Genomic DNA, 57671 nt, shown 5'->3' on the forward strand with positions numbered 1-57671 from the left:
TGATCGAGGAACTGGGCGAGGCAAGAGGGCTGCGTGTCAGTTACAACGAAGGGACCCTGCGGATTATGACTGTTTCATCTGAACACGAAAGCTACGCGGCTTTCATTAACCTCTTGATCGGTCACCTGAGCTTCCGGCTACGCATCAACATACGCTTCTTCGGGTCGGCTACGATGAGAACGAAGAAAAAGAAGAAAGGCAACGAGCCGGATGCGTGCTTTTATGTTCAGTCGGCCCCGGCCATCGGCAACAGGATTCAAATCGACTTCGCCGTCGATCCTCCGCCCGACGTCGTTGTCGAAGTCGACATTCATCACGACTCCCGGGACAAGTTTTCGATCTACGCGGCGCTCGGCGTGCCTGAGATCTGGCGCTATGACGGAGAGGAATTGACCATCCATTTCCTTCAGGAAGATCAATACGTCGAGGTGGAAAGGAGCCTCGCGCTGCCTATGCTATCCGGCTTTGCGCTGACGGATTTCCTGGCCCGGCTCCCGAAGGACGGCGAATCTCAAACACTCGTCGCCTTTGACGAATGGCTCCAATCCCTCCAGCGATGATCCTATTGCTACTCCGAAGGGTCAGTTCCGGGTTCACGGTTCAGGGTTCAGAGTTCAACCTTTAGGTTGCTCCTCGCCGTCGCCCGGCAAGCTAAAGCTTGAACTCTGAACCCGGAACCTGAACCCCGGAACTCTGAACCTATCTTTGCGCGTACGAAGCCGCCATCCCGTCGAGCATCTTGCGCAGCTCGTCTTCGGTAAACCATCGCCCGCGAGTCATCACCCCGGTTCGGCGCGATGCATTGTTCACGTCTTTGAGTGGATCGCCTTCGACCAGAATCAGATCGGCCGTCTTGCCAACTGATACCGTTCCGAACTTATCGCTTCTCAAGAACTCGGCGGCATTCGCCGTCGCGGTTCGCAGCGCCTCATAAGGCGTCAAGCCGGCAGACACCAGCTCACGCAGTTCGTCGTGCAGCGAGAACCCCGGCACAACGGAAGGCACCGGCGTATCGGTCCCGGCCAGCATTCGCACACCCGCGGCGCGCAAGCCTTTGACAAGCTTGCTCAGCAAATCAGCTCGCGCGAAGAAACCCTTCGCGGTTTCTTTTTTGAACCGCTGAACGTAGGTGTTATTGCTCGCCTCGAATCTGGAAGCAATCCAAGGTGGCAGATATTTCATTTCCGGTCTCTTCAGGACCGCGTCAATGTCGTCCACTTGACGAGCAATCCCACTGTAGACCGTCAACGTCGGGCTCACCCATATCCCGGCCCTAGCTGTAGCCTGGGCGACGGACGGGATTCGGCTTGCCTGGTCTCCAATCCAGCGGAGCTGCGCCTCTCGACTCGCTTCCGCCGGCGAGGTTGGGGGTTTGAAAAAGAAATAAGCGTATAGATACTCCTCGGCGTGAGCGATTGCGTCTTGCTTCTCTTCGAATGCCGCTTCGATCCCGAGATTGCGTGGCAGGTGGCCGATGACACGCATGCCTTCGCGGCGCGCAACCTCGAACAGCTTGTGATAAGCCTCGCGAGAAAAGTCCCCGTGAATCTTGATCAGGTCGTAGCCCGCGCGCTTCTGCGCGACGACCATGCGCTCAGCCTCTTCGGGCGTGGGAGTCGAGACCGGCGCGTTTGAGATAAACGGTCCGCTGGTGTAGATCGCCGGGCCCAGCGTCTCGCCTCGCGCGACCCGCTCTCGAAGCTCGAGAAACGCGGGCGTGCCGTAGAGGTTCAGCACAGTCGTCACGCCATTCGCCACAAACAACCGCAGCATCGCAGTGTTAGCGAGTTCATTGAAAACCTCGAAGTGAACGTGCATGTCGGCCAGTCCCGGCATAAGGTACTTGCCGCGCCCGTCGATCCTCAGCGCTCCGGCTGGGACCTTGACCTTGTCCGTGGGACCGAGAGCGGCTATCACTCCGTCCCTTACGATGACGGTTTGTCCGGCCATCACTCGTTCTTCATCCATTGGGACTACGTTCACGTTGATGAAGGCGACGATCTGCTTTTGCCTAGCCTGGAGTTGCTTCACTTCGCCGGAGGCCTGACGCCCAGTAGGTGAGTTGGATGAGTCGGCTGCGAAGTACAAAAAGGCGAGGGGCAGAGCGCCAATGCCAAACACCATGGCAAACAGGCCAACGCCCATCAACAGATATCGTCTGAACCGATTCCATCGAGTGTTGCGAGGCTTCTTCAACGGAATATCCATCAAGATTCCCTGGTCAATCATTGGCGCTTCAATTGGGCGACCACGGTCTTGGGAATTTTCGCCACGATGCTGACCTGCGTGCCGACGAGATCGGCCACGTCGTACTTAATCGCAAATCCCAGCACCATTGCCGACTCGGTCGAGTTCAGCTTCAAATCAGCTTCGAGCCAGCGCGCCATTTCGGTCGTGGCCCGCTGCAGCGCCTGGTCAAGCGACCCGCCGATGCCGATCGCCATCAAGTAGTCGGCATTCTCCGCGCGGGGTGTGCCGATTGATTTCTCCGGTATCACATCTACCGTGAACTCGAACTCCATCGAGGTTTCGAGAGCGTCGCCCGTCAATTCGCCGTCCCCTTGCGCGGCGTGGCCGTCGCCCATGAACAGCAACGCGCCTTCTTGAAAAACGGGCAGGTAGACCGTCGTTCCCTCGCGAAGCTGGTTGTAGTCCATATTTCCACCGAAGATCCCTGAATCCCGGGTGGCGATCACGTCGCGCCCCGGCGGAGCAACTCCGATACACCCGAGCATCGGCTGCAACGGAATGGTGAGCTGCTTCAACGGATCGGTTGGCTTATCCAGATACGCGACGCCCTTGTCCTTATCAAGCTTCCAGCGGCCGCTGAAGTTTTTGGCCCGGTTCAAATTCATCAGATACCCAGGCGTCAGCGCGTTGCCAACCACCGATTGACCGCTCGCCGCCCAGTCTCGATTGGTTCGCACGCGATTCAGCCGAACGACCAGGGTGTCTCCGGGCAGCGCCCCTTCAATAAAGAAAGGCCCGGTCAGCGGATTGCCGCCCATTGATCGGCGAACGGAGTTTTCATCGGAGCCGCCAGCGTCAACACTCTTCGTTTGCACGGTATCGCCCGGGAAGATTCGCAGCGCGGGAGGAATGTTCCAGGAGAACACGCGGTGGAATTCTGCCGGTGTAAAAGTGTGCGTGCGAGGCGCGCCGCCTGGCCGCACCGAAGCCCGATGAGCGCTCCACTGAAGCTTCACGCCGCCCCAGATCCCTTCACCCTTGAGCAGGCCGTCCTGTGCTTTTCCGGTATAGGTCCCTTCCACGCGTGCTCCATCCGGAGTTAGCCATTTGAGAGTGATCACCGATTCGGTGATATCTCCCTCAATTTTCAAAGGACCCGACCGTCCGGTGATCTTGTTGCCGGCGACTTCCAGGCTCATACGGTGCGCTTGCGTTTCATCCTTAAACTGCTCGATCAGAACCCAAGCACCGGCAATGTCGGCATCTTTTTGGGGACTCCCCTGTCCCAACGCCGACGTCAATGAAAGCAGTAACAGCACAGCTACAGAAATACGCAGCATCTCTTCACCTCCGCTAAACGGTTTAGAGTTCCGGGTTCAGGGTTCAGGGTTCCGGGTTCAGGGTTCAGGGTTCAGGGTTCAGGGTTCAGAGTTCCGGGTTCAGGGTTTCTGGTTTCTAGTTCTTGGTTTCTGGTTGTTGGTTACGAGACTGGACACCCGAAACCCGAAACTAGAAACCAGAAACCTGAACCCTCGACCCTGAACCCTCGACCCTGAACCCTGAACCCTGAACCCTGAACCGCAATTCTATTCAAATCGCAGCGCGACCATTGGATCGACTTTCGTGGCCCGGCGCGCGGGCACGTAGCTCGCCAGCAGCGCCACCAGCGCGAGAAGCAGCGGGATCGTCACAAACGTCCCCGCGTCAGTCGCGCTTATGTCGTAGAGCATGCTCCCGAGCAACCGGCTGATCGCCGCCGCCGCGACCATCCCGATGCCGATGCCGGCACAAACCAGAATCAAGCCTTCCTTGAGCACAAGCCTCAAGACGGCGCCCCTTCCGGCTCCCAGGGCCATGCGAATACCCACTTCGCGGGTGCGTTGCGCGACCGAGTAACTCATAACGCCGTACAGCCCGACTGCCGCCATCAGCAGCGCGATCAAACCAAAGATCGTCGCCAGAGCGGCGATGGACTTAGGCCCCGATAGAATCCGATCCAGAAACCTGGGCATGGTCTTGACGCCATAGACCGGCAGCTCACTGTCGAGATTGGCGACTTCCTGGCGAAGCGCCCCGGCCAGGTTCTCCGGTTCCCCTGAGGTGCGAGCGATCAACGTCATTTTGCCGTCGTAGTTCTGCGAATGCGGAACGAACATGTATTCGGTCGGCGGCTCGCCGAGCAGAAAGTACTTGCCGTCCTTGGCTACTCCGACGACTTCGCGAAATGGGCTTAGCGCGTTGCCAAGCTGCAAGCGTTTGCCGATCGGGCTCTCGTTTGGCCAGAAGCGCCGCGCCATCGTCTCGTTGACAACTACCACGCCCGGCGCGTTTTGATCGTCGTGTTCAGTGAAGCCCCGGCCTTCGACGATCGCCGTGTCCATCGCCTGAAAGTAGTCGTGGCCAACGATGCTGTAGTTCACGCTGAGCCGTTCGTTCTCATACGCGGGCATTGCGCCTTCGACGGTCAATCTCGCGCCGTTGCTGTAGGCGTCCAGCGGCAACGGCCCGGCGAGGCTGGCGGCTTGCACGCCAGGCAGCGATTTAACGCGCTCGACTATCTGCTTGAAGAAATTCCGTCCCTTCGTCTCGTCGTAGCCGTGCAGGCCGACATCAACTGAAGCCAGCAGGATCTGCTTCGGCTCAAAGCCGGGATTCATCTCTTGCACATTGCGCGTGCTCCTGATGAACAGCCCCGCGCTTATCAAAAGCATCAGCGACAACGCCACCTGCGCGACGACCAGCAGGTTGCGCAGACTCAACCGCCGCGTGCCCGAAGTCACCGAGGGACCCTCGCCCTTCAACACGGTCACCAGATCGGTCCTCGAAGCTTGCAACGCCGGCAGCAAGCCGAAGATGACCCCGGTCAGCGCGGACACACACAACGTGAAACCCACTACGCGGTGATCGAGCGCGAGATCGTAACTGAAGTCGATTGTCGCAAAGTCGAGTTGAGGGTTCGCCAGCGGAACAACTGCGTTGAACCACTGAGCCAGCAACAATCCCAAACCGCCGCCGATCAACGAAAGCAATACGCTTTCAGTCAACAACTGACGCACGAGCCGCCGGCGGCCTGCGCCGAGCGCCAGGCGAATCGCGATCTCGCGCCGCCGCACCGAAGCCCGAGCCAACAGAAGATTTGCTACATTCGCGCAAGCGATCAACAGCACCAGACCCACTATCCCCATCATGAGTCCGGCAACTATCGGGATGTATCCGAGCAGAGTGAGCGCAGGCTGAGTCTTGCTGCCGCCCGGAACCATGCCAACGCTGATGTTGGCATTCGTCTTCGGATAGGCTTCGGCAAGTTGCTGCGCGTAGGTGTTCATCGCCGCGGTCGCTTGCTCGATGGTAACGCCCGGTTTGAGACGCCCGTTGACATTGAATGATTGGCGGCCGCGGTTTTCGAGCCAATCTTCGCTTCCGGCGACGACCTGGGTATGCATTGCAATCGGGATCCACACATCAGGAATGAAGCCGACGAAGCGCGTTCCCGAAAAGCCTTGCCGCGCAACTCCGACAACCGTGAAGTCGTGGCCATTCAACCGTACGTCTTTGCCGACGATGTTCGGGTCGGCGCCAAATCGCTGCTTCCAGAACCCGTGACTCAGGACTGCGACCGGGTGCCCGCCCTCGGCGCGATCGTCGTCCGGCGTGAGGACACGCCCGGCCGCCGGCGTAACGCCAAGCCCAGTGAAGTAGTTCCCTGAGACCAACTCACCCCAGATCAGCTCGGCCTTGTCGGCGCTGTTTTTCATGCTGACCGGCGTACCGTCGTGCAGGAACAGATCGCTGAAGACTTCGTTGTGGTCTCGATAGTCCCGGTAGTCGGGATAGGAGAATGCGTCCGGATATCTCGAATTCGGTTCGATGGTGTAGAGCGCCACGAGTTGTTCGGGATGCGGCACCGGCATCGGCTTAAACAAAACCGCGTTGACGAGTGTGAAGATGGACGTATTTGCCGCAAGGCCCAACGCAATCGACAACACGGCGATGAGCGTAAAGCCCGGAGCTTTTATGAACGTACGGGCGGCATATCGGAGATCCTGCCACAATCTATTCATCAGGTCACCTTCCGTTTCTGGTTCCGGGTTCAGGGTTCAGGGTTCCGAGTTCAGGGTTCAGGGTTTGTAGTTTTTGGTTTGGTTTTGGTTACGAGACTGGACACCCGAAACCAGAAACCAGAAACCCTGAACCCTGAACCAGGAACCCGGAACCCTTCTTCGTCAGCTCAAGTCCAACGCCACAATCGTCTTTCGATCGCGGACGTAGAGCCTGGTTCCCGTCACGGTCGGCGGGGTCCACGCCAGGTTGGTCAACAGATTCGTCTTTGAGATGACCTTCATTCCCTGCGGCGAAAACGTGACCAGCGCGAGCACACCGTCTTCATCGAGCAGAATCACCTTGCCGTCGACATAAACAAGGTTGGCTTTGGGAAAGCTGCGATCCTGCCAGACCGTGTTGCCTGTGCGCACATCAACCGCGGTCATCGGCGCGGGCCCGAAATCTCCGCTCGATCCAAAGACCAGATCGCCAAGACGAATCATCGTGGTGTGATGCACGCGCATTCGACGGGAGGCCCACAATTCCTTGACGGTGGTTTTTCCGGCTGATTGATTCAACTGAAGCGCGCGGCTCCCGCCGCTGTAAGCGGATGACACAACCAGAATGTTTCCAGCTCCCCAGACCGGTATGCTGATGTTCAAGCCCCAGTCGCAATCGTGCGGATGGCTCCAGAGCAGCTCCCCGTTGTTAGGATTCATTCCGACGATGTGATCGCCGAGCGCGATCACTAACTGATCCTGCCCGTCAACGTTGATGATGGTCGGGGTCGACGGCGAAAGCTTGAAGTCCTGTTTCTTCCAGACCACCGCGCCCGTCTTTTGATCAAACGCCATCAGCGCCTGCCCCGCGCCGCCTACGGTCACAATGACAGTGTTTTTCCAGGCGAGCGGACTGCACGAATAACCGCGATCCATCAATTTTCCGCCATACTCTTTCCAAAGTTCGTGAGACCACACGACTCTCCCCGTTTGTTTGTCAAAGGCGTGCATCTTTCCGATCACGCCGACGGTGAAAAGAAGGTCTCCGGCGACGAGCGGCGTCGAGTGCGGGCCGTTGCCGTTTTCCAAATCGAGCCCGGTAGGCGGCGCCGCATTGCTCTTTTCCCAAATCGTTTTTCCGTTTGCCGCATCGAGGGCAACCACAAACTCCTGGTCGCCTTTACTGTACATCGTGTAGAGCCGAGCGCCATCCGCAAGTATCGACGAATGACCTTCGCCGAGTTCGCGACTCCACAGTCGCTTCGGCCCATTGTCGGGCCATGCCACCGCCAGCCCCTTCGCTTCAACCATGAAGTTGCGCTGCGGCCCACCCCACTGCGGCCAGCCGGCTGATTGCGCAAGCGCGCCGGCACTCACGAATAAGAGCAATAGCAAGAGCCATCCTCCCTTCGCAACCTGTGATCCGGCACTGAGCTCGATTCTCCTGAAGCGCGGCTTCCGGGCAGGAACGCTCGCGACATAGCTATGGTCTTGCTGCAATGTTTGCATCATCCCTCCTATCACTGTTTCTTGAGCACGGTGTTAACGATCGGTGCTACCAGTTCTTCGCAGAAGGCTCTTTCAAGGTTCGTCATCAGCGCGATGGTAAAGCGTTTTTCGGGGATGAGATACAGATACGTGCGTGTGCCGGCTTGGCTGCCGTCGTTCCATACCCGTTTCGGTTCGCCTTGACCAGCATCGGCGATCAGCCAGCCCAGACCGTAAGACTGCAATTGCTTACCGTCCGCGGTTTTCTGGCGCGTCCACATCTGCTCAAGCGTCCGCGGCTTCACCAGCTTGCCCTGCTGGATCGCGATGGCAAACTTCGCGAGGTCTTCTACGGTCGAAACAAGACCGCCGCCGGGCAGCCTGCCGCTGGTGTCGAGCGGCGGAGCATCCCTCACGTCGCCGTTCGCGGACTTGCTGTACAGCCGGGCGCGGTCCGGAATATTCGCCTTGAGGTCATCAGTCTGCGTTCGCGTCATGCCCGCAGGCTTGAAGATTTTTTCGCGCAGGTAATCAGGGTACTTCATCCCGGAAGCGCCTTCGATCACGCAGCCCAGCACCGAGTAACCGAGAGTCGAGTAGAGATACTTCGTACCCGGTTCGTGCAGCAGCGGTTCGTCCTTGAAGAAACTCAATGATTCAACGACGCTGTCGAAATGACGATTTGAAGGATCGGAAAACCTGTGATGGCGGATGCCGCTCAGATGCGCAAGCAGTTGTCGCGAAGTGATTTGCCATTGTTTTGCCGGGAAAGCCGGGCAGTATTTCTGAACCGGCGCATCAAGATCGATTTTCCCCTGCTCTGCCAACTGCATCACGGCTGTGGCTGTGATCGACTTGCCTATTGAAGCCAGTCGGTAAACCGTAGTCGCGGTGGCCGGTATCCTCTTCTCGGGATCCGCCAGGCCGAAGCCTTTCGCCCAGAGTAGGCGATTGTCAGCAACGATCGCTATGGAAAGAGCCGGCGCTTTGTGCTTCGCCATCCACTCTGAAACGGCCCCTTCGATCTTTTCGGTTTCGCCGGTCGACAGGCCCCGCGCGCCTTGCGCAAAGGTGTTCGCGCCGATGCCGAGCGCGAGCGTTATGACCGCGACCGTCGCGAAGGCGCGCTTCTTGAGAAGTATTCGAACGGCGTACCTCAGGTCTGGAAAGAGAGTGTGCATGATTCCTCGGAGTTCAGGACTACTTAGGGTTTGCAGTCCGCCTTCTGACGGAAGTCGTGTCGCTTTGCCAGAGAGCTAATCCAACACCTTCCGCCTGAAGGCGGGACTACGAACCACGAACCCGGAACCCGGGTTCTATTCATATCGCAGCGCGATTATCGGATCGACTTTCGCAGCGCGACGCGCTGGCAGGTAACAGGCTAGCAACGCGACCAACGCGAGCAGCAGTGCTACCCCACCCAGGGTCAACGGATCAGTTGCGCTCGTGTTGAATAACAGGCTTGCCATCAATCGCGTCATAGCGAACGATGCGATCAGGCCAATAACGACACCGGTCAACGCCAGCTTCACTCCTTGTCCGAGCACCAGCTTCAGCACCTGGCTCTTCTCTGCACCCAACGCCATTCGAATCCCGATCTCACGAGTCTGCTGCGATACGACATACGACAGCGCTGCATATATGCCGGTGACCGCCAACAACAGGGACAACACCGAGAAGATCGCCAGCAGCGACATTACGAATCGCGTGCGCCAGTCCAGTCCGCTAACGATGTCTTCCATAGACCGCACCAGATAAACCGGCATCGCCCGATCAACCGCTCTCACTTCTTTCGCTGCTGCCTCCGTGAAGGCGAGCGGATTGGACGTGGTGCGCAGCACATAAGCGAATGCGGCCGGCGCGGTGTCCTGTTCCAGCGGTAGATACAAGGTCGGCTGCGGGTCGGGTGGAAAAGAATCGGTGCGCACGTCGCCGACAATGCCGACGACCTGGCGCAGGATGTTGCGGTTGCTTCCAATCGCCACTCTCTTGCCCAGCGGGTCTTCAGCGCCCCAAAGCTGGCGAGCCATCTTCGCACTGATTACCGCGACCGACGGAGTACCGGCAGTGTCGTTCTCGGTGAAGAGCCGTCCTTGTAGCAGGGGGATCTTCATCGCGCTGAAATAATCAGGAGTGCTCCGGATGGCGGTCGCTCGCGGTTCCTTTCCGGGTTCCGGCACAGGCTGTCCTTCGACCATCACCGTCGTCAACCCGAACTGAGGATAGAAGGGATGGAACTGCGCTCCGCCGACCGACTGCACTCCCGGAATCGCCGCGAAGCGGTCCCGGATCTCCTTGAAGAATCGCTGTCGCTGTTCGCTGTCTTTGTAAGCCGCCCCGCGCGTCGAAACGCGAAACGTGAGGAGATTGTCCGAATCGAATCCCTGGTCCAGACGCTGAAGATTTCGGAAGCTCTGCACCATCAGCCCGGCGCCGACCAGCAGCGCCAACGACAAAGCAGTTTCTGCGATTACCAGAAACCGTTGCATTCGCCGGCTGCTGGGGCTGCCGGTGGCGCGCCCGGTTCCAGCGAGCCCGGAGACAATGCTGACCCGCCGCGCATAGAGCGCCGGAATCAATCCGAGCACGATGCCGGGCAACACCGAAATTGCCAGCGTGAATAGAATGACGTTGCGATCCACCCGAAAATCGAAGTGTGGAATGTTGAGGCCGGTGGGAATGAGCATGCCAACGCTCTCTGTTCCCCAAATCGTCAGCAACAATCCAGGCCCAGCGCACAGCATCATGAGCAACAGACTTTCGATCACAAGCTGACGCAGCAACCGCAATGTTCCTGCGCCGAGCGCCCGGCGCAATGCGAACTCACGCTCGCGCGCGACCGAACGCGTCAACAACAGATGGGCCACGTTGCTGGAAGCGATCAACAATACGAACAGCACAGCGCCCATCAGCAGCAGCACTGCGGGGCGCACTCCGCGAACAACGCTCTCCTTGAGAGGTGCGACAAGCGCAGCGCTGTTCTGGTTCGTGTCCGGGTATTGCTGTTTGAGCTCCTGAGAAATACGCGTGAGTTCCTGCTGCGCTTGGCTAAGGGTCACCCCATTGGCGAGACGCGCGACGACAACATGATCGTTCCCGCGCCGATCCAGCCCGCTTTGATTCAACGCCAATGGCAACCAGGCGTCGGGGCGCACCGTCAGCCCGAATATCGGATTATCGAACTCAGCCGGCATCACCCCGATGATCTCGTAAGGCACGCCGTCCAACTCCGTAGTTCGTCCGAGAATGTTCCGATCCTCACCAAAGCGGCGCTGCCACAACTCATAGCTCATCACCATCACCGCCCTTGCTCCCGGACGATCTTCTTCAGGCGCAAAAGTCCGGCCCATCATCGGCTGAACTCCGAGCGTATCGAAGTAGCCGGCTGACACCGTCTGCATCAACGGAGTGTCAGGCTCGTCAAAGCTGGTCAGCGTCTTTGAAATACTCACCGCCGCGCCGATCTTATCGAACGACTGACTCATCCGTTGCCAGTCGGCGTAATTGCCCGCGGCGACGGGCCGCCAGAGCGCCGCATTCGCAGGATCGATCTGCCAGATGGCGACCAGCCTCTCGGGATCGCTGAAGGGCAGAGGCTGAATCAGCACAGCGTTGGCCACGCTGAATACCGTCCCCGCAACGCCGATGGCGATCGACATCGCCAGTACGGCAACCACGGTGACTTCGGGATTCCTGCGCAGCAGCCGCAACCCAAATCGAACGTCAGACAGCCATCCAGACATGATTTGTCCTTTCACTGGAAGAGTCCGTAGTCCGTAGTCAATAGTCCGTAGCTACGGACCACGGACTACCGACTCTTCCATCATTGGTATCTCAGCGCCTCCATCGGATCGACCTTCGTCGCCCGTCGAGCTGGTAGATAGTTGGCCAGCAACGCGACCAGCGCCAGCACGAGCGGGATCGCCACAAACGTGGTCGCGTCCATCGGGCTGACGCCGTACAAGAAACTCGCCAGCAGTCGAGTCAACGCGGCCGCCGCTATCAAGCCTGCTGCGACTCCGCCGCCGACGAGCGTCATCCCTTCCTTCAAAACCAGCCGCAGCACGTTGCCGCTTCCCGCTCCGAGCGCCATTCGTATTCCGATCTCGCGCGTCCTCCGAGATACCGAGTAAGACATCACGCCGTACAATCCGACCGCCGCCAGCACCAACGCCAGCAAACCAAAGATCGCCAACAGAACCGCGCCCATACGCGCCGCGAAGAGTGAGCCTCCAACCACGTCGGCCATCGACTCGACGCTTGTCACGGCGAGGTTCGGTTCGATTGATTGCACCTCGCGCCAGACGGTTGCGGCGAGGCTCGCCGGCTTGCTACTGGTGCGCGCGTGGAGCGCCATTCCGGTCTCGTGGTTTTGCGCCAGCGGTTGATAGACCGTCGATCTCGGGTTTTCGCCGAGAGTGCGGTACTTGCTATCGCGAACGACTCCGACGATCTCAGACCACGGGCCTTGCGGTCCGCGAAAGCTCACGCGCTTGCCGAGCGCTTCCTGACCCTCGAAGAAGCGCCGCGCGAAAGCTTCGTTGATAACAATCACCATCGGCGCGCCCTCTTTGTCTTGCGCGGTGAAGTCGCGGCCGCGAAGCAACCCGATGCCCATCGTCTTAAAGTATTTCAAGCCGACAACATTCGCGCTCGCTGTGTTTGGGTCTTCCTGACTCCCCGTACCCTCGCTGCGAACGGTGTTCTCGGGTGCCTCCTGACCTTCGATCTGGAAACTGGTGGAGCGGCCGGTGCCGCTCATCGGAACGACACGCGCGAGGCTGGCGGACTCGACGCCGGGCAGCGCTTCAACTCGCTCGATAACTTGACGGTAGAATTCCTGGCCTTGCGCTTTTGTGTAGCGCAGCAGATTGATATTGAGCTGGGCATTCAGGACCTTGTCAGCCTCGAAGCCGGGATCAATGTCTTGCGCGTTCTTTAAGCTCCGCAAGAACAATCCCGCGCCTATCAGCAGCACCAGCGACAACGCGACCTGGGCCACCACTAGAAGATTCCGAAGACTCAGGCGCCGGCGACCTTGCGCAACCACGGACACTTCATCCTTGAGCGCCGGCACCAGGTCAGGCCGCGAAGCTTGCAACGCAGGCGCCAGCCCGAAGATGACTCCTGTCGCAAGTGACAACGCGAAGGTAAAGGCGAGCACCCGGCCGTCGAGGTGGTAATCCAGGGTGAAGGAAAAGACTCCGGATGTCGGTGTTGCCGTCTTCAGAAGATCGATTGTCCATAGCGCCAGCAGGAGTCCGACCACTCCGCCTGCCAGCGAAAGCAGCACGCTCTCAGTCAACAACTGGCGCACGAGCCGCGAGCGGCTTGCGCCCAGTGCAAGCCTCACCGCGATCTCTTTTCGCCGCGCCGACGCTCTTGCGAGCAGCAAGTTAGCGACGTTCGCGCAAGCGATGAGTAGAACAATGGCGACTACGGCCAGCAACAGCCCGGCCACTGATATCAGTTGGGTGTAGGCTTGCGGATCAACCTTGCTCAGGGGAAACAACGTGGCGATCGTGTTGCGGTTCTGGTCCGGATAGGCTTGCTCGAGCCCGGCGGCCAGGGTGGTCATCCCCGCCTGGGCTTGCTCGGGTGTGACGCCAGGCTTGAGACGACCGACGATCCTTAACCAGCGCGAGCCACGCCGCCCCAACAAGTCGGGGTTCATGTCACCCGAGAATCCACCTCGCGGAGGACGCACCAAGGCCTGCATCATCATCGGAACATATATGTCGTTAGTCTCGAGAACTTCGGGTCCGTCAAAGCCTGACGGCGCGACCCCAACGATAGTAAAGGCGTGCCCGTTCAAAGCCAGTTGCTGGCCAATAACCTTCGGATCGCTGCCGAATCGCCGCTCCCACAAGCCGTGACTGATCACCGCTACCGGGTGCGTGTTGGGTGTAACGTCTTCTTCGGGCAAAAAGGTTCGGCCCAACGCGGGTCGCACGCCGAGCGCATCGAAAAAATTGCCCGACACGATTGAGCCGGAGAGCAAGTCGGTCTGATCATCAGCCCGGGAGCTCATTGTGATGCTCGAGTAAGTGAGCAGATCGCTGAAGACTTCGTTCTTGTCTCGATAGTCAATGTAGTCCGGGTAGGAGGAAACGCTGTACGGGCTCGACAGGGACCTGCCGGTGTACACGAACATCAATCGATCGGGTTCCGTGACGGGCAGCGGTCTGAGCAACGCGGCATTGACTACGCTGAAGATCGATGTGTTAGCGCCGATGCCAAGTGCCAGCGAAAGCACGGCCACGGCGGCGAATCCCGGACTCGCGCGCAGAACTCGAAAACCGTAACGAAGGTCCTGCCATATGGTTTCCATTAGTCCTCCCAAAATACCGGTTCCGAGTTCAGGGTTCAGGGGTTTCGGGTTTCTGGTTTCGACCTCTGGTTTCGGGTGGTGTCCAGTCTCGTAACTAGAAACTAGAAACCAAAAATTAGAAACGCGAAACCAAAAACTCTGAACCCTGAACCCTGAACCCGGAACTCCGAACCCTGAACCCTGAACTTCTAACCGTAAAAGTTATTTCTCGCTCTTATGCCCGGCTTTGTGCTCGTCGGCGGCTAATTCCAGGAAACGTTTGAAGCGCGGATCGGATCGGAGGTTGTTAAGATCTTCGTCTCCGTGTATGTAACCCCCGATGTCGAAGTCCGCCTTAACAGCCTTATCGAGCCAATCAAACGCCGCATCGCGATGGTTCATCATCGCGTGCGCGCACGCGATGTTGTACATGGAAGTCGGCGGCCGATACCCAAACTGAATTGCGCGCTCGAAAGCCTCAATAGCCTTGGTGTGCTCGCTCGAAAAATGGAGCGCGTAGCCAAGGTTGAACCAGCCGCGGCCATTGTTCGGCTCGTTCCGCAGGAATGATTCATACTTGTGGACCGCAGGCGCCCAACGTTGCTTCGAGTACTGCGAGCGCTCAGATTCTTGTCCGCTGAATTGGGAGAGCGTAAGCAGCCCGCTCAACTCTTGAATGTTCTTGAACCGCGCTTCACCGCGGAGGCTTGCTATATCGGGATCGTGCGTAAGCTTGTCGACTTCGTCGAAGCCCGCATTGATCGACTTCTCGAGCCATTCAAGCCCCAGAGCTCGATCGCCCTTGAGCGAGTAGGTGCACGCAAGATTGTACATGGCAGACGCGCCGCGATAACCGAGATGCTCGACCGCCTGGGCTAATGCGGCCGCAGCCCGGTCAAAATCGCGAAGCCTGAGTAGCCGCGAGCCCACTCGGTACCATTCATAACCATCCTGAGAAGACTCTCTCCTGAGCTGCTCGAAATTGCTGATCGCTTCCTCGAGTCTGGAGACGGTTTTATCCTTGGCGTGATTGTCTGATTTCTTGGTGAACGACACCTTCTGCAGGATCGCCTTGAATCGAGGGTCGGAACGCAACGGATCGAGGTCCGAATCGTCTCTCAAGAGATCGGGCCTGTCGAATCCGACCGCCAGCGACCGCTCGAGCCAGAACAGGGCGTTGTCTTTATCGTTCAGCAAGGAGTACCCGCACGCGACGTTGTACATACACGTCGCCTGGCGATGGCGGAGACTAATCGAACGAGTGAAGGCTTCAATCGCTTCGATGTAATGGTCCGCTTGATGCAGCGCGTAGCCCCGGCTGAACCAATACTCGCCGTCGCGAACCTCTTTCGTGTCGTCCTCATTCTTGGCATTTCTTATGCTGGCGTTGTGAACGGATGCGTCTTTCGACTGATCGGATTTGCGTTGCGCGTTCGACTCGTCAGGCTGCGAGTAAACCGGCAACGATATGCACGAGAGCACGATCAAGAATGCTAACCGCTTCAGATTTGATTTCATTGTTCCAGACCTCCTTGAATTAAGACCCCCAGTCGCGTTGTCACTCATAACGAAGCGCGATCATCGGATCGACCTTCGTCGCCCGCCGCGCCGGAAGATAACAAGCCAGCAGCGCGACGCCAACCAGCAACACTGAAACGCCGGCGAAGGTCAGCGGATCAGTGCCGCTCACGTTGTAGAGCAGACTCTCGAGAAACCTGGTCAGCCCCACCGCGGCGACAACTCCGCACCCTAGCCCTACCGCAACCATCTTCAGACCCTCGCCGATCACCATGCTCAAGATCTGCGCGGGCTTCGCCCCGAGCGCCATTCGCACGCCGATTTCATGCGTGCGCTGCGCGGTCGTGAAGCTGAGCAACCCGTATATGCCGATGCCCGCCAGGACCAGCGCGAGCACCGCGAACGATCCGAGCAGCAACAGATTGAAACGCCGCTGGCTGATCGAGCGATCGACCAGTTGCTCAATCGTCGCAATGCTCGAGAAGGTTTGGTTGCGGTTCACCTCGCGGATTTTTTCCTTCACCGCCGGCAAGAGACTGCCCGGATCATCCGCCGTTCGCACAACGTAGGTCATCCCACCGGCGGGCAATTGCGCATATGGAACGAAGACTTCCGGACGTGGTTCGCTGTCAAACCCATTAGGCCGGACATCGCCGGTCACACCCACGATCTCGGAAGTCAAAGTTCGACCTAGCGATTGAAAAGTGATCTTCTTACCTAACGGGTCTTCCGCCGGCCAATGTCGCAGCGCCATCGCCTGGTTGATCAACACGACCGGGGCCGCGTCCTGTTTGTCGAACTGATTCAACCCGCGGCCACGCAACAGCGGCACTCCGAGCGCGCGCAGATAGTCGGGCGTGATGTCGATCAGATAAGCCGTCGGGTCTTGTCCCGATGGAGAGGCGGGACGGCCTTCGACGCGGATGGTGACCGGCAGTGTCACTTGATTATCGTGAAACGGCAGCGCCGAGGCGGCTCCAACGGACTGAACGCCAGCCAGCGACGTCAGCCGCTCGATCGTTTGCTCGACGAAAACCACGCGCTGTTCCGGCGTGCGGTTTCTTCCGAGCTGCATTTCAAGCGTCAACGCGCGGTCGGTAACAAAGCCCGGATCGACGCGCAGCAACGCAACGAAACTGCGCGCCAGCAACCCCGCGCCGGCCAACAGCACCAACGCCAACGCCACTTCGGAAACGACCAGGACAGAGCGAAAGCGTCGCCGGCCACGCCCGCCGGCCACACCGCGCCCTTCTTCTTTGAGCGTGGACACGAGATCAGTCCGCGAGCTTTCGAGCGCCGGGGCCAGTCCGAAAATCAGCGCGGTCAAGACCGAAACGCCAAACGCGAATACAAGAACAGAGCCGTTGAGGCTGACTTGATTGAGGCGGGGAAGATTGCCGGGACTGAACGCGGCGATAAGATCGATCAGCCATCCCGATAGCAGGACGCCGCCCGCGCCGCCTGCCAACGCGAGCACGACGCTCTCGGCCAGCAACTGACGCAGCAACCGGCCTCGTCCTGCGCCGAGCGCGGCTCGAATCGCAAACTCGCGCGAGCGTTCCGTGGAGCGCGCAAGCAGCAAGTTGGCGACATTGGCGCATGCAATCAACAAGACGAAGCTTACCGCGCCGAACAGGATCAGCAGCGCCGGCCGCACCTGCCCGACGAGCGATTCGCGCAACGGCACCGCGGTCGCGCCGACGTTCCCATTGGTTCGCGGATACTCCTGCGCGAGTTGCGCCCCGACTGCTTGCGCCTCAGCTTGCGCTTGCTCAACCGTGATTTCAGGCTTCAGCCGCCCGACGACTCTGATGTAGCTTCCGCCGCGAATCCGTGCGTCGTTCTCGCGCGGCGGACGCGGCGCCCAGACTTCACGATCCGGCGGATATTGAAACTCCGGCGGCATGATCCCAACCACCATGTGAGGCTGGCCGTTGAGCACCAGTTTCTGCCCCACCAAATCCGGATCGCCGCCGAAGCGCCGCTGCCACAGCCCATAACCGAGCACGACAACCTGGGCCTGACCCGGTTGATATTCTTCGGGCAGGAACGTGCGGCCATACAAGGCGGGCACGCCCAGAATGTCGAAGAACCCCGCGCTCACGACCCACGAGCGAAAGGCCTCCGGCTCACCGCGATCGATCAAGCTGTGGCCGAATGGTTCCGCGGCGGCGATGGCTTCGCAAGCGTTCATGCGTTCACGCCAATCGAGGAAATTGGCTGGTGAAGTTTCTTCGCGTTCGACGCCGCTCTTCAGATTGGTCTGCCACAACGTGACGACGCGCGCCTCATCTCGATAGGGCAACCGCCGCAACAACACACCGTTGACGACGCTAAAGATGGCCGTCGTCGCGCCAATCCCGAGCGCGAGTGTGAGCACGGCCACCGCGGTGAACCCGGGTCTCTTCAGAAGAGCCCGAACGCTAAAACGCACGTCTTGAAAAAAAGCATCCATCGCTTTGTCAGTTCTTGGGTGGCGGACTCTGCCACAGCACATTCACGATCATCCATTTGCCGTTGTACTTGGCGAGATGGAAATAGTCCGTTCCCCAGGCCGCCACCAGCTTTGCGGAAGCCGTTTGATCCTGTACGTCGAATATAGTGATCTCTTTCGGCGCGTCCTTCGGACGCTTGCCGCTCTTGTTCCAGGTCTTTGCGACTTCGACCAATTCGGCATAAGACATCTTGCCAGTTGTGTAACCGTCTTTGCCTTTCTCACGCCAGTAGCCGTGCTTCGACAAATCGGGGTGGACACTGCGTTCTATGCGAGCGGGTTCAACCTGATAGACGCCTTCGACGTAGTCGAGTACGGCTTGCCTTACCATGTCTCGTTCGTCGTTCGATTGTGACAGTGCAGTGGCGACGCCAATAACAAACGTCAGAACTACAGCCAACGGAATTAGTCTCTTCATCTCGATCTCCTTCATTCCAAGGTTCCTCGAATTAGGAAGCTCCATCATCCCTCATCCTCGGTTAGGTTGCCATTTCTGGTTTCTGGTTTTCGGTTTCTGGTTGCAAAAGGGACTCGAAGTCTCAAACACAAAGAACTAGAAACCAGAAACCGTGAACTCTGAACCCTGAACTCTGAACCCTGAACCCTGAACCCTGAACCCTGAACCCTGAACTCTGAACCCTGAACCCCCTGCCTATTCGTAACGAAGCGCGACCATCGGATCGACCTTCGCTGCCCGACGCGCCGGTACGAAGCAAGCCAATAGACCGACGGCGGTCAAACCGACCCCAACCAGCGTGAAGGTGAGCGGATCAGTCGCGCTCACTTCAAACAACAGGCTCGCCATAACGCGAGTCAACATATATGCGCCGGTCAAACCTACTGCCAGGCCGACCGCGGTCATCCTCAATCCTTCTCCCACCACCATCGCCAGCACGTTTCGTGTTGTAGCTCCAAGCGCCACGCGCACGCCAATCTCCTGGGTTCGCTGGGTGACTGAATAAGCCATCACGCCGTAAATCCCAATCGCCGCCAGCAACAACGCGATAGCTGAAAACGTCCCCAGCAACAGGGAAAGAAAACGCGGTCTCACCAGCGAAGCCCCGACGACCTCGCCCATGGTTTGCAGTTGATAAATCGGCACGCTCGGATCCAGATCGCTGACGGCCGAACGGATGCCCGACGCAACTGCCCCCGCCGAAGAGCCTTCGGTTTTCACCACGAAGCTCATGCGGGTGCCGATTCCGAACGCGACCGTTTGAGGCAACAAGAAGTAGAGCTCGGTTCCCGCCGGCTTATCCACGCCCAGGTTCTTTGTGTCTTCGACTATGCCGACTACCGTGAACCAAACCGCCGGAGTGTTGAACGCCGGGTTCACGCGGCGGCCTATTGGGCTGCCTTGCCAAAACCGCCGCGCCATCGCTTGATTGATCACCATGACCTTCTGCGCGCTGTCGTTGCGGTCGGACGCCTCGAAGGTGCGGCCTTCGAGCGTTCGGATGCCCATCGTCTTGAAGTAGTCCTCGTTCACCGTGTTCCAGTAATCGACGTTCTCGGCCGGCCCATCAGGCGTCCCTTGATAATCCTCGATGTCGGTGTCGTTCGCGTTTATCGGCCGCAACGGCGGCAGACCCGTCACCAGAGAAGCCGACTTGACTCCGGGCAGCCCGGCCAACTTTTCCTCTAGCTGGTTGGCAAAACGCATTCGATCCGGACTTTGGTATCGCGAAGCCGGCAGTTGAAGACTGAACGCTGTAACGCTACGCGGCTCAAATCCGACCTCCACCTGCTGAAGCTTCCAGAACGCGCGAATCATAAGGCCGGACCCGACGACCGGAATCACCGCAAGAGCGATCTCTACGACAACCAGAGTCTTTCTTAGGCGGTGACTGCCCCCACCACCCGACGTTCTTTGTCCCGACCCGCGCAGCGTTGTTGCCAGGTCCCGATCGCGCATCTGGAGCAGCGGCGCCATCGCAAAAACTATTATCGAGAGAATCGAGACGCCGAGCGTGAACGCCAGCACCGTCAAGTCGATTCCGATTTCAGCGGTGCGCGGTATGCTGTCAGGCGCGGCGGCCATTATCAGGCCCAGCCCGACTTTGGCGAGGACTATCCCGGCTATTGCCCCGAGCACGACGAGGATCATCCCCTCGGCAAGAAACTGTCTGAGCAATCTGTTTCGGCCGGCTCCAAGCGCGAGACGTATCGAGAACTCACGGCGTCTTGCTTCAGCGCGCGCCAACAAAAGATTCGCGACGTTCACACAAGCGATCAACAGGACAAAAGCCACGGCGCCCAGCAGCATAAGCACCGCCGGGCGCGCCGCGCCCACCACGTCTTCGTGAAGCGGCACCATCAGGATCGGGTGGCCATCGGGACCGGGCAGGTGCTGAGCCCGATTCTGACTCTTCCAACCAGCCATCAGCGAGTCGATCTCGGAGCGCGCCTGTTCTACCCTAACGTCCGGTTTGAGTCTGCCGATGACGTAGAGGAAATGCCCGCCTCGATTGCCGGGATTGGCCGGATCGAACTGAAGAGGCAGCCACACCTCAGCTGGATCGTTGCTGCCGGGAGGAAAAACGAATCCGGGCGGCATAACGCCGGCCACTGTTGTTGGCTGAGAGTTGATTTGAATTTCTTTTCCTACGATGTCGTCCTGGCCACCGAAGGCGCGGCGCCACAATCCGTCGGAGATGAGCGCGGTAAGTGGTCCGCCGTTGCGGTCTTCTTCGGGCGTGAAGTTGCGACCCTTCGTCGGTTGCACTCCCAACGCATCTATCAAACCGCGAGTTACTAGCGCGGCGGTGACTCTGATGGGCTCCTCGGAAGTGGCGATGTTCCTTCCGGCGGTAGTCCACGCGCCGATGCTGTCCCACGATTGCCCTTCGTTCTGAATGTCTAAGAACTCCGGCGCGGACATCCAGAACTTTCTCAGGTTCATGGTCGGGAATTCGGTATAGATTCGCACGAGCTTGCCAGGCTCGTTAAAAGGCAGCGGGCGCAGGAGGACGGCGTTGACGACGCTGAAGATCGCGGTGTTGGCGCCGATGCCAAGAGCCAGAGTGACGACAGCGACTGCGGCGAACCCCGGTTTGTGAATCAGCATTCGCAGTCCGTATCGTAAGTCCTGCACTAGAGTTTGCATCGTTCCTCCCGAAGGGCAGACACGAAATCCCCACGGACCTAATGATCGTAATGCGCTACAGGCGGGCACACGAGCGCACTTTTGCCTAATTACCTGAGGGTACTAACCAACTGGCGTGCCAACGTGGTCGCGGTGGACCTCACGTCTCCGGTTACGCATCAAGAGTAGACAGGGCTGGTCGAGCACGTGAGTAAGTACAGGGTTGATAGAGGTTGTGCAGGATCTTGGCAACCGGATCGCGGCAAGAGTGAGGCAGCGTCGCCCAATGTCCGAAATTGGGAGTTCGCAATTCGAAATGCTGACTGTCCGTCTACAGGAATAGCTTTCCCAGAATCGCGCAGAGTGCTCCACCAATGGTCGCGCCCTGATCGTCGCGTTGAGTCACGCGAAAAGTTTGAGGGCAGACTGCCCTTCTGCGTAGGTTCGCCCAAATTTCCTTAGCGACAGAAGCAACATTTGGCGGTTGACTAATTTGTCACCTGCTGTAGAATCGCACGTATGGTGTTGGGGCCGAGACTCAGGCAAATCAGGATCGAAAGCGGGCTGAGCATAAAGGCGCTCGCGCGCAAGGTCAAAGTAAACCACGCGTATCTCTCGCGTATCGAATCCGGGCAGGTTCAACCGTCTGAGCAGGTGCTGCGCAAGATATCAAAGGCGTTAAAGCACGACGAAGCAGAGCTAATGATTCTTGCCGATCGTATTCCTCCCAAATGGAGATCAGCAATTAGGAAAACGCCAAAGGAAGCTGCTCTATTGATTCGAGAATCTATTGGAGAGTATGGCGGATCGGAAGACGGGAACGGCGCTTTGGGACTAGCCAAACTGGCGACTGCACGCGGCAAATCGAAACGGAAATCGCCGGCCGGAGTCTCCACCAATGAGCTTGTTTTTAGCGCACACAGCGGAACGAATGATGGTTTGTTTCCTCAAATACTTTCGTTGTACGTGATCCCCGGAAGCGTTGTCGCGGATGTGACCTACGGCAAAGGGGTCTTCTGGAAAAACATTCCAGAAGGACTGTACCAGTTGAAAGCCAGCGACCTCACTCAGGGAATAGACTGCCGATCGTTGCCTTATGAAGGTGAGACGATTGACTGCTTAGTTTTGGATCCGCCATATATGCACACCCCTGGTGGGACGGCACATGTGGGCCATCAGAACTACGAAGGCTACTATCGGAACAACACTGCCGAGAATGGGTCCGGCAAGAAGTATCACGAGGCGGTTCTGGATCTCTACTTCAAAGCGGCGGATGAGGCAGGTCGGGTTCTGCGGGAAGAAGGGATTTTTATCGTCAAGTGCGCCGATGAGGTTTGTGCAAATCAACAGCGGTTGACCCACGTGGAGCTGATCAACGAATTTAGGAAGAAAAGTTTCATTGTGGAAGACCTTTTTGTTCTAATGCGGAGCAACCGGCCTGGGGTGAGCAGGATTTTGAAGCAAGTACACGCCAGAAAGAATCACTCCTACTTCCTGGTTTTCCGTAAATCAAATGGAAAGAGCCGCTGGACAGGACCGAAAAAAGCTAACGCCCGGCAGCCAAGTCTGTTACCTCATCAAAAAACTTAGCAAAGGGCACGACCGCCATCGGTGGATCGCCGGTCGCTAATGCTTCGTATTTCTTAGGCACGTCGAAATAATAGAAACGGTGCATCACGGCGATAAATCGATAGTAAAGATTCCATTGCTTCGGCACACAAATCTCCACGACTTCTTTTGAGGTGTGGTCCAGCTTTGTTTCTGCAAGGCACACCAATATACCTTTGAACTTACCAAAACCATGGACGCCGTCGAGAACCCGTTGATGAGCAAACACCTGTATAACTCGCTCTCGGGTTGAGGTCTTTACAGGGACGTGGAACTTGGGTTTAGCCGGTCCGAGATCGTAAATGAAGTCTGTGGGAAGTGTTCTCTTCTCATCTTCGAGTTGGAGGACTTCGACCTGAGTGCGGGGATTGACCCTGAAGGCCCGAGCGAAAAAATGGCCAATCAGACATTCAAAGAAAGTGGCCGGTGTCTTTTGGTCTCCAGTTTTGAGAAGATCAGCCGCGCAGCAATAGGATATGGCAATCGTGTAAAGGAATCGCGTTCGTTCCTGCAATTGAATTGTATCTAGCGTTCCTTGGAGTAGATTGTCTAGTTGACGTTTCGCGGAATCTGCGTCAAATAGGCTTTCGTTGACTGCCCGAGATAGCTTGGGCTTCCTCCCGGCTTTGGCAAAGGAGAAATAGGTCTTTTCGGGCACCTTCGAAATAAGTCGGACGCGTTGACACGAAGAAAGAAAATCAAGAGCCGCAGAGGTAAAGTGCGCGATCATCTCTGCGACTTCGGGCGATTTTGCATCCTTGGCCGTTTGCTTCTTGAGCGTCTTGTAACGAGTAGACAGTGCTTCGAGAATTGGATTCACACGAGGAGCCATAGGCTCGTAATATAACATTGAATAAGCAAGCTAGACATTCTCTTTCGCTGTCCTTCGTTACTTCCGAGCCTGTCCAGAACCCGTCGCCCTTTCGCGCTTCTGCGCCTTTCAATCTTGGTGGTGAGCGCCTCGCTGGCGAGATTGATTGCCTCTCCGATTGCCTCCCGGCTGATGCTGTTTCGATAGGCCGAGACAATCCAGTTCCAGTCTTTGCCTTGACCCGCGTAGTAGAGGACGTCTTTGACGAGGACGCGCGTGCCCTTAAAGGTCAGGTCTCCTCCGCAGATCTCCGGATCGGAAACTATGTAGTCGCCGAACTCCTTCCGTCTCCTGGCTGCCATGATGTTTCTCCCGATTTACTAAGAACCTCGATGAGTCTACCATCGGGCGAGCGAGCCAAACAACGATTCAGATTGCAAACGTATGCGCGGTGTTTGTCACCAGGAATGCTTTCCCAGAATCGTGCGGCGCCCATCCCGGTTGGCAGCGATGTTCAATTCCTGATGCAGTAGAGCGCCTCCTGACTCCGAAGATAAAGGCTGCCTCCGGCGATCGCCGGCGTCGCAATGAACATCTGGTCCGTCAGTGTGTTTACCGCGAGCACCTCATACTTCTCGCCCATTTTGACGACCACCACGTCACCCTCTTCGGTAGCGAGATATAGCTTGCCGTTTGCGCCCACCGGAGAGGCTTTGAAGTTGTAAGACCTGGGCAAGCGCTGCTGTTGGTAGTGCGCCTTGCCGGTGCGTGCATCCAGGCAGCTCAGCATGCCGCTGTCACTAACAAAGTAGAGCTTGCCGTCGTGCAGCACGGGCGAGCCAGTATAGGAATTGCCGCGATTGTTAGTCCAAAGAACCGCGTCCGTCCCGGTAAGGTCGCCCTCTTGACCAAGCCGGATCGCGAGCAAGTTCGGTTCGCGATGTCCGCTCATCACGTAGACGACCCCGGCGTTGATCACCGGCGCCGGGATCACGTTGCTGCCTAGACCGGCGCATTCCCAAATAAGCTTGCCCGTCGCAGGATCATACGAACGCACCTTGGCCGAGGCGCTGACCACCATCTGCTTGCGTCCGTTGTGTGTGACGATCAGCGGCGGTGACCAGGAGCTGCCTTCGTCACGCGGTACCCGCCAGACTTCCTTCCCGGTTTGCTTGTCGAGCGCCAGCAAGTAAGAGCCCTGCTCCTGATCGAACTTCAGATAGAGTAAATTGCCGTCAAGGACCGCGGCTACGCCTTCGCCGAATCCGAGCCGCATGCGCATAGGCTGAAACGCCTTCTCCCAGACGAGCTTGCCGTTGAGGTCATAGCAGTAGATACCGCGCGATCCGAAGAAGGCATACAAGTGCTTGCCGTCGGTCACGGGAGTGTTGGACGCGAAGCTCCCGTATTGGTGATGGTAGCCTTCGTGTGTCGTCGCGACCTTGGCGACGCGCTCCCACAGGACTTTGCCGTTTCGGCGATCGAGGCACATCACGATAAACTTATGCTCGCGCCCGGCGTTAGCGCCGCCTCCGGGACCGCGCCCCTGACGTCGCGGCTGCGGAGTCGCGGCTGCTGTCGCGCCGTCAGTGGGCACGGCAGTCGTGAGAAAAATCTTGTCGCCCCAGATGACTGGCGAAGAATTGCCCCGTCCGGGAATGGCCACGCGCCAGGCAATGTTCTTCGAGTCGCTCCACTCGTGGGGCGCGTCGCCGCGGGCCATTCCGTCGTTGTTGAGCCCGCGCCACTGGGGCCAATCATCTTGCGCCGTGAACAGCGCGAAGCCTAACAACAAAGCCACATGGATCACGTTCACTTTCGGGTTACCTCCCTATGTTTGACCGACCAATAGTTTTTCCCTGCGCTAGTGCGATAGCGTATGCGACTACTCTGCTTTTTATGAGCCTTGCAGAGGCCAGATTATATCCTCAGATCACCTGACCGGGTCAAAGCGGTTTGTTGAAAGGGTGCGCGTCAGGTTTTCGTGCATACCCAACGCGCCAGAGATTGTGTAAGACTCCGGAAATACCCCCAACTTCAGTTGGGGGATGTTTCAGTTCCGCCTACGACGGGGACAATGGCGCGTCCCCCGCTTTCGCTTAACCTTTCATCCATCTCGCGGGCGAGATGGATGAAAGACCAGAGACAGGCCGGAACTTCGACGTAGGTTGAACCTAACCATCCCCCAACTGAAGTTGCGGGTATTTCGCTTTTCACACATTCCATCGAAGTTTCGTTCTCTCGCGTTCTGATTTCGCGAATCGCAATGCTATAATGCGCGTGAGATCCTGGGCTCGCACAAAGGAGCCTCATGAGCACAACGTTGAATCCTGAAATCGCGGCCCTCCGGGAAGAGGTTGCAGGGTACGGCAAGGAACTCGCCGAAATGCGCGGTACTGTCAATCAACTCAATAAGATCGTTAGCGCCTCCGTTCGTCAGTCCATCTGGCAACTGATTGCGCTGCTGGTTAGTCTCTGTGTGACGATCGCCGGCGGATTGGCTTACCAAGGCAGCGTGATGGACAAGCGATTCGAGCAGATCGAAAAGCGCATCGAGCAATCCGACAAGAATATGACCGCGCGCTTCGAGGACCTCGGAAAGAATGTGACCGCGCGGATCGAGCAATCCGAGAAGAACATCACCGCGCGTTTTGAAGATCTCAAACAGGAAGTTCGCGCCCAGCGCAAATGACCTTCACGCAAGAGGCCGCGCATGGCCATTCCAAAACAACGCAGTCACCGGGTATCGTGAAGATCACTTGTGCACTGGATACTTCGGCTTGATCGGCCGCACGGCAGCATTCTTCTTGATCTCCTCAAGCCCGACCTGAATCGCTTTCTCGAGCTGAGGGTCGCGCCCAGCCAACGCGTCTTTGGGAATGATCTCGACTTCGTAGTCCGGAATCACGCCGACGTTCTCGATTCCCCACGATGTGCCGTCAGGATTGTAAGCCGCGCGATTGGGCAGTTGAATGTTTCCGCCGTCAATGAATCTGGGCGTGTAGGCGTAAGGCCCGATTCCGCCCCCGCCGGTTCGCGTGCCCACTATCGGACCGACCTTCGCGAGCTTGTACATGAAAGCGAAAGTCTCCGCCGCCGAGAAGTTCTCCTGATTGACGATCAGCACCTTTGCCGCCGGTCCGGGATTCACCGGCGTTGCGATGTCATCGCCTTCGCGGAACGTGTAGTAGTAAATCGGCCGCCGCTGGAGCCATTCGATCAAATAATCAGGGGTGATGCCGCCGCCGTTGAAGCGCTGGTCTATGATCAGGCCGGGGCGATCGCTGTAGCCCACAAGCCCGCGAATGACATCCATAGTCCCCGAGCCGTAGTCGCCGACAAAGATATAGCCGAGCTTCCCTGCCGATGCTTCTTCGACTCGGCGGCGATTCGCTTCCGCCCAATTGGCGCCTCGCAGGTTGCCTTCATTAGGGATCGGAAACACGGTTAGCGTTCGCGCGCCGTCTTGAGTCGGGTTCGAGCCGACCGTGATCTTAACGGCTTGATTTGCCTTGCCGTCAAAGTACGAATAAATGCTCTTCGACGCGTCAATGTCTTGCCCGTCAACCGCGAGCAAGTACTCTCCCTCGCGCACGCTGACTCCCGGCGCGTCCAGAGGCGCCTGCACGGAGCCGGAAGGGCTGTTGTATTTGGTCGCACGATAGATGCGTTTGAAGCGATAGCGATTGCCGGCGATTTCGTAGTCGGCGCCCAGCAGTCCGATGCGCACGGGCGGCCCCGCCGGTTGAGGCAAGTCGCCGCCCCCGATACCAAGATGGCTCACGGAGACATGGCCGAGCATTCGATTCATCAGCGCGTTCAAATCCGCTCGACGGGTGACGCTTGGCAAGTACTCGGCGTAATGAGCTTCGAGCTCGGTGAGATTCAATCCGTGATGATTCTGGTCGTAGAACCAGTCTCGCATTATGCGCCAGGCTTCGCGGTAAATTTGCTTCCACTCGGCTCGCGGGTCGACCGTAACTTCCATCTTCTTGAGATCGAGCTTTCCTTCCTCAGGTTTAGGCGCAGCGTCGGCGGAGACCAGGAACCAACTGCCTGCCTTTACGAAGAGCAATCGACTTCCGTCGCGCGAAATCTCGAAACCGCCGACGCCTTCGATGAGCTTTTCGAGCCGAGCAGGCTGCGCGAGATCAAATTTGTAAAGCACCTGCGAAGGATTGCCGCCAAGCCCAGGCGAGGCAGGCCATTCGTTGATTTGGACGATTAGCACGCCGGGTTTGCCCGGCGCAAGCGACGAGTAATCACGGGCAGGCGCCGGCAGATCGACTACGCGGCGACCGATGTCTTCGAAGTCGATTCGCACCGTCGAGACCGGCTCGCCCGCTTTCGCTTCCGGGTTGGATTGGGTGTTTGGAAGAACCGGAGACGGCGCATCGTTCTGCAAGACCACTGCGTGCAATCGACGCACGACAAGCGGCCGCGCCAAAATGCCGTTCAGTACGCCCCAGCCGAATTGGCTCGTCCCCGCATTCGGGCTCGATGCGAAATATAGGTACTTGCCATTCGCATCGAAGCAAGGAATCTCAGTGTGCATGCGGCCATCGGTGATCTGGCGGACGCGCCTGGCTCCCACATCGTAGATGAAAACTGTTCGCACGCGATTGCGGAGATGCTTCGAGTAGGTGAGCCAGCGGCTGTCAGGCGACCACGCAGGATACCACTCCTCTTGATACGAATAGGATGAAGTGTCTACCTTCGAGACCGAACCGTTCTCCGTGTCCGCGCACCAGAGCGTAAGGCGCTTGTCGGTGAAAGCAATCTTCTTTGAATCAGGCGACCAGGTAGGCTCGCGATAGAACGTCGGCTTCGGTTCGATCGAAATCTTTTTCACCGGCCCTTCGCCTTCCGCGGGCCGGACGTGCAGTTGATACTCGCCCGATTCATCCGAAAAATACGCAATCGATTTGCCGTCCGGCGAAAGCGCCGGGAATCGCTCGGCGACGGCGGAAGATTTGGTGATGTTTCGCGCATCGCCGGTTGACGGATCCAGGATGAAGACTTCGCCGCGTGCGCCGAAAACGACTCGATCTCCGGTCGCGCTGGGTATCACCCATTCAATCGCTCGCGTTGGATTGACCGCGCGCGGCTTCAACTCCGCGGTGTCGGGATTCACTCGCACGTCAACGACTCGCGTTTGACCGGTAGCAGTGTCGTGAAGATGAATGCGGCCATCGCGCACGAAGACGACGGCGCCGGCGCCAGCGCCGATCCATCGAACGCCGTACTTCTCAAAGTTGGTGAGTTGGCTGCTCTGCTTCGATGAAAGATCGTAAGACACGAGGTTGTAGATTCCCGTGCGGTCTGAAAGGAAGTAAATTCTGTTGGCGGCCCAGGCCGGGAAATCGTCGTTGTAGTTACCCTGCGGCAGTTTTTCAATCTCGCCGTTGAGCGGATTGGCGAGCCAGACTTGCCCCTTGCTGCCGCCGCGATAAAAACGCCAGTCGCCGATCGCCGACGTCGGCGCGTAAGCGATGCGCTTGCCGTCGGGCGAGAATGAGCCGTTGACCGCTTCAGGCAAGAGCGGCAACTCAGTCTGCAACACGCCGCCGAGTCGAATCGTGTACAGGCGCGGGCCTCCGCTGAGGTTCGACATAAACAGAATGCTGGTTCCGTCGGGCGTCCAGCCGTTTGCGTAATCGTTGCGCGGCTGAAAAGTGATCTGACGCGCCTCGCCGCCGGCAGCCGGCATGACGTACAGGTCCCAGTTGCCGCCGATCTGTCTCGAAAAGGCGAGTTGTGAGCCGTCGGGCGAGAATACCGGAAAGCTCTCTTCGCCCGGATGCGTGGTGAGCCGCCGAGTTTCACCGCCGCTTCGTTCTACCGACCACAGGTCTCCGGCGTAGGAGAACACGATGTGAGTTTGGTTGACTGTCAACCGTCCGAACATCGCCGGCGCCGGCGATTGACCCATCGCCATCAACGATCCTGTCATCATCAGTAGGATTGCAATTGGGAGCTTCGTCGCGAACTTCATTGTTAAATTCCCTCCTCGTTCCGTTCCGCGTCGCGCGCCGTTCACGGCGCTGTTTGTCACAGTTCACCATCTGAACTGTAGACCAGACCGGCTGACAATGTCTTGGATTTCCAAAGCCACTTGGATGAGATTAACCCGCGCGGCAAATCGCGCGGTAGGCTGTAGGCGTCATTCCGGTGAACCGCCGGAACATATTGGAGAAGTGGCTCTGATCGTAGAAGCCGGCGGCAAGCGCGACTTCGCTGAGAGGAGCGTCTGTTTCGGCAATCTCGCGGCATGCGAATTCGACGCGCACTCGCCGGATGAAATCGCCTATCGTGCATCGGAAGTGCCTGCGAAACTCGCGAGCTAGATGGACCGGATGAACGCCGGCGCTTGCGGCCAATTCGGCCAGGGGCGGCGTCTCGCAAATTCGAGAAGCAAGCTTTTGCCTCACCTCGTCGAGCCACGCCGGGACTCCTCCGTCAGACTGCTTCGTAGAGCAACGCGCGAGTTCGGCCATCATCTCGAGCGTCAGACCTTCAATCGCAAGTCCCGACCATGAATCGCGACTGCGAAACTCGTTGTGCAAGCGGAGCGCAAGCGAAGCCAGCGGACCTCCATCGGACTGGGCGGGCTCGTCTGGAAGCTGCACGTACTGGCCAACGCGCTTACACCATTCTCCGGTGATCTCGATCCGAAAGATCCGCACGCGTGAGTTGTGAAAAGTAACCGAGTGGCACTCTTCAGGAGGATGAAACACCGTGGTCAGTGCCTTGCACTCGCGAGTCTTCGTCCCAACTCTTTCGGTGTAGCCGCCGCTCAGAACGATCCCCAGATACGCTTGCTGGTGAGCGTGCGAAGACATTCTGAGATTTGCCGGATATGTAGATTCGGAGAGCCTCAACCCGGCTTGCTGCAAGGCGTCGGAGCGAACGCCATAAAACTGGGAAGCCTCAGCCCTCGACGGCATAACGTGTTGCTCCTCGTACTGTGAACTGTCTTGCGATAAATAAGGTTGCCTCTGCATTCGCTGCTCTGAAAGCGACCCTGCCGGTGACCACTACTAGCAGGCGAACGTTGAGGACGATGTTGACAGCTATTAGAACGCGAGCGGGAACGCCGTTGTTCCGCACTTCGTGTGACGAGATGAGAGTTCAGGGTTCAGGGTTCAGGGTTCAGGGTTCAGGGTTTTTGGTTTCTAGTTTCGGGTTTCTGGTTTCTGGTTTCTAGTTTCGGGTTTCGGCCCTCAAGGTCACGCCGCCCGGAAATGAACGCTGAACCCAACTCTGAACCAGAAACCACAAACCAGGAACCAGGAACCCCGAACCCTGAACCCGAAACCACAAACCAGAAACCTATTCGTGGCGTAGCGCAACCATCGGGTCAACTCTCGTCGCCCTTCGAGCCGGAATGTAGCACGCCACAAGCGACACAACTGAAAGCAACGCTGCCAGAACCGCAAAGCTTACCGGATCAGTGGGCGCCACACTGAACAGCAACCCTTTGAGCAACCGCGTGAGCGCGAACGCACCAACCAACCCCATCGACACTCCCGCCAACGTCAGTCGCATGCCGTGCTTCAGCACCCATCCCATGATGTCACGAGTATTCGCTCCAAGCGCCAATCGAATTCCAATCTCGCGGGTTCTCTGGTTTACCGAATAGGCCATCACTCCATAAATGCCGACGCCTGCCAGCAGCAGCGCGACGACGCCGAACGCGGTTACCAACTGCATCGCGAACCGGCGTTGGGCGAGAGACGCTGCGACGACGTCTTCCATGGTTCGCTCGCCGAACACCGGCAGATCCGGATCGACCGCCTGCACCTGTTGCCGAAGCGCTTGCGTGAGGCTTGCCGGATTCACGCTTGTTTTCAGATAGACCGCCATCGAGTAGCCCAGGTTCTGAAGTACCGCCACATAGACGTGAGGCTGTTCCGGCGCATCAAACCCGTCAGTCTTGATATCGCCGACGACCCCGATGACAGAAATCCACGGACCCTTCGAGTCTCTTCTGCCAAACTTGATATGCTTGCCGATAGGATTCTCGTCCGGCCAGAAACGCTTGACCGTCGCCTGATCCACCAGCGCAACTCTCGGCGACTCGCTTTCGTCGCGGTCTGAGAAGAATCGCCCTTCAACGAGGGGCGTTCCAAGAACCGAAAAGTAGTCCGGGCTAACGGCAGAGGTCTGCACCAGCGGAAGAACCGCCTCGTCGGGTTGATCTTCGATCACAAAGGGGGCGTTGTTATGCGGGCCAATCAACGGAACTCCATTACCGCCTCCGACCGCCGCGTATTGCACTCCCGGTAGCGCCGAAGCGCGACGCAGCACCTCTTTGATAAACTGAGCGCGCTTTGCGGGCGGGCGATACGGATCCATCTCGGGGTTGTTTGGCACCGGCAGCCAGATGCGAGCCAACAACACGTTCTGTGGATTGAAGCCTCCATTCACTTCCAGCAATTGCCAGAAGCTCCGCAGTAACAATCCGGCTCCGATCATCAGCACCAGCGACAGCGCGAACTCGGTGACCACCAGCGCCCCGCGAAGCCGATTGCTGCGCGTGCCGGTTCCCGAGCCCAACGTGCCCTCCTTCAACCCCGCTAGAACGTCCGGCCGCGATGCCTGCAATGCCGGAACCAGCCCGAAGAGGACGCCCGTCAGCACCGAGACCGTGAACGTAAACAAAAGCACGCTGCCGTTGAGGCCTACCTCGTGGAGGCGCGGTATCGTGGCGGGTACCAGGCGCAGCAATAGATCAGTCACCCAGCTAACCATCAACAGCGCGACTGCTCCGCCCAGCAGCGCGAGCACCAGGCTTTCGTTGAGAAGCTGCAAGATCAGACGCCGGCGGTTTGCTCCGAGCGCGAGCCGAATAGCCATCTCGCGCTGTCGAGCCAGCGAGCGTGCCAGCATCAGGTTGGCGAGATTAACACAGGCGATCAACAACACGACTCCGACCGCGCCGAGCAACACCAGCAGCGTAGGTCGCACCTCGCCGACGAGATTCTCGCGGGCGGGCAGCAACCGAACGGTCCAACCCGAATCGGCGGGATAGTCGTTGGGAAACTCGTTCGTCAGTTGCCCGACGAAGGCGTCAAGTTGCGCCTGCGCCTGCTGCACAGTGAGGCCCGGCTTCAGTCGCGCTATTGCTCCGGGGAGCATTCGCACGCTGCGTCTGGGAGGGCCGAAGGGATTGGCGGAAAAGCCTGCCGTCCCCCACATATCGACTGCATCGCGGAGCGTTCGCCCGGGATGGCGAAAGCTGGGCGGCATCACTCCGACGATCGTGTAAAGGTCGCTGTCAGCCCGGACCTTTCTCCCCAACACGTTTGGGTCGGCGCCAAACAAGCGCCGCCACAGACCGTCGCTGATAACGACACCCTCGGCAAAACCTTGAGCCTTATCCTCGGGGCCCAGGATGCGGCCGAGTTGCGCGGTCGCGCCTAGTAAAGAAAAGTAGTTGGGACTGACCGCGAGCAGCTCGATGCGCTCGGGTCTGTCGGAGCCGGTCAGATTGGCATCGACCGGCCAGACTGCGGAGATTTCTTCGAACACGCCGGAGCGCTCCTGCAGATCCTGAAGCTCAGGGACCGACATCCCTATATTGGTCACCTGCCGCCCGGTCAAATCATCGGAGACCAGCACGAGCTGTTCGGCGTTCGGGAATGGAAGCGGGCGCAGCAATACAGCATTGACCACGCTGAAGATCGCCGTGTTCGCGCCGATGCCCAGCGCCAGCGTTGCGATTGCGACTGCCGTGAACGCAGGCTGTTTCCAGAGCATTCGAATCGCAAAAACAGAATCACGAATTGCAAAGTTGGTCATCATTACTCGTACCTCAATGCGCCGATCGGATCCACTCTCGTCGCCCGGCGCGCGGGGATGTAGCAAGCCAGCGTCGCCACCCCTCCCAGCAGCAGCGATATGACCGCAAAGGTTGTTGGATCCGTCGCGCCCACCTCGTAGAGCAAACTAGACATCAAGCGAGTAACTGCGAAGGCCGCCGCCAAACCTATCGCTACGCCGCTCATCGCCAGCATCAACCCTTGCCCGACCACCAGCCGCATCACGTCACGCCGCTGCGCTCCCAATGCCATGCGGATGCCGATCTCGTGGGTGCGCTGCGTCACGTAGTAAGACATCACGCCGTAGATGCCAACCGCCGCCAGGATCAACGCCACCGCCGCGAAGATTCCAAGCAGCAACGCGCGGAACCGCGGCTGGGCGACCGAATCGGAGACCACCGATTCCATTGTTCTGACGTTGTAGAGCGGCAGGTCTTTGTCGAGCGTCTGCACTTCACTCTTGATCGCCGACGCGAGTGTTGCCGGATCGCCCGCCGCGCGCACTACCAGATTCATGCCCCCGACAGGATTCTGCGCGTGAGCAACATACATCTCGCGCCATGGTTGGACCGACAGACCGGAGTGACGAATCGCGCCCACCACGCCGACGATCTCGCCTGTCCACGGCTGGCCCGCGTCAATCGTCAAGCGTTTTCCGAGCGGCTGTTCATCGGGAAAAATCTGGCGCGCGAAGGTCTCACTAATGACGATCACGTTGGGCGAACCCTTCACATCACGGTCGGTAAAGTAGCGGCCTTCAATGAGCGGAATGCCCAGCGCGCTGAAGTAATCGGGACTGGCGATGCGCGAATTGGCCCCCAGCCGCTCGCCTGGCGCTGCCGGTGGCCGCCCTTCAACGCTGAACGAGGTATCGCTGTTCTGCCCGCTCATCGGAAGTTGCGAAACCGCTCCCGCGTGCTGCACTCCCGCCAGGACGGCGACTCGAGGCAAGAGCTGTGAGAAGAAGGCGGCTCGTTGTGGCGCTTCCGCATACCTGGTTTGAGTCAGGCCGATCTGCATCGTCAGCACGTTGACCGGTTGAAACCCGGGCTCAATCTGAGACAGCCGCAAGAAACTTTTTAGCATCAACCCCGCGCCGATCAGCAGCACCAGCGCCAACGCGATTTCGGAAACGACGAGTGCGCCGCGCACCCGGCGGCCACGCAGTCCGGTCGAGCCGCGGCTGCCTTCCTTCAATATTTCGGCGAGGCCCGACGGCGAAGCCTGCAGCGCGGGAACCAGGCCAAAGAGGATGCCGGTAACGCAAGAGACAAGGAGAGTGAAGCCGAACACGGGCCCGTCAATGGTGACTTCCCGCAAGCGCGGAATGTTGGACGGGCCAAGCTTGATGAGTAGCTCAACGCCCCACCATGCGATCATAAACCCGAGCAGGCCGCCGCACAGCGCGAGCCCAACGCTTTCGGTCAACATCTGCCGAACCAGCCGCCAGCGGCTCGCGCCAAGGGCCGACCGGATCGCAATCTCTTTCTGCCTGGTTGCCGCGCGAGCCAGCAGCAGGTTCGCGACGTTCGCGCACGCAATCAGCAGCACGAAAGCTACCGCGGCGGTCAGGAGCACCAGCGTCAGGCGCATATCACCGACGATCTGCTCGGGCAGCAAGACGAGTCGCGCGCCATAGTCGGTGTTGGAGTCAGGATACTGCTGTTCCAGGCGGACGGTAATGGCGTTGATCTCCGCTTGCGCCTGCTCGCGGCTCACTCCAGGTTTGAGGCGGGCAATCGGGCGCAGGAAATGGAAGCGGCGCACCGACGTTGGCGGAATACCGAAAGTGATCGGCGTCCACAACTCGACATCATCACGTGGAAACTGAAACCCTGACGGCATGATCCCCACCACCGTGAAGCTGCCGCCGTTGAGTGAAATGGTCTTACCCACCAGGTCAGGATCGCCGCCGAACCGCCGCTGCCATAGACCATAACCCATCACCGCAACTTTGCCGCGTCCGTCCTGTTCTTCCTCGCTCACAAAAGCGCGGCCATGGATGGGCGCTACGCCAACCGTCTCGAAAAACTCCGCGGAGACGCGCACGCCGTTGACGCGCTCCGGTTCACCCGAGCCTGCCAGATTGAAGGGAGCGTTCTGAAACGCCGTGATGCGCTCGAAGACTTGATTCTGTTCGCGGAAGTCGAGGAAGTCCGGCGGCGAGACGCTGCCTCGCCCATTGCCTGGCTGCTGGATGCTATCGCCCCAAATCCAGACCAGGCGGTCAGGATCCTTGAGCGGCAGCGGGCGCAACAGCACGGCGTTGACCACGCTGAAGACCGCCGTGTTCGCGCCGATGCCCAAAGCGAGCGCAAGCACCGCGACCGCAGTGAAGCCGGGACGCTTGAGCAACATCCGAAAGCCATAACGCAAATCTTGCAACAGGTTTTCCAAGACTCACCTCCATAGCGGCTGGGACTCGTCAGTCCGGAGCCAGGCCAGAAAAACTGGTGTCGTTACGGAATGGTTCCTGCCTTAAGCCAATCTGCGTGCCAGAAAGTGCAGGCGAAGAAGTTGTCGTATTGCGACGTTTAGTGGACTGAGTTCACCGCGAGCGGCGCGGTTGTGTTCACCTTTGTAACGGGATTTTCCCAGAAACGAGAATGCTAGGCGATTCCGAGCGCGGTCTGAGTCGGACATTTGAGACAATCCCAACGGGATTGCATCTCGCAGCCCAAGGTTGTCGTACTCGGCTACCTTGGGACACGATATCGCGACTACCTCAACCCCGACGGGGTTGTGGCTGGAACGATTCGAATGATGAACCACCAAAAGTGACGGCGTAAGGTAACGGCTACCGTGGGCCGCAACCCCGTCGGGGTTGCCACCAACCACCGACTCCGCGTTGGCGCGGCACAATCACCCAGGGTAGCCGAGTACGGCAACCCTGGGTTGAGAGATGCAACCCCCTTGGGGTTGGGATCCCGGCCCGAGCCGGTGTGGGTATAACGCACTCTTGGGAGAGAATCTGAAGAATGTGGGTCGATGAGAGCGGGACTCTCTATCGCTCTCCTTCGTCACGAACTCCTTCCGATCTTTTCCATCAAGTACCAGGACATGTAGCCCGCATACTTCTCCTGCAAATCCTTTCTTCGCCAATCCTGACCGGTGATCACTTTGCGGCAGGTCTCAGCGCCGCACTTACATTCCATCTCGTAAGTGTCATCGTCGGTCGTCGCCCAATCGTGAGTCAGCTCTTCACCGGCTTGTATGTCGCGCAAGGCGACAAAAACAATCTGCCCTTGAACGCCAATGTTCGGCTCGCATGAGTGATTGCTGAAGATCATGCTGCCTTCTCTTTCGGCCTCAGTCAGAGGACCTATGAAGAAGTCTTCAGCGATTTGAATCTCGGCAGGGCCAAGCGTCTTGGTCACCTCTTGAAGAGTGCGGCGGTTGAAGATGGAGCCGCCCTTGATACAAACGATTTCTCCTTTTTCGATTGGCTCTGCCGCGAAGAGCCCTCTTCCTTGAATAGAGCTTTCTTTCACGACTGCTTTTGGAGAAATGTAAGACAAGTTGGGCATACGGCGCTCGCGCGGTTCAGGGTTCAGGGTTCCGGGTTCAGAGTTCAGAGTTCAGGGTTCAGAGTTCAGGGTTCACAGTTCAGGGTTCCTGTGGATAAAGGTTCCTAACCCTGAACCACGAACCCGGAACCCTGAACTCGGAACCCCTGAACCGGTCCCTAACCCGGAACCCTGAACTCGGAACCCTGAACCGGTCCCTAACCCTGAACCACGAACCCTGAACCCTGAACCTCAATCCCTATTCATACCTCAACGCTACCATCGGATCAACTTTAGCCGCTCGCCGCGCGGGTATGAAACAAGCGCCCAGAGCCACTCCTGTCAGAAGCACCGAAACTGCCGCAAAAGTTATCGGATCGGTCGCGGTAACCCCAAACAGGAGGCTCGACATCAACCGTGTCATCGCCACTGCCGCGACGAGCCCGACTCCAACACCGATCGCGGCAAGTACAATTCCCTGCCCTACGACCAGCTTCATCACGTCTTGTCGCTGCGCGCCCAGCGCCATTCGAAGCCCGATCTCACGCGTGCGCTGCGTCACCGCATAAGACATCACGCCGTAGATTCCAACCGTCGCCAGGATCAAAGCCACCACCGCGAACACGCCGAACAGCGCGGTGTACAGTCGCGGCTGCCAGACTGATCTCGCTACGACCTCGGCCATTGGCATTACGCGAATCAAAGGCAGATCGGGATCGAGTTCCTTCACTTGAGCACGCACCGCGGCGATCAGGGTCTCCGGCCGGCCCGAGGTCCTGATAGCTAGACTGGAGCCGCCGACCGGCATCTGAGCAAAAGACAAGTAGACAGATTCTCGCGTTGATGCGTCCAGCCGTTGGTGCTTCACTTCGCCGACGACGCCGACGATCGTATGCCAGGGCTCGTTGTCCTCGGGCGGTCCAAAGCGGATTCGCTTGCCAATCGGATCTTCGCCGGGCCAGTACTCGCGCGCGAGCCGCTCGTCGACGATCGTGACCTTCGGTGCTTCGCGGGCATCCCGCTCGTCGAAGTCTCTTCCCTTCAAGATCGTGATTCCCATCGCGCTAAAATAGCTTGAGCTGATCACGCAGTGGTTGATGGCCGGCGCTTCGCCAACCGGCAACAGCGGACGCCCTTCGACGGTCAGGCTTCGACCCCAGTTGTTGCCGCCGAGAGGCAAACCCGTAGTTGTTCCCGCGCTCTGAACACCTGGAACCGCTCTCACGCGGTCGAGCAACTGACTGAAAAATGCGAGACGCTTTTCCGGCCCGCGATACTTGGCGCCCGGCAACGCGATGTACATCGAGAGCACGCCTTCGGGCTTAAAGCCGGCGTTCACACTCTGCAAGCTTACGAAGCTGCGCATCATCAACCCCGCGCCGACCAACAACACCAGCGAGAGCGCAATCTCGGCGACTACAAGCACGCTTCGCAGACGATGACGTCGCCCGCCCGCCCCGCTTCGGCCGCCTTCTTTGAGTGTCTCATGCAAGTCGGGATTCGACGCTTCGAGCGCCGGAACCGTGCCGAACACAAAGCCCGTCAGCAGCGAGCACGCGGCGGTAAAGCCAAGCACTCGACCGTCGAGGTCGAACTTCATCCAGAACGGAATGTCTATCGGAATCGCCGCGAGCAACAGTTCCATACCCCACAGCGCCAGCATCAACCCGAGCGCTCCGCTTATCAGACCGAGCAGCAAACTCTCGGTGAGCAGTTGTCGAAAGATTCGTCTGCGATTCGCTCCGAGCGCCGCTCGAATCGCGATCTCTTTCTGTCGAGCCGTCGCTCGAGCGAGCAACAGGTTCGCGACATTCACACAAGCGATCAGCAACACGAACGCGACTACTCCCAGCAGAATCAAAAGCGCTTTCTTGTAGTCACCGACCAACCCCGCGCGCAAACTCGTGAGGCTCACGCTGAGGTCTTCGTTAGTGATGGGATTCTGCTGCTCGATGTTCGACGCGATGGTGATCATCTCGGCTTGCGCTTGCTCGATAGAGACTCCGGGCTTCAAGCGCGCGATCGCCAGCAAGCCGTGATCGTTGCGAGTCCAGATCTTGGTGTTGAGCGCCAGCGGGCCCCACGCTTCCGCGACCTCAGGAAACTGAAAGCCTTTCGGCATAACTCCGATCACCGTGCGCGAGCGATTATTGAGCAACACGGTCTGACCGACGACATTCGGATCGGACCCGAAGCGCCGCTGCCACAGAGCGTGACTCAGGATGACTACCTGATCGTGATCGGGCTGATCTTCATCGGCGGTGAAGGTGCGGCCGAGGATGGGAGCTACACCTAAGACTTCGAAGAGCCCTTGAGTGACGAACGCGGCTTTTAGTAGTTCGGGCTCGCCGCCGCCGCCCCCGCCTGCAATGATGAACCCGTCTGCCTGGTAGCAGGCGATGTCTTCGAAGGAGTGGTTCTGCTCGCGCCAATCGACAAAGTTCGGGAACGAGACGTTCATCGAAGGGCTTCCTCGCTTGAAGGCGGTCTCGTCGACCAGCACCAGCCGCTCGGGTTCTTGATAAGGAAGCGGCCTGAGCATTATTCCGTTCACAAAGCTGAATATGGTGCTGATCGCCCCGATGCCGAGCGCCAGCGAAAGCACGGCGACTGAGGTTAAGCCAGGACTCTTCCTGAGCATGCGTGCGCCGTACCTGGTGTCTTGTAGAAGATCACGAATCATAGCTTCCTCATTCCTCTCTTATTCGCAATTCGAGATGCGAAATTCGGAATCCGAAATCGCCTCCGGCCCTTAGCCTTTGCCCTGCTCCCTTTGCCCTGCTCCCTTTGCCCTGCGCCCTTGGCTCTTCGCCCTGCGTACCAATCGTCGTGCCACGTCGGGGCTGCTCGCAGGGTGTTGAAGAGCTGAGGCTTAGTCTCCGCTCTAGTGTCCGGCCCTCTGTCTCTTGGTCGCTTTCGGGACTTAAAATTCCCACTACTGCGAACACGCGTGTGGACCTGTCACGTTCCAAGCTCTGAGTGCTCACTGTCGTCCTTCCAGATTCCCGCTCGTTGATTACATCGGCACTCCGACGTAAGATTCTGGGCGGGCCGACAGGTTCGGCTCCGGGGCTGACGCTGGAAATGTTGGGGCGGAGTAGCGCGCCGATGAATGCTCGACGTGCCAACAAGCCATGGCCAACTATTAACTGAGTCAGTCAGCCGCGAACAGCCTGCGGACTGGATCAAAAAATGGAAGCTGAAAGACAAGTTATGCAAACACAATCAATCGAACCGCATCGCGTCACTAAGCCGATTCAGCTGTTGGCAACGTGGTTTGCTGGCTTGCTACTCGTTGACGGTTCTTTCCTCACTGCCGCTCACTTGCTCACTAACCCTAGCTGGCTCTCTCCGCTGCTAGTGATCGCGGCCGTCGTCAATGTGCCCCTGTTTCTTGTCTCGATTTTCGTCCTACAAACAAAGTTCAGACCGGAAATGTTGGAAGACCGGTACTACTCAAAGCACCTAGATCGAGGGGGTATAGAGGAAAGCCAGCTGAAGGTTATTGATGGCTTGAAGGAAGAGTTGAAGACTAAAGCGAGTGAACTGGATGCAGTACAACGTAGCATCGAATCTGAAAGCGAGCGTGAGCGACCAAACGTAAGCACGACGTTTCTCGATCAACTGGACCAGCAACGCTCGGAACTTGAGAGACAGATTGGTAGTCTGAACGAGCATTTACAGCAAGTACAAAGCGCCCAAGAAGAATTGAAGGATCGGGGAGCCTTATTACCTTCAATCGCTTATGTAAGAGAACTCAATGTTGTGGACAAGAAGGGAAGAGTTCGGGCGCAGCTAACAACGTTGATCGACGACTCTCCGAACCTTTTCATCTATCGTGAGGATGGATATGAACCGGGCAAGGATTTAGATTTCGCCATAGCGTTGGGGTTGGATGACAACGATGGCGAAGCCGCTCTTGATTTACGAAGCAAATTGCGCGGGGCGGGATTGCGCTTAGATACGGATGACACGGGCCACTGCGGAATAAGCCTAATGGGAGACAAACGGGAGGGGAGCATAAATCTCAGCACGTCCCAGAGTGAGTCGAACATCAGTGTTGGCGGCAAGAGTCTGGACACACAGATAATACTCAGGGCACGGGCTAATGGTACAACTTGGCTAACTACCATTGAAGATGGAAAACAGACATGGAGTTCGTCGTAGACGAGATTGTAGAGGCATCAAGGGTAGGGTTGCAGATTGCAATTGGCACGGAATCGCCGAACGGCAGGCCCGGCCTTGCTTCCGAGTTGACGCCGTACGCATATCGCTTCGCTCAGCGTCTTGAGCAACTATCGGATGTAATCGGATATGTCTAATCCCGGCTTCATCTACTTGCTTATGAATCCTTCGATGGAAGGCTTAGTCAAGATTGGCAAGACAACGCGCGATCCCAAAGAACGAGCTAAGGAATTATCAGCAACAACCGGAATTCCGACGCCGTTCGTTCTCGTCTTTGACGCTTACTTCGACGATCACTCACGTGCCGAAGAGTACATACATGCGCTCCTGCAACAGCGGGGCTATAGAATCTCCATGAACAGGGAGTTCTTCAGTATTCCGGTGAACGAAGCGATCAAAGCCATTCTGGACACGCAGAAGATGTTTGAGAATCAAGACGGGCTCCCCCTCGGCAAGCAAGCGGACCCACATAACTTTTCGGACTTAACGGATTTTCACAAGAACAATGCTGAGCCTTGGCTTGATGTCTTCGGAATGGCCGAAGATGCACATTACGGCTTGCGCGATACGCTCGAAGATGTTGATGAGGCTCTACGGCTATACCTGCACGCCAACAGGTTGGGGGCTCCTAAGGCTTGCCTGAGAATTGGTCAAATCTACAAGGATAACGAAAGGCTCCAAAACCCCAATCAGGCACTTGTTTATTTCAAGGAGGGCGTGAAGAGGGGCTTGGGCGAGTGCTACGCCGAAATGGCCTCAATCTTTTTTGACGGCAATGAACTCGACAACTTCCGAAAGTGCTGGGCAATGTATTTTGAAAGCGATAGCTTCAGTGGTTGTACGCACGATAGAGCACTCTACGCATACACGTATCTCTTCCAGACGAAGCATCATCGTCTTCCGCTTGATCATCGGACGGAGCTCTTTCGGCTGAGAGATGAAATACTCAAAATAGAAGAGGAATCGCTAGACCGCGCTGGGAAGAAACACAGAGGCGCTCATGACGGTGACCTTCGTTTTATCCGATACACTCTATTTCCAGAAATCCAAAGAGAGATCGGTAAGGGACCAGTGATATCGCTTGATAGAGAGAGGGGTAGCGGGCTTATAGAGAATGCTGACGGAAAGGAGCTTTTTGTTTTCTGGTTGTCTGACGTGATAGATGAACCGTTGCTCTTACGGGCGGGACAGAGGGTTGAGTTTGAAATCGCGGACGGTCGAGATGGCCGCTGGGCTTGTAATGTAATCCTCGCGGTGGAAAGCCCGAAGCCGCTCTAGGCGAGGACGTGCTGGTTCTGTCGGGCTTCCACCGGACAGGTCGAACAGATCAATTCCAAGAAGGGCGTGGTCGATGTTGGGAATGCGATATTCGGTCGGTCGAACTGACCTTTCTTGACGTTGAGAAGCTGACCCTCTCGGACGAGGGGTATCAGCCTCTAGGCACCGGGTGTCACTGGAGATGGTTGACTAGGAACTTGAAAGGGAAGCGCAACGGCTTCCGGAGTTTTTCAGGGAACGGCTGGTGGTGATGGACAAAGACAAAGCTAGGGCAAGGATTGGCCGTCTTCTAGCGGTCAATGGTTTCACGGTTGAATATATTTCAGAAGAGGAGTGGCCAACTGCTGACCTGAAGGTGTCGGAGAACGTCTATACATATTTCATCGAAATCAAGGCCAAAGGTGATGACGAGGAGAAACTTCACAGAGAGAGGCAAGAGTTACTCAAAAAGAAAGTAGTGAATCCTCCTCCAGAAAGTATCCGTAGAAGAAATCGCCTATCCGGGATAATAAGATACGGAGCGGAACAACTTCGAGATTACCCGTCTAGCGACAGATCTTTCAAACTTATGTGGGTCCAGTGTGCCGGCAATGACCCTGTTGGACAAATGGAGCGAGTGCGTGCAACGCTTTACGGAATAGTCTATCTGGGGCGTCGAGGTCATGATGAACTCCGACTTTGCTATTACTTCGACTTCAACGAATTCTTCTATCTACAAAATGAACTCGACGCTGTAATAGTAGAGTCCGACAAGGATGCGCAACTCTGCATTAACAGCTTCTCTCCACGAAGACATTCGCTGAGGCAATCAGGACTGTACCGGTGGTTAGAAGATGGTATCTGCGATCCAGAGATCATTGAGCAAGCAGGCCATGCGTACAGTGCACACGATTGCAACCTCAGCAGGCACGATGTGCAGGCAATCTTAGATTTTGTGCGTAGCAAATATGACGCACCAAGCCTTATGCTTATGCATATGATGCGGCACTCGGGGACAATCCTAGTGCCGACGTCGGGTTCTGATTCCAATCGGAATGATGAATAACGCTTGTCAGATGATCGTTGCACGCGATCTCGGGAACGCACTGACTCGTCCTCACTGGAGGTCGAGGGTGAGCCGGTTCTTGCGATTCTGCGGTTCGGCGCCGTCAATGTCACCAAGTGAATAGCTCTCGTTGTCCAAACAGCTTCGTGTCTCGTGCTCGCGGGAGAGCGGTCAAGATGAAATCGGCAGTCACGTTTGCCAGCTCTTTCGGCTCCAACTTGTGAGGCCCGCCGCCGTAGACTCTTCCTTCTCCCAGCAACGACTCAGTAATCGATGACAGAGCTTTCCAAATGGCTCGGTACAGTTCCTGGTCAACTTCAGGCGTGGCATTGTAGCGGGAGAACCGGCCCGGCTGGTTTGGAGACCCTCTTGTGCCGACTGTCTACTTCCTGGCTTCTTGATGCAAGCGTTCTTCGATCCATTTTCTGACCATCGTTTGATAGCCCCGCTCACCCTCCGACTCAGCAATAACTTTCAAAGTCTCAACCATCTCACCGGGCAAACGTATCGAGCCGGCAACGTGTTTTTTCCCCTTGGACATTTGCTCATCAAATTCATCAGGGTTGGTTTGATGGTATTCAAGTTCTATTTTTTCTTGCTCTGCTTTGGACAACTTGCCGAATCGCTTTTTCATTTCTTTCTCTTCTTCTTACGTTTCAAATTGCGTTTCAAATCCCAACCGGTGAAGACGCGGGCTAGCCCGTTCCCTCCATCCTGGAAGACCAGACGCAACCGTCGCCCGCGATCAGTTTGGCCATCCAAAATGTAGACATCATCAAACCGGCGCTCATTCCGGCAGAATTCATAATCGTGGAAGAAACATTCCTCCGCTTCATCGGGCTCGATTCCGTGATCGCGCAAATGCTGAACGTTTCCATTCTTCTTGTTCTCATCATCCCAGTCAAACTTGTCTCAACCATATGCAGGCACTGGCTAATAGCAATCCACTTAGCCGCGCGGTAAAGATTCTGTGCTTGCTGCATTCTCTTGGAGGCAGGCCGTCGGCTGAGGCTGGAAAAGTATCTGGCAGCGACGGGACAAGATCGCGTATATTGATGCTAAACCGTGGTAGCGCCTTTGGAGGCTAATATGACCAGGACACTTGAAGCGACATTCGACGGCGAAGCCTTGATTCTGGATGAACCGCTTGATCTAAAGCCTAATACGCGCGTTCGCGTGACTATCGAAACGAGCGGTGCGCCCCACATGTCTGGCAAAGCCTCCCTGGGCAGCTTGCGTGAGTTGTTTGGCTCGGTCGATTTGGGATATCCAACCGGCGCCGATAACGACGCCATTGATGCTGACCTGGCTCGCGACTACGCCTCAACCCATGAGGAAACCCGCTGATGTTTCTTGATACTTCTGGTTTGCTTTGCCTGATCCACGTCCGCGAGCCGCTACATGAGAACGCCGTCTCAAGCTACGACGCCGCAACGACGCCACGGCTAACGCACAGCTATGTTTTGGATGAGTTCATCGCGCTGGCGCAGTCGCGCAAGTTGTGGCGCGGAGCTGCGTTGGACTTCAGCGAAAGACTGACTGACGACGCCGATATCGAAACCGTGTCGGTGGATGAAACGCAGCATCGCGAGGCGTTGGAGTTGCTACGCGCGAGACCGGATAAGGCGTACAGTCTCTGCGATGCGGTCAGCTTTGGACTTATGCGGGAACGCGGCATAACCGACGCTCTCACCACTGACCGCCACTTCGAACAAGAAGGTTTTGTTCGTTTGCTCATTCCTTAACTCACAGGGAACCCGTCAGAGTTACGGTTCAGCGGTAGAGGGTTGACGCAACTTAGATTTCATCGCCGGGTTGCGGAGGAACATCTGGCACGCGCGCGAGAATGTCGTCTACCTTTTGCCAGTCTACCCGCTTGGCGCGTGACGCGCTTCTCACGTGCTCGAGGGAGAGCGTTCAAGATTAATTCGGCAGTCACGTTCGCCAGCTCTTTCGGCTCCGGCTTGTGAAGCCCGCCGCCGTAAACTCTTCCTTCTCCCACCAACGACTCAGTAATCGATGACAGAGCTTTTCTAAATGGCTCGGTACAGTTCCCAGTCAACTTCAGGCGCGATATTGTAGCGGGAGAACCGGCCGGCTGGCCTGGAGACCCTCTTGTGCCGCCTGTCTACTTCCTGGCTTCTTGATGCAAGCGTTCTTCGATCCATTTTCTGACCATCGTTTGATAGCCCCGCTCACCCTCCGACTCAGCAATAACTTTCAAAGTCTCAACCATCTCACCGGGCAAACGTATCGAGCCGGCAACGTGTTTTTTCCCCTTGGACATTTGCTCATCAAATTCATCAGGGTTGGTTTGATGGTATTCAAGTTCTATTTTTTCTTGCTCTGCTTTGGACAACTTGCCGAATCGCTTTTTCATTTCTTTCTCTTCTTCTTACCTTTCAAATTACGTTTCAAATCCCAACCGGTGAAGACGCGGGCAAGCCGGTTCCCTCTATCCTGGAAGGCCAGACGCAACCGTCTCCCGCGATCAGTTTGGCCATCCAAAATGTAGACATCATCAAACCGGCGCTCATCCCATGGTGCACAGACACGGCGCGGGCGGCCGACGCTCTTGCGAATACCAAGGCTCGCGGTGGTGACAAAGATAGCCTTCGTGCACACGCTGATCGACCTCACCGGGTAGCCACGGGGTAATCTTACCTTGCCCTACAATCGTGGTACACTTTGGCTCGAAGGACTGATGATGAGACTGGATTTTGAATGGGATGACGAAAGGCTAAAGAGAACAAGCGCAAACACAAGGTCGATTTCGAAGAAGCCATCACCGTCTTTAGTGATCCCTTCTCACTCACTATCGAAGACCCCGATCATTCAATTGAGGAACCGCGCTATATCGACTTGGGCCGTTCTGAGAGCGGGCGGGTTTTGGTCGTGAGCTACACTGAAAGCGGTGCGAAGATACGCATCATCAGTTGCCGTCGAGCATCGCGCAGCGAAGGGAGACGATATGAAGAAGGCACCGCGTAGTACGGCCCGGAACGACAAAGATACCTTGCGTCGCGAATATGACTTCTCTGGCGGCGTGCGTGGCAAGCACTATCGGGCGATGCAGAGTGGCTATACGATTACGGTTCATCACCGTGACGGCTCGACAGTGATCAAAGAGGTGAAGCCCAAAGAAGGCGCGGTGACTTTGGCGCCGGATGTTCGCGAGTACTTCCCCGACTCTGAGTCTGTAAACGCGGCTTTGCGTTCGTTGATTGGCCTCATACCTAAAAAGCGCGGAACGGTAGCGAAGAGAACACCGGATGACCAGAGAAGAAGCCCTTCTCAGTAAACCGGTAACCGTACAAGCCACTACTCGTCAGCAGATTACGTTTAGGTTGCGAACTGCGAGGTTCATTCATGAATAAGACCCTCATCAGATACTAGGATAAAGGTCAGCGGGTCTCGCGCAGTGATTCCGTAAAGGTAACTCGACAGCACGCGAGTCAACGCGAGAGACCCCGCCAACCCGGGTTCAGGGTTCAGGGTTCAGGGTTCAGGGTTCCGAGTTCAGGGTTTCTGGTTTCTCGTTTCGGGTTTCTCATTTCTGGCGCCGCCTGTCTGATTCTTGGTCACGAGACTGGAACCAGCAAACAAAAACGAGAAGCTGGAACCAGCAACTAGAAACCAGAAACCCGGAACCCTGAACCCTGAACTCCGAACCCGGAACCCTGAACCCTATTCACATCTCAACGCAACCATCGGGTCCACTTTCGTCGCGCGGCGCGCGGGAATGTAGCTGGCCAACAAGGCCACGCCTCCAAGCACCAACGAGACGACAACAAACGTCCCCGGATCAGTCGGACTCACGCCAAACAGCAACCCCGAGATAACCCGGGTCAACGCGACAGCTCCGGCTAATCCGATCCCTACACCCAACAGCGTAAGAACCATGCCTTGACCAACGACCAGCCTCACGATATCCCGGCGCTGCGCGCCTAACGCGACGCGAACGCCGATTTCATGCGTGCGCTGAGTCACGGAATAGTTGATGACGCCAAAAACTCCTACCACTGCGAGGACCAGCGCAAGCGCTCCAAAAATACTGAGCAACAGCATATTGAAACGCTGGGCGCCAACCGAGTCGGAAAAGATCTGATCCATCGTTGTGATAGCAACCGGTTGATCCTTGTCGATGGCCATCACTTGCTCACGCACAACCGCAGCCAGCTTCAATGGGTCACTCGAGGTTCGGACCATAACCGCCATGGAAGGGTCCGGCTCTTGAAGGTCGGACAGGTACATCTCCGGGTTGGGCCTCGTGTTCAGACCCATGTGACGGATGTCTCCAACTACGCCAACAATCGTCAGCCACGGACTCGCGATGATGCGTATTCGTTTGCCAAGCGGCTCCTCATTCGGGAAGAACATGCGGGCCATCGTTTCGTTGATGATAATTGCAGGAGCCGGCTGCGACTCGTTGTAGTGTTCGGGATAAGGCTGCTGCTCAAACCAGCGCATTACCGGTAGCGCAATCCGGGCGTCCGCTTCAGCGAAGTATCTCCCTTTGTGAAGCGGAACTCTCATCGTCCGGAAGTAGTCGGAGCTTACGCTGCGCATGGCGGCATTCGGTTCCTGACCGGGGGGCGGCGCGGGATGACCGTCTATCGAGAAGGGCCCCCAGTTATCACCAGGACTCAGTGGAGTCTGAGTCGTTGCCCCGACCGATTCTACGCCGGGCAAAGCTCGGATCCGGTCTTTGAGCTCTTCATAGAACCTCATCTGTTGCTGCGGCGTGGTGTATCTCGGACCTGGTAAGGATAGGTCCAGCCTCAGAACATTGTGCGGGTCGAAGCCCGGATCGATACTGACCGGTCGTACAAAGCTCTTGAGCATCAGACCGCCGCCGGCCAATAACACGAGGGCAAGCGCTACCTCGAGAACCACGAGCAGACTCCCGATCCTTCGCCGGCTCACGCCGGCCGATGCCCTTGTTCCTTCATTCAACGACTGGCTCAAGTTGAGCTTGGAGCCTCGCAGCGCGGGCATCAGCCCGGTGATGATTCCGGTCAATAGTGAGAAGCCAACGGTTGCCGCCAGCACCTGGCCGTCAATTCTTATCTGCTCGATGCGGGGAATATTGATCGCCCTGATTCCTGGCAGCAGATCGATGATCCACATCGCCATTAGCACGCCAACTCCTCCACCCATCGCCGCCAGCAGACAACTTTCGGTCAACATCTGACGAACCAGTCGCAGTCGTCCTGCGCCCAGAGCGATTCTGATGGCAATTTCTTTCTGACGGGCCGCGGCTCGCGTGAGCAGAAGGTTGGCGACATTCGCACACGCGATCAGCAATACAAATCCAACGGCGCCAAACAACACCAACAACGCAGGACGAACATTGCCTACAATGTCTTCGCGCAGGGAATCGACCTTCACGCCATGCCCGATATTGCTATTCGGATATTGATGTTCGAGCTGCTCGGCGACATGAGCCAACTCCGCCTGCGCTTGCTCCACGGTCACGCCTGGTTTGAGCCGAGCTATCACATTGTTGTTGTGCCTGCCCACTTTTTGAACTTCCCCGGGCAAGTCGATGGGAAGCCAGACGTCCGGATCCGTATTCAGCCAGACCCCCACGCACTGCCGCTGCATGACCCCGATCACCATATACTTCTGATCGCTCAAGGTTATTGTCTTGCCGACGATGTCCGGGTCCGAGCCGAAGCGCCGCTTCCATAGGTGCGCGTTCAGCACAACGATGGGATTGGTGCGCGCCTGATCCTCTTCGGGCGAGAAGGTGCGGCCCAGAAGAGGCTCCACGCGCAGCACTGAAAAGAAATCAGCCGAAACCCTCGCGGCGGAAATCGCCGCCGGGTCACCCGCACCCGTCAGCGTGAAGCCGTCACCCGTAAGGATGCCATCTGCTCGAAGCTGCCGGCTTGTTCTCTCCAGCCAACGAACTCGTGTCCCGAGATTGGAAGGTTCGAGTCGTTGGAGGAAGCCCGTCTCTCCCATATCATCACGAGCCGGTCAGGCTCTTCGAAGGGCAACGGTCTCAGCAGGACCGTGTTGATCAAACTGAAGATGGAACTGTTGGCTCCAATTCCCAAAGCGAGCGTGAGAACCGCTACGACAGTGAAGCCGGGACTCTTGGCCAGCGTCCGCCAGCCGTATCGCAGATCTTGCAAGAACCCATTCATCAGGGTCACCTCCAGATTACGAGGATCGAGGATAGAAGATAGAGGATAGAAGATAGAAGATAGAGGATAGAAGATAGAGGATAGAAGATTCGCGTGGGCGTTCGCGATCCTCAATCCTCAATCCTCGATCCTCAATCTTCAATCCTCAATCCTCGATCCTCAATCCTCGATCCTCAATCCTCGATCCTCGATCCTCGATCCTCGATCCTCAATCTTCGATCTGCGGATCAGTGTTTCTCCAGCCGGATCGAGCCGTCGCTGGTCTTCAAAGAAAGCAGTTTCCCGCCCCCGTTGATCTGACCATGCACCTCCCTTTTTCCCTGGCGACCCGAAACCGTGACCGGCATATCGAAATCAATGCTTCCGTCGTTGGTCTCCAGCTCGACATCCGCGGCGATCGTTCCTGGCAGTCGCAAAGTCAAATTGCCGTCGCCTGTGTTCAGCCGCCAATTCGTTTCCAGCTTCGAGCCTTCGTTTGCCATCGCGTCAATGCCGCCGTCGCCGGTCTTAACGTCCAGCACGTCGAAGCGTCCATTGACTCGGACACGGCCATCGCCTGTTTCCGCGTGCAAGGAGCCATCGATCCCGGTTAGATCAATGCGCCCGTCGCCGGTATGCAGCGTCAGGTTGCCTCGCACGTTGCGCACATCGATATTGCCGTCGCCGGTATCGGCCTTCAGCGTTCCTTGCAACTCCGACAGCTTCAGGTTGCCGTCGCCGCTTCGCAAAAGGATGGTTCCTTTCACGCTTTGAACGTCGACATTGCCGTCGCCAGTGTGCAAATCGAGATCGGCATCGCGCGGCACCTTGATCTCAATATCGACGCGCCTGTTGCGCCAGTTCATCTGGAACGTGTGGCGCGGGAAGCGCACTTCGATATCGATCTGGTCGCCGGTTTGCCGGTCGACGATGTTGATGCCGTCCCCGCCAATCTTCCAACCCTGGGTTGTGATTCGCGCCTCGACGGTCGAACACTCGCAAGACGTCACGCGAATGTTCGCGTCGCTGGTTTCGACGCGCAGTTTTGCCGCGCGTTCGATGTTGAAACTCTTCGTCCATTCATCCGGGGAACCCGACGGCAGGACAGATAGAACCACCATGCAAATCATCCAAATCATGAGTTACCTCCAGAGAGAATATCACTCACACCGCAGCGCCTCCATCGGATCGACTTTCGTAGCGCGGCGAGCCGGCACAAGGCAAGCTGCCAGAGCCGCTACCGTCAAAAGGAGCGATACAGCGACAAATGTCACCACGTCTGTCGCGCTAACGCCATAGAGCAAGCTCGCCATGAAGCGGGTCAGCGCAAATGCCGCAACTGCCCCGATGCCGACGCCCACGAGCGTCAGCTTCATGCCCTGCCCGATCACGAGCCGCAGCACATCGCTCGACCGCGCGCCCAGCGCGATTCGCACGCCGATCTCTTGCGCGCGACCGGCGACCGTGTAAGAGAGCACGCCATAGATCCCGATAACTGCAAGGAGCGCCGCGATGACGCCAAAGCCAACGAGCAGGAGCATGATCGCTCGGCGCGGCGCGACCGAGCGGTTGAGAATCGTAGTCATCGTTTCGAGATTGGCGACGGCTAGCTCTTTATCCACGGAGGCGATCTGGCTGCGGATGGCGCTCGATATGCTCGCCGGATCCGCGTGCGTCCGCACGGTCAGCGCCATCGACCGCCAGGCGTCCTGTGCATGCGGCACATAGACCAGTCCGCGCAAATCATCATCGCGACCGAAGTAGCGCACGTCTTCCACCACGCCGACGATCTCACGTAACTGGTCTTCATCGCGCCACGAGCGGATGCGTCTACCGAGCGGGTCGTCCTCGCCGAACATCCGCCGCGCCATCGTCGCGTTGATGATGATTACCTTGTTGCTTTCGGCGCGGTCGCCCTCATCAAAGTCACGACCCTTGATCAGCCTAATGCCCGTGGTCGCGAAGTAACCGGGACTGATGACGTTCCACGACGCTGGGAAGTCTGAGCTTGCGGGCGGCTGCGGCTGGCCTTCAACGAGGAACACACGGCCCAGGTAAAAACCACCGCCGCCCAGGGGCAGCGCCGAACTCACGGCCGCCGACTCGACGCCGGGGCCGGCGCTAACACTATCGACGACGCTCTTGTAAAAAGCAGTGACGCGCCCCTGGTCGCGGTATCTCACACCGGGAGCGTTGAGTGTCATCGTAATGAGGCGATCAATTTTGAATCCCGGATCGATCTGCTGCACGCGCATGAAGCTGCGAATCGCCAGACCTGCGCCGATCAGAAGCATGAGCGACAGCGCCAACTCAGAGACCACCAGCGCATTGCGGACGAACCGACTGCGCCTGCCGCCCGTGGCGCTGCGCGACGATTCCTTGAGCGCCAGTTGAAGATCGGCGCTTGAAGACTGTAACGCGGGGATCAGGCCGCAGATGACCGTCGTCGCCAACGAGGCTGACAGGGCGAATAACAACACGCCCGCGTCAATTTGGACCCCGGCCAGTCTGGGCGTATCGCCCGGTACGATCGACTTCAGCAGATCAATTCCCCAGACGGCCAGTAACAAGCCGGCGCTGCCGCCGATGATCGTCAGCAGCAGACTCTCAGTCAGTAGTTGCCTGATCAATCTGAATCGGCCCGCGCCAAGCGCCAGGCGAATCGCCATCTCGCGTTCGCGCGCCGCGGCGCGCACCAGCATTAGGTTGGCGACGTTGACGCACGCGATCAACAGCACGCAGCCGACGACCGCGAGCAGGATAAGCAGCGAAGTCCGCGTTTGTTTGCCGACGACATAATCGCGAAGGTTGACGATGCGGTTGCTCCACCCCGGCCGCGACTCCGGGTAATCCTGCTCCAGGCGCGCGGCGATGGCCGCCATTGCGGCGTTCACTTGTGCAGTAAGCACGTCCGGTTTTAATCGCGCGACACCGGAGAAGATCATGTTGTCGCGCCGCAGCAGATCAGGACCCGGATTGGGTCCGACGGCCAGCGGCGCGATAACGTCGCGGTCTGCCGGCCAGGTCGAATCCCGCGGCATCACCCCGATGACCGGATACGGACGTCCATTGAGATAGATCTTCTGGCCTACGATGCTCGAATCGCCGCCGAAGCGTCTCTGCCACAAGCCGTACGTGATGATCAATCCGCGCGCTGGGCCGGGAGGGTTGTAGTCCTCAGGAAGAAACGTCCGACCCAGCAGAGCGTCGCTGCCCATCACCGAGAAGTAATCTTCGGATACCGCCGCCACACGCACTCGTTCCGGCTCGCCATCCCCGCCCGTCAGGTCAGCGGAACTCAGTAGGTTGAGCGCCGCTACGTGCTCGAAAACGCCTTCATTCTTCCAGTCCAGATAATCGGCGTATGTGATGCCGGCGTCGTCCGAGTTGCGCGAAGGATTGAAGGAGATGGGAACCGCCAGCCGATCGGCGTCCTTGTACGGCAGCGGACGCAGGAGAATCGCATTGACGAAACTGAAAATAGTCGTGTTTGCTCCGATGCCCAGTGCGAGCGTGAACACGGCAATCAAGGTGAAGCCGGGCTTCTTCAGAAGCATTCGTGCGCCAAAGCGCAGGTCTCGCATCACTGTTTCCATAATCACTCCAGGTTCCGAGTTCAGGGTTCAGAGTTCCGGGTTCAGAGTTCCGGGTTTCTGGTTTCTGGTTTCTTGGTTTCTCGCTCCTGGCATCGCCTTTCTGATTGTGGTTACGAGACTGGAACCAGAAACCATAAACGAGTAACCGTGAACCTTGAACCACGAACCCTGAACCCTGAACCTATTCATATCTCAGTGCGACCATCGGGTCCACCTTCGTGGCGCGGCGGGCAGGAACCAAACTGGCTCCCAGAGCCGCTCCTGCCAACACCAGCGAAACGATCGTGAAGGTCACCGGGTCGGTCGGGCTCACGCCATACAGAAAACTCGCAATCAATCGCGTCAACCCGTAGGCGGCGGCGAGCCCGAGCGCAACTCCCACAATCGTGAGCTTCATGCCCTCTTTGATAACAAGCGTCAACACGTCCCCAACTTGAGCCCCGAGCGCCATTCGCACGCCGATCTCGCGGGTGCGCTGCGCAACCCCGTAAGCCATGACGCCGTAAAGCCCGATCGCCGCCAGCAGCAGCGCGACAAGTCCAAAAACTCCGATGAGCGTCGAAGCGAGACTCATGGCTGCCAGCGCATTGCCTATCTGGTCGGACATCGTCTTGATGTCGGAAACCGGCAACGAAGAATCAAGCGCGCGCAGCTCCTCGCGCACCGCTGAGATCGAATCCGCCGCTCGCCCTCTCACGCGGACGACGATGTTGGTGTAAGCGCCATAGTCCCGCTGCAAGGCAGGCAAGTCGAAATGCGGGATCGGCGCTTCTGTCAGGTCGTGATGCTTGATGTCAGCTGCGATGCCGATGATCTCCAGCGAAGGTGCATTCGTGCCTAACATTAATCTCTTGCCCAGTGCCTTCTCGCCAGGAAAGAAGTTCAGGGCCATCGCCTTATTGATGATCACAACGCCGGGCGCGCCCTTGCGATCCAGCTCCGTGAAGCCGCGCCCCTCGACCATCCGTATTCCCATTGTTTCGTGATATCGCGGGCCGGCGAAATTGGCGTCGAAGGCCATCTGTTCGTTCGGAAGCGGCTGCCGGCCTTCGACGAAGATGCTGTTCATATATCGGCTGCCGCTGAGTGGCATAATAAGCCCGTAGCTCACCGCGTCGACTCCCGGTATCGAGGACAACCGTTCAATGATCTGCTGCTGCAACGCGCGACCGCGCCCCTCGTCATACTTCTTCTCGTCCAGTTCGAGCGGCGCGACCAGCACGCTTTCAGTCTGATAGCCGGGATCGATCGCAAGAAGGTTTCTCAGACTCTTGATGCACAGTCCGGCGCCGATCAGCACGATCACCGCCAGCGCGAGCTGCGCAACGACAAGCAGGCCTCGGAGATTCAATCGGTGTTCGCGTTGACTGGAGAGGCCGCCTTCTTCCTTCAACGCGGGGACGAGATCCGCTTTCGCGCCCTGCCATGCCGGAACGACACCGAACACGACTCCGGCGAGCAGGGTGGTCAGCGCGCTGAAGGCGAGCACACGCTGATCGAGCCCTTCGCCAAAAAGCCCCTGTGCGAGGCTGAGCCTAGCCTGCGTCTTCACCAACAACGCCACCAGCCAGGGCGCAAGCAGCAGTCCCGCAGCGCCGCCCGCCGCCGCAAGCAGCAGGCTCTCGGTCAGCAGTTGCCGCGCCAGCCGCCATCCGCTTGCGCCCATTGCCCGCCTGATAGCCATCTCCTTGCGCCGCGCGACCCCGCGCGCCAGCAGCAAACCAGCTACGTTGGCGCAAGCGATCAGCAGCACCAGGCCGACAACCGCCATCAGCAATCTGAGCGGCGATGAGAAGCGGTTCCGCAGAGCCGAAATGCCCTGGCCGCCCGGCTCAAACTTGATGTGTTGCTCGGAGAACGGCAGACCTTTGGTGATGACCCCCGGCGGCGTATTGGCCTCTTTGATCTGTTGCACCAGCAGGTCCATTCGCGTTTCCGCTTGCGCCTGACTGATGCCGTCCTTGATGCGTCCCAGCATTAACAGCCAGCGGACCTGGCGATTCTCGATGAACTTCGATTGAGCAAGCTGTGGATGCATCAGCGCGGGAACCCAGATCTCGGTTGGGTCTTCGAGGATCATCCCGGTGAAGTCCGGCGGGGCAATGCCGATCACGGTCAGAGGAAAGTCGTTAAGCGTGATGGTCTGGCCGACCAGATTCGGATCTGCGCCGAAGCGTTTGTGCCAGAAGGCGTCGCTCACCACCACCACTGGCTGCGTGCCCGGCGTCCTGTCTTCTTCGGGAGAGAACGAGCGGCCGTGCCCAGTGCTGACACCGAGCACATCGAAGTAATTAGCCGACACATACTCGCTCTCCACCCTCTCAATCTGATCCCTGGTGTTCAATTCCAACTGCGTCCTGGTAAAGGTAAGCAGACCGGAGAGGACTTCGTTCTGCGCGCGGTAGTCGTTGAAGTCACGATAAGAAAACAGGTTGCTGACAAAATGCGGGCTCACGCTGACGGAGTTGATCAGCACGAGTCGTTGCGGCTCCTCAACGGGCAGCGACCGGATCAGCAGTTTGTCGGTCACGCTGAAGATGGCAGTATTCGCGCCGATGCCCAAAGCGAGCGTGATGACAGCAATCAGAGAAAACCCTGGCTTCTTCATCAGCACTCGCGCGCCGTAACGCAGATCTTGCAACAACGTTTCCATCTGAAACCTCGCAGTTCAGGGTTCAGGCTTCCGAGTTCAGGGTTTCGGGTTTCTGGTTTCTGGTTCCAGGCTCGTAACCAACAATCAGAAAGGAGATGCCAGAAGCAAGAAACCAGAAACTAGAAACCAGAAACCCTAACCCGGAACCACGAACCCGGAACTCGGAACCATTATTCATATCTCAACGCAACCATCGGATCGACCTTCGCCGCTCGGCGGGCTGGCACGAAACAGGCTCCCAGAGCCACCCCTGTCAACATCAGCGAAATGACCGCGAACGTCAACGGATCGGTAGGGCTCACGCCATAGAGAAAGCTCGCGACCAGTCTCGTCAAGCCATAGGCCGCCGCAAGTCCCAGACCGGCGCCGATAAGGGTCAGGTTCATACCTTGCTTGATGACGAGTTTCAACACATCGCCCACCTGCGCGCCGAGCGCCATGCGCACGCCGATTTCGCGCGGGCGCTGGGCGACCGCGTAGGCCATCACACCGTAGTTTCCGACCGCCGCCAGCCCTAGAGCCAGCGCTCCAAACACCCCGACTAATCGCGCGGCCAGCAACGGCGGCGCAAGCGCGGAGTCCATCTGCGCCGACATAGTGGATACCTTGAACAACGGCAGGTTTTGTCCAACACACTCACTTCATGTGTTGAACCGCGCCGATGAGCTTTGACGGATCGCCTGCGGCGCGCACGTGCATCGCCGCTTCAGCCTGATACTGCTGAAGCAGCGGCAAAAACATGTTCGCGCGCGGCCGGTCGAACACGGTTCGGTACTTCCCGTCCTTGGCGACTCCAACCACCTCCATGAGCGGGCTCATGCCTCTGCCTTCCGCCATGGCGAGCCGCTTGCCCAATGGGTTCTGATCCGGCCACACGGCGCGCCATCGTTTCAGTTACGATCACAACCCGAGCGCTCTCGGCGTTGTCCTGCCAAGATCGCGAATCATTTTCTTTCTCCTGACCGATCTCTTTCCCGCGAAACCGAAATTCTCGATTCATATTCACACTGCATTCATTCGCAATCGGGCGCCGCCGCCGGACCGGCACACAACAGGCTACGCTCATTCTGCGCAAAGAGACCAAATTCTGTGCCATGTCTTAAAACACCACAGATCATTGAAAAGTCGAGGTTTGAATTTAGCGACCCACTGAAGGGTAAGCCGAAGATGGTCGCTTTCGGGACAAGAAATTCCCACTACCGCGAACACACCTCCCGACTCGGCAAGCTCCATCAACAGGATTCCACTCATAGGCTGCGCGGGATGATACAATAGGCGCCCGTGATCGACGACTCTTCTTACTCGGCTGGTATATCGGTCAATAGATACTCGCCCGCAACCATCGTCAAGTGCTTCATAGGAATCGCAGCGGTCTCCTTCATTTTGCGTATCTTCTATGCGGGAGACCTCTACCAGGATGACGGACTATGGTTCACCGCAGCCGAAGAGATTCTGCGCGGCAAAGCACTCTATCGCGAAATGTTCTTTGATAAGCCACCTGGTCTCCCGCTTCTCTACGCGGGGCTATTCAAAACCTTCGGCGCTCACATCATAACCATTCGACTATTCACGATCTGCTACGCGGTGGTTGTCTCAGTGGTGCTGTATCTGTTCGGCTCGTGGCTCTACGACAAACCGACCGGGCTGACAGCCGCTGTGATGTTCTCAGTGTTCAGCACCACCTACATAAGCGGCGACATGCAAAGCCTCAACACCGACTTTCTGATGATGCCGTTTTATGCGGCAGGCGCATACCTGCTCATACGATCAGGCGCTGATTTCATTCGCCCCGGCTCAACGCGCGACCGCTCAATTTGGCTCGCCTTTGCCGGCGGTGCGATGGTCGGCGTGGCATCTCAGATCAACCCTAAAGCCATTTTCGACCTCATCTTTTTTGCTCTCTTTC

The 57671-nt window shown here is 57.7% G+C and carries 41 protein-coding genes and 1 pseudogene (2 of these 42 cut by a window edge); 11 read left to right on the forward strand and 31 right to left on the reverse strand.

What is annotated here, in order from left to right; genetic code table 11:
• Positions 1-560 carry the 3' portion of a Uma2 family endonuclease gene (locus AABO57_14550; protein ID MEK6286956.1) on the forward strand. It extends 100 nt beyond the left edge of the window, so the window shows 560 of its 660 coding nt (coding positions 101-660); its start codon lies off the left edge, out of view; its stop codon occupies positions 558-560.
• 139 nt (positions 561-699) lie between these two features.
• Here the strand turns inward: AABO57_14550 and AABO57_14555 are convergent, their stop codons facing one another.
• From AABO57_14555 to AABO57_14605, 11 genes are all read right to left on the reverse strand, one after another.
• Positions 700-2229 carry an amidohydrolase family protein gene (locus AABO57_14555; GenBank protein ID MEK6286957.1) on the reverse strand — a complete coding sequence of 510 codons (1530 nt, stop codon included), beginning with the start codon at positions 2227-2229 and terminating at the stop codon, positions 700-702.
• Positions 2226-3530: an acetamidase/formamidase family protein gene (locus tag AABO57_14560; GenBank protein MEK6286958.1), complete on the reverse strand. Its 1305-nt coding sequence runs from the start codon at positions 3528-3530 to the stop codon at positions 2226-2228. Before AABO57_14560 ends, AABO57_14555 begins: the two co-directional genes overlap by 4 nt.
• 246 nt (positions 3531-3776) lie before the next feature.
• Positions 3777-6251, reverse strand: a complete 2475-nt coding sequence (locus AABO57_14565) for an ABC transporter permease (GenBank protein MEK6286959.1) — start codon at positions 6249-6251, stop codon at positions 3777-3779.
• A gap of 162 nt (positions 6252-6413) precedes the next feature.
• A complete protein-coding gene (locus tag AABO57_14570; GenBank protein MEK6286960.1) occupies positions 6414-7739 on the reverse strand; it encodes a PQQ-binding-like beta-propeller repeat protein in 1326 nt (441 codons plus the stop codon).
• Between the two features lie 11 nt (positions 7740-7750).
• Positions 7751-8899, reverse strand: coding sequence for a serine hydrolase (locus AABO57_14575; GenBank protein ID MEK6286961.1), 1149 nt, complete (start codon positions 8897-8899; stop codon positions 7751-7753).
• A gap of 135 nt (positions 8900-9034) precedes the next feature.
• Positions 9035-11461, reverse strand: coding sequence for an ABC transporter permease (locus AABO57_14580; GenBank protein MEK6286962.1), 2427 nt, complete (start codon positions 11459-11461; stop codon positions 9035-9037).
• Positions 11462-11541: 80 nt separating this feature from the next.
• Positions 11542-14049, reverse strand: a complete 2508-nt coding sequence (locus tag AABO57_14585; GenBank protein ID MEK6286963.1) for an ABC transporter permease — start codon at positions 14047-14049, stop codon at positions 11542-11544.
• A gap of 201 nt (positions 14050-14250) precedes the next feature.
• Positions 14251-15546: a tetratricopeptide repeat protein gene (locus tag AABO57_14590; protein ID MEK6286964.1), complete on the reverse strand. Its 1296-nt coding sequence runs from the start codon at positions 15544-15546 to the stop codon at positions 14251-14253.
• A 40-nt stretch (positions 15547-15586) separates the two neighbouring features.
• Positions 15587-18043 carry an ABC transporter permease gene (locus AABO57_14595; protein MEK6286965.1) on the reverse strand — a complete coding sequence of 819 codons (2457 nt, stop codon included), beginning with the start codon at positions 18041-18043 and terminating at the stop codon, positions 15587-15589.
• The gene (locus AABO57_14600; protein ID MEK6286966.1) at positions 18009-18458 is read right to left on the reverse strand and encodes a nuclear transport factor 2 family protein; all 450 of its coding nucleotides are present in this window, start codon (positions 18456-18458) and stop codon (positions 18009-18011) included. The genes AABO57_14595 and AABO57_14600 overlap by 35 nt, the downstream gene beginning before the upstream one ends.
• Before the next feature lie 234 nt (positions 18459-18692).
• A complete protein-coding gene (locus tag AABO57_14605) occupies positions 18693-21146 on the reverse strand; it encodes an ABC transporter permease (protein ID MEK6286967.1) in 2454 nt (817 codons plus the stop codon).
• A gap of 498 nt (positions 21147-21644) precedes the next feature.
• Here AABO57_14605 and AABO57_14610 point away from each other — a divergent pair, with 498 nt between their 5' ends.
• Complete coding sequence (locus tag AABO57_14610; GenBank protein ID MEK6286968.1) at positions 21645-22715, forward strand: helix-turn-helix transcriptional regulator; 1071 nt, start codon at positions 21645-21647, stop codon at positions 22713-22715.
• Here AABO57_14610 and AABO57_14615 read toward each other — a convergent pair.
• From AABO57_14615 to AABO57_14625, 3 genes are all read right to left on the reverse strand, one after another.
• Positions 22672-23565, reverse strand: a complete 894-nt coding sequence (locus tag AABO57_14615) for a hypothetical protein (protein MEK6286969.1) — start codon at positions 23563-23565, stop codon at positions 22672-22674. The two genes, AABO57_14610 and AABO57_14615, sit on opposite strands and share 44 nt — an antisense overlap.
• A complete protein-coding gene (locus AABO57_14620; GenBank protein MEK6286970.1) occupies positions 23550-23906 on the reverse strand; it encodes a DUF433 domain-containing protein in 357 nt (118 codons plus the stop codon). The genes AABO57_14615 and AABO57_14620 overlap by 16 nt, the downstream gene beginning before the upstream one ends.
• A gap of 152 nt (positions 23907-24058) precedes the next feature.
• Positions 24059-25360 (reverse strand): PQQ-binding-like beta-propeller repeat protein, encoded by a 1302-nt coding sequence (locus AABO57_14625; GenBank protein ID MEK6286971.1) that lies wholly within the window; start codon positions 25358-25360, stop codon positions 24059-24061.
• 495 nt (positions 25361-25855) lie between these two features.
• On the opposite strand from AABO57_14625, the gene AABO57_14630 reads away from it, so the two are divergent.
• Positions 25856-26236, forward strand: coding sequence for a hypothetical protein (locus tag AABO57_14630; protein MEK6286972.1), 381 nt, complete (start codon positions 25856-25858; stop codon positions 26234-26236).
• 63 nt (positions 26237-26299) lie between these two features.
• Here AABO57_14630 and AABO57_14635 read toward each other — a convergent pair whose 3' ends face one another.
• From AABO57_14635 to AABO57_14660, 6 genes are all read right to left on the reverse strand, one after another.
• The gene (locus AABO57_14635) at positions 26300-29539 is read right to left on the reverse strand and encodes a PDZ domain-containing protein (GenBank protein MEK6286973.1); all 3240 of its coding nucleotides are present in this window, start codon (positions 29537-29539) and stop codon (positions 26300-26302) included.
• A gap of 130 nt (positions 29540-29669) precedes the next feature.
• Positions 29670-30491 (reverse strand): AraC family transcriptional regulator, encoded by an 822-nt coding sequence (locus tag AABO57_14640; GenBank protein MEK6286974.1) that lies wholly within the window; start codon positions 30489-30491, stop codon positions 29670-29672.
• A gap of 385 nt (positions 30492-30876) precedes the next feature.
• Complete coding sequence (locus AABO57_14645) at positions 30877-33351, reverse strand: ABC transporter permease (GenBank protein MEK6286975.1); 2475 nt, start codon at positions 33349-33351, stop codon at positions 30877-30879.
• The gene (locus tag AABO57_14650) at positions 33351-35765 is read right to left on the reverse strand and encodes an ABC transporter permease (protein MEK6286976.1); all 2415 of its coding nucleotides are present in this window, start codon (positions 35763-35765) and stop codon (positions 33351-33353) included. Before AABO57_14650 ends, AABO57_14645 begins: the two co-directional genes overlap by 1 nt.
• A gap of 623 nt (positions 35766-36388) precedes the next feature.
• On the reverse strand, positions 36389-36895 hold the full coding sequence (locus AABO57_14655; protein ID MEK6286977.1) for an SET domain-containing protein-lysine N-methyltransferase: 507 nt from the start codon (positions 36893-36895) through the stop codon (positions 36389-36391).
• A 238-nt stretch (positions 36896-37133) separates the two neighbouring features.
• A complete protein-coding gene (locus AABO57_14660; GenBank protein ID MEK6286978.1) occupies positions 37134-39557 on the reverse strand; it encodes an ABC transporter permease in 2424 nt (807 codons plus the stop codon).
• A 509-nt stretch (positions 39558-40066) separates the two neighbouring features.
• Between AABO57_14660 and AABO57_14665 the strand changes: the two genes are divergently transcribed.
• The 3 genes from AABO57_14665 (at position 40067) to AABO57_14675 (ending at position 43382) form a co-directional block, all read left to right on the forward strand.
• Positions 40067-41041 (forward strand): hypothetical protein, encoded by a 975-nt coding sequence (locus AABO57_14665; protein MEK6286979.1) that lies wholly within the window; start codon positions 40067-40069, stop codon positions 41039-41041.
• Between the two features lie 147 nt (positions 41042-41188).
• Positions 41189-42337: a GIY-YIG nuclease family protein gene (locus AABO57_14670; protein MEK6286980.1), complete on the forward strand. Its 1149-nt coding sequence runs from the start codon at positions 41189-41191 to the stop codon at positions 42335-42337.
• Positions 42338-42587: 250 nt separating this feature from the next.
• Positions 42588-43382, forward strand: a complete 795-nt coding sequence (locus AABO57_14675) for a hypothetical protein (protein MEK6286981.1) — start codon at positions 42588-42590, stop codon at positions 43380-43382.
• A 382-nt stretch (positions 43383-43764) separates the two neighbouring features.
• Here the strand turns inward: AABO57_14675 and AABO57_14680 are convergent, their stop codons facing one another.
• Positions 43765-44016, reverse strand: a complete 252-nt coding sequence (locus AABO57_14680) for a hypothetical protein (protein MEK6286982.1) — start codon at positions 44014-44016, stop codon at positions 43765-43767.
• Positions 44013-44243 carry a hypothetical protein gene (locus AABO57_14685; protein MEK6286983.1) on the reverse strand — a complete coding sequence of 77 codons (231 nt, stop codon included), beginning with the start codon at positions 44241-44243 and terminating at the stop codon, positions 44013-44015. Before AABO57_14685 ends, AABO57_14680 begins: the two co-directional genes overlap by 4 nt.
• A gap of 228 nt (positions 44244-44471) precedes the next feature.
• Here AABO57_14685 and AABO57_14690 point away from each other — a divergent pair, with 228 nt between their 5' ends.
• On the forward strand, positions 44472-44729 hold the full coding sequence (locus tag AABO57_14690; GenBank protein MEK6286984.1) for a hypothetical protein: 258 nt from the start codon (positions 44472-44474) through the stop codon (positions 44727-44729).
• Positions 44729-45127: a PIN domain-containing protein gene (locus AABO57_14695; GenBank protein ID MEK6286985.1), complete on the forward strand. Its 399-nt coding sequence runs from the start codon at positions 44729-44731 to the stop codon at positions 45125-45127. The genes AABO57_14690 and AABO57_14695 overlap by 1 nt, the downstream gene beginning before the upstream one ends.
• Before the next feature lie 59 nt (positions 45128-45186).
• On the opposite strand, the pseudogene AABO57_14700 reads toward AABO57_14695, so the two are convergent.
• A pseudogene (locus tag AABO57_14700) lies at positions 45187-45414 on the reverse strand (hypothetical protein).
• A 96-nt stretch (positions 45415-45510) separates the two neighbouring features.
• Complete coding sequence (locus tag AABO57_14705; GenBank protein MEK6286986.1) at positions 45511-45762, reverse strand: hypothetical protein; 252 nt, start codon at positions 45760-45762, stop codon at positions 45511-45513.
• Between the two features lie 404 nt (positions 45763-46166).
• On the opposite strand from AABO57_14705, the gene AABO57_14710 reads away from it, so the two are divergent.
• Together AABO57_14710 and AABO57_14715 are read left to right on the forward strand one after the other, a co-directional pair.
• Complete coding sequence (locus AABO57_14710) at positions 46167-46373, forward strand: BrnT family toxin (GenBank protein ID MEK6286987.1); 207 nt, start codon at positions 46167-46169, stop codon at positions 46371-46373.
• Positions 46354-46683 (forward strand): hypothetical protein, encoded by a 330-nt coding sequence (locus AABO57_14715; protein MEK6286988.1) that lies wholly within the window; start codon positions 46354-46356, stop codon positions 46681-46683. Before AABO57_14710 ends, AABO57_14715 begins: the two co-directional genes overlap by 20 nt.
• Before the next feature lie 386 nt (positions 46684-47069).
• Here AABO57_14715 and AABO57_14720 read toward each other — a convergent pair whose 3' ends face one another.
• From AABO57_14720 to AABO57_14750, 7 genes are all read right to left on the reverse strand, one after another.
• The gene (locus AABO57_14720) at positions 47070-49289 is read right to left on the reverse strand and encodes an ABC transporter permease (protein ID MEK6286989.1); all 2220 of its coding nucleotides are present in this window, start codon (positions 49287-49289) and stop codon (positions 47070-47072) included.
• Positions 49226-49537, reverse strand: a complete 312-nt coding sequence (locus AABO57_14725; protein ID MEK6286990.1) for a hypothetical protein — start codon at positions 49535-49537, stop codon at positions 49226-49228. Before AABO57_14725 ends, AABO57_14720 begins: the two co-directional genes overlap by 64 nt.
• A 227-nt stretch (positions 49538-49764) precedes the next feature.
• On the reverse strand, positions 49765-50655 hold the full coding sequence (locus AABO57_14730) for a DUF4097 family beta strand repeat-containing protein (GenBank protein ID MEK6286991.1): 891 nt from the start codon (positions 50653-50655) through the stop codon (positions 49765-49767).
• Between the two features lie 21 nt (positions 50656-50676).
• Positions 50677-53112, reverse strand: a complete 2436-nt coding sequence (locus AABO57_14735; protein MEK6286992.1) for an ABC transporter permease — start codon at positions 53110-53112, stop codon at positions 50677-50679.
• A 181-nt stretch (positions 53113-53293) separates the two neighbouring features.
• Entirely contained in the window at positions 53294-55765 is a 2472-nt protein-coding gene (locus AABO57_14740; protein ID MEK6286993.1) for an ABC transporter permease, read from the reverse strand.
• A gap of 170 nt (positions 55766-55935) precedes the next feature.
• Entirely contained in the window at positions 55936-56361 is a 426-nt protein-coding gene (locus AABO57_14745; GenBank protein ID MEK6286994.1) for an FtsX-like permease family protein, read from the reverse strand.
• A gap of 40 nt (positions 56362-56401) precedes the next feature.
• Positions 56402-56584, reverse strand: a complete 183-nt coding sequence (locus tag AABO57_14750) for a hypothetical protein (protein MEK6286995.1) — start codon at positions 56582-56584, stop codon at positions 56402-56404.
• A 462-nt stretch (positions 56585-57046) separates the two neighbouring features.
• Here AABO57_14750 and AABO57_14755 point away from each other — a divergent pair, with 462 nt between their 5' ends.
• A protein-coding gene (locus tag AABO57_14755) for a glycosyltransferase family 39 protein (protein MEK6286996.1) crosses the window boundary here: on the forward strand, positions 57047-57671 show its 5' end (the start). It continues 1217 nt past the right edge of the window; 625 of the gene's 1842 nt are visible here — the first part of the coding sequence; its start codon is at positions 57047-57049; the stop codon falls past the right edge of the window.

The organism is Acidobacteriota bacterium (assembly GCA_038040445.1).
In the GTDB taxonomy this organism is placed as follows: Bacteria; Acidobacteriota; Blastocatellia; order UBA7656; family UBA7656; genus Onstottus_A; species Onstottus_A frigus.

Bases quoted from the DNA above. Each gene is read 5' to 3' on its own strand.
- AABO57_14555 (MEK6286957.1), bottom strand. From the start codon at position 2,229: ATGATTGACCAGGGAATCTTGATGGATATTCCGTTGAAGAAGCCTCGC.
- AABO57_14560 (MEK6286958.1), bottom strand. From the start codon at position 3,530: ATGCTGCGTATTTCTGTAGCTGTGCTGTTACTGCTTTCATTGACGTCG.
- AABO57_14565 (MEK6286959.1), bottom strand. From the start codon at position 6,251: ATGAATAGATTGTGGCAGGATCTCCGATATGCCGCCCGTACGTTCATA.
- AABO57_14570 (MEK6286960.1), bottom strand. From the start codon at position 7,739: ATGCAAACATTGCAGCAAGACCATAGCTATGTCGCGAGCGTTCCTGCC.
- AABO57_14575 (MEK6286961.1), bottom strand. From the start codon at position 8,899: ATGCACACTCTCTTTCCAGACCTGAGGTACGCCGTTCGAATACTTCTC.
- AABO57_14580 (MEK6286962.1), bottom strand. From the start codon at position 11,461: ATGTCTGGATGGCTGTCTGACGTTCGATTTGGGTTGCGGCTGCTGCGC.
- AABO57_14585 (MEK6286963.1), bottom strand. From the start codon at position 14,049: ATGGAAACCATATGGCAGGACCTTCGTTACGGTTTTCGAGTTCTGCGC.
- AABO57_14590 (MEK6286964.1), bottom strand. From the start codon at position 15,546: ATGAAATCAAATCTGAAGCGGTTAGCATTCTTGATCGTGCTCTCGTGC.
- AABO57_14595 (MEK6286965.1), bottom strand. From the start codon at position 18,043: ATGTGCTGTGGCAGAGTCCGCCACCCAAGAACTGACAAAGCGATGGAT.
- AABO57_14600 (MEK6286966.1), bottom strand. From the start codon at position 18,458: ATGAAGAGACTAATTCCGTTGGCTGTAGTTCTGACGTTTGTTATTGGC.
- AABO57_14605 (MEK6286967.1), bottom strand. From the start codon at position 21,146: ATGCAAACTCTAGTGCAGGACTTACGATACGGACTGCGAATGCTGATT.
- AABO57_14610 (MEK6286968.1), top strand. From the start codon at position 21,645: ATGGTGTTGGGGCCGAGACTCAGGCAAATCAGGATCGAAAGCGGGCTG.
- AABO57_14615 (MEK6286969.1), bottom strand. From the start codon at position 23,565: ATGGCTCCTCGTGTGAATCCAATTCTCGAAGCACTGTCTACTCGTTAC.
- AABO57_14620 (MEK6286970.1), bottom strand. From the start codon at position 23,906: ATGGCAGCCAGGAGACGGAAGGAGTTCGGCGACTACATAGTTTCCGAT.
- AABO57_14630 (MEK6286972.1), top strand. From the start codon at position 25,856: ATGAGCACAACGTTGAATCCTGAAATCGCGGCCCTCCGGGAAGAGGTT.
- AABO57_14635 (MEK6286973.1), bottom strand. From the start codon at position 29,539: ATGAAGTTCGCGACGAAGCTCCCAATTGCAATCCTACTGATGATGACA.
- AABO57_14640 (MEK6286974.1), bottom strand. From the start codon at position 30,491: ATGCCGTCGAGGGCTGAGGCTTCCCAGTTTTATGGCGTTCGCTCCGAC.
- AABO57_14645 (MEK6286975.1), bottom strand. From the start codon at position 33,351: ATGATGACCAACTTTGCAATTCGTGATTCTGTTTTTGCGATTCGAATG.
- AABO57_14655 (MEK6286977.1), bottom strand. From the start codon at position 36,895: ATGCCCAACTTGTCTTACATTTCTCCAAAAGCAGTCGTGAAAGAAAGC.
- AABO57_14660 (MEK6286978.1), bottom strand. From the start codon at position 39,557: ATGATTCGTGATCTTCTACAAGACACCAGGTACGGCGCACGCATGCTC.
- AABO57_14665 (MEK6286979.1), top strand. From the start codon at position 40,067: ATGGAAGCTGAAAGACAAGTTATGCAAACACAATCAATCGAACCGCAT.
- AABO57_14670 (MEK6286980.1), top strand. From the start codon at position 41,189: ATGTCTAATCCCGGCTTCATCTACTTGCTTATGAATCCTTCGATGGAA.
- AABO57_14675 (MEK6286981.1), top strand. From the start codon at position 42,588: ATGGACAAAGACAAAGCTAGGGCAAGGATTGGCCGTCTTCTAGCGGTC.
- AABO57_14680 (MEK6286982.1), bottom strand. From the start codon at position 44,016: ATGAAAAAGCGATTCGGCAAGTTGTCCAAAGCAGAGCAAGAAAAAATA.
- AABO57_14690 (MEK6286984.1), top strand. From the start codon at position 44,472: ATGACCAGGACACTTGAAGCGACATTCGACGGCGAAGCCTTGATTCTG.
- AABO57_14695 (MEK6286985.1), top strand. From the start codon at position 44,729: ATGTTTCTTGATACTTCTGGTTTGCTTTGCCTGATCCACGTCCGCGAG.
- AABO57_14705 (MEK6286986.1), bottom strand. From the start codon at position 45,762: ATGAAAAAGCGATTCGGCAAGTTGTCCAAAGCAGAGCAAGAAAAAATA.
- AABO57_14715 (MEK6286988.1), top strand. From the start codon at position 46,354: ATGAAGAAGGCACCGCGTAGTACGGCCCGGAACGACAAAGATACCTTG.
- AABO57_14725 (MEK6286990.1), bottom strand. From the start codon at position 49,537: ATGAATGGGTTCTTGCAAGATCTGCGATACGGCTGGCGGACGCTGGCC.
- AABO57_14730 (MEK6286991.1), bottom strand. From the start codon at position 50,655: ATGATTTGGATGATTTGCATGGTGGTTCTATCTGTCCTGCCGTCGGGT.
- AABO57_14735 (MEK6286992.1), bottom strand. From the start codon at position 53,112: ATGGAAACAGTGATGCGAGACCTGCGCTTTGGCGCACGAATGCTTCTG.
- AABO57_14740 (MEK6286993.1), bottom strand. From the start codon at position 55,765: ATGGAAACGTTGTTGCAAGATCTGCGTTACGGCGCGCGAGTGCTGATG.
- AABO57_14745 (MEK6286994.1), bottom strand. From the start codon at position 56,361: ATGTCGGCGCAGATGGACTCCGCGCTTGCGCCGCCGTTGCTGGCCGCG.
- AABO57_14750 (MEK6286995.1), bottom strand. From the start codon at position 56,584: ATGAGCCCGCTCATGGAGGTGGTTGGAGTCGCCAAGGACGGGAAGTAC.